Genomic DNA, 55,426 nt, shown 5'->3' with positions numbered 1-55,426 from the left:
CTGGTGGCGGTGTTCGGCGTACTCGGTGGGCTGTTGCTCTGCGTGGCCGCCAGCCGGGCGGTGACAAGCGCCTTCGCGACGATGCTGCGGTCCCGCCGGGTGCGGGACCTGGCGGCCGTCCTGTTGGCGGTGACGGCGGCGCTGCTCGGCCCGTTGCAGGTCTTCGGCCTCGCGGCGCTGCAAGAGGCGGACTGGGCCCGGCTGACCGGGGTGGCAACGGTGATCGGTTGGACGCCGTTCGGCGCACCGTGGACCGCCGGCATCGACATGGCGCAGGGGCGGGTGTGGGCCGCGCCGGTCAAGCTGCTGATCACGGTGCTGGCGATCGGCGCCCTGCTGGCCTGGTGGTCGCGGTCGTTGGAGTCGGCGATGATGGGTGCGGCGAGCTCCGGTAAGGCCCCGGCGCAGCGTGGCGTCGTCGGTGGCGCGGTCGCACAACTGTTTCCCCGGGTCGCCGGCTGGGCGCGTCGGGACCGCTTCGGTGCGCTCGTCGCCCGGGAGGCACGCTACTGGTGGCGGGACGCCCGCCGCCGCGCCAACCTGATCACGATCGCGGTGGTCGGCCTCTTCGTCCCGGTGATGATCAACCTGGGTGGTTCGAGCTTCATGACCGGCGGCGGACCAGGTCTGGAGACGAGCGCCAGCGACAGCTCACCTGTCCTCGTCACCGTCTCCATGATCTTCGTGGGCGTGCTCGCCGCGGTCACCCTGGCGAACCAGTTCGGCTTCGACGGCAGCGCCTACGCCGCGAACGTCGTGGCCGGGGTGCCCGGCCGGCTGGAGCTACGCGCGCGGATGACGGCCTTCTCGCTGTACGTCCTGCCGATGCTGGCGTTCGTCGCGGTGGTGCTGGCGGTGCTGCTCGGCCGGCCCGGCTGGATCGGGCTGACCGCCGGAAGCCTGGCCGCCACCTACGGCGCTGGGCTCGCGGTGAACAGTTTCGTCTCGGTGCTCGGGGCGTACTCGCTGCCGGAGACCAGCAACCCCTTCGCGATGAACAGCGGCGCGGGCCTGGCGAAGGGTCTGCTCACCCTGCTGGCCATGGTCGTCTCGGCGGTCGCCGCGGTGCCGATGGTGGTGGCCGCGGCGCTGCTCGGGAACGTCTGGCTGTGGCTGGCCCTCCCGCTCGGCACGGCGTACGGGTTGGGCGCGGCGCTACTTGGCGCGTACCTTGCCGGGGACGTGCTGGACCGGCGGCTGCCGGAACTGTTGACCACCGTCACCCCGAGGCGCTGATGCCTGTCGTCGAGGCTGTCACCACTGTTCCGATCCCGCCGGAGTTGGCGTTCGCCGTCTCCCAGACCGTCGCCCCGGTGCGTTACCGCTGGGACCCGTTCGTCCGCGAGCAGCACTTCGTCGACGGCGCGACACGCCCCGGCCGTGGCGTGCGCACGTACACCCGCTCCCGGCACGGCCTGGTGATGGTCAGCGAGTACGTCTCCTTCGCGCCGCCGACGAACGTCGGAATGAAGATGGTCCGGGGGCCGTGGTTCTTCGAGCGGTTCGGCGGCGGTTGGCGCTTCGCGCCCGGCCCGCAGCCCGGCACGACGGTGGCCACCTGGCGGTACAACTTCCGCTGCCGGCCGGCGTTCCTGCGCCCGGTGGCCGATCCGATCGGCGTCTGGCTTCTCGGCCGTGACATCCGCCGTCGCATCGCCGGGTACGGGGCCGGGTGTGCCGACCCGGAGGTGCTTGCCGCCGCCCGCCAGTCCCTGCCCGACGGCGGGCCGGGCGACGGCTGAGCGGGGTCGTCTCAGCGGAGACGCATGAAGGCGTGCAGCACGACCTGGAGGGCCGACGCGCCCGCCGCCGGGGAGAGTCCGGGCCGACGGGCCGGCACAATGTTTCACGTGAATCCAGAGCCGGGTGCCGAGATCCATTCCACCGATCCGTTCGCGACGCCGTCCGCGCAGCGCTCACCGGCACGCCGGCTGCGGGGTCGGCTGGCCGCGCCGGTGACGCTCTGGACCGCTCCCGGCCCGGCCGGGCTGACCGTGTCGTCCACGTTGCTGGCCGAGGGCGAGCCGGACCGGCTGCTGGGCCTGATCGACCCGGAGTCGGACCTGTGGGCGGCGATCGAGGAGGCCGGGCGGTTCGCTGTGGCCCTGCTGGGCCCGCGTCATCGGCAGCTCGCGGACCGCTTCGCCGGCCTGTTCCCGTCACCCGGCGGCCTGTTCGCCCTCGACACCTGGGCCGAAACGCCGTACGGGCCGGTGCCTGCGGACGCCGGCGGGTGGTCGGGGTGCCGGCTCGACGCCGCCCGGGAGTACGGCTGGGGCCTGCTTGTCGAGGCCACCATCGAGTCCGTCACCGTCACCGACGACACCCCCGCCCTCCTGCACTACCGAGGCCACTACCGCGAGCTGACCACCTAGGCATGCGGCACCCGCCGCCATCCCGTTGGTCATGAGGTGATTGCCGCTACGTCAGCCGGTAAGCGGAGTGACCTGGGTCACTCGGCGCAGCCAGGCGACCGCTCGGCGCACTCGACGACCGGTGTCGATCTCACCCTTCCACCTCGGGGAGCGCGCTCTTTACGGTGCGCGAAACTCCTCTGACGCCTGTGAAGGTGGTGATCCACAGATGTCCACGGACACACCCGCTCCGGCCGCTTCCCAGTCGGACAAGTACCTGGCCGTACAACGGTCGGACGAGTTCGCCGGGCTGCGGCGAGCGCTGCGCGGCTTCGTCTTCCCGATGACCGTCGCGTTCTTCCTGTGGTATGCGCTCTACGTCATTCTCTCCGCGTACGCCCGGGACTTCATGGGCACGAAGCTGTTCGGCAGCAACATCAACGTCGCGCTGGTCTTCGGCCTGCTCCAGTTCGTCTCCACGTTCCTGATCGCCTGGCTCTACTCCCGGTACGCGGACCGGAAGATCGACCCCATCGCTGACCGGATCCGCGCCGAGATCGGGGAGGTGACCCGTGAAGACGGTTCACGCGGTTGAGACGTTCCTCGCTGCGGAGGCGGGTAACCACACCGCCCGCAACCTGACCATCACGCTGTTCCTGGTCTTCGTGGCGGTGACCCTGGCCATCACCATCTGGGCCAGCCGGCAGACCAAGACGGCTACCGACTTCTACGCGGGTGGCCGGTCGTTCTCCGGCTTCCAGAACGGCATGGCGATCGGCGGCGACTACATGTCTGCTGCCTCGTTCCTCGGTATCGCCGGCATGATCGCCCTCTACGGCTACGACGGCTTCCTCTACTCCATCGGGTTCCTGGTCGCCTGGCTGGTGGCCCTGCTGTTGGTCGCGGAGCTGCTTCGCAACTCGGGCCGGTACACGATGGCGGACGTGCTGGCCTTCCGGATGCGGCAGCGTCCGGTGCGTACGGCGGCGGCGGTCTCCACCATCACGGTGTCGATCTTCTACCTGCTGGCGCAGATGGTGGGCGCGGGCGCGCTTGTCGCGCTGCTGCTGGGCATCCGGCCGGGGACGACCTTCCTCGGCATGGACGCGGCCACCGCCAAGGTGGCCACCATCATCATGGTCGGCGCCCTGATGATCATCTACGTCACCGTGGGCGGCATGAAGGGCACCACCTACGTGCAGATCGTCAAGGCGTTCCTGCTGATGGGCGGCGCGACGCTCATGACGGTGCTGGTGCTGGCGAAGTACAACTTCAACCTGTCGGAGCTGCTCGGTGCCGCTGCGGCCTCCTCCGGCAAGGGCGACGCGCTCCTCGGACCAGGGTTGCGCTACGGGGTCGAGGTGGCCGGCGACGCGACACAGACCTTCTACAACAAGATGGACCTGCTCTCGCTCGGCATCGCGCTGGTGCTCGGCACCGCCGGTCTGCCGCACATCCTGATCCGCTTCTACACCGTGCCGACCGCGAAGGCGGCCCGCAAGAGCGTGCTCTGGGCGATCGGCATCATCGGCACCTTCTACCTGCTCACCCTGGCCCTCGGCTTCGGTGCGGCGGCGCTGGTGGGCAGTGAGGCGATCACCGCGCAGGACAAGGCCGGCAACACCGCCGCGCCGCAGTTGGCCGAGGCACTCGGCATCGACTTCTTCGGCGGCGACCTAGGAGGGGCGGCCCTGCTGGCGATCATCGCAGCGGTCGCCTTCGCCACCATCCTGGCGGTGGTCGCCGGGTTGACCCTGGCCTCCTCCTCCAGCCTGGCGCACGACTTCTACGCGAACGTCATGAAGCGGGGAGAGGCGTCGGAGCGGCAGGAGGTGCGGGTCGCCCGGATCTCCGCCCTGGTGATCGGCGCGGTGTCGATCCTCCTGTCGATCTACGCGCAGAACCTCAACGTGGCGTTCCTCGTGGCGCTGGCCTTCGCGGTCGCCGCGTCGGGCAACCTGCCGGCGATCCTCTACAGCCTCTTCTGGCGGCGGTTCAACACCTCCGGAGCGGTGTGGGCGATCTACGGCGGTCTGCTCTCGGCCGTACTCCTGGTGTTCTTCTCGCCCGTGGTCTCCGGAGCGGCGACCTCGATGTTCCCGGACCACGACTGGCAGTGGTTCCCGCTGTCCAACCCGGGCATCCTCTCGATCCCGTTCGGCTTCCTGTGCGGGTGGATCGGCACCGTCATCTCCAAGGAGCACGACGAGGACAAGTACGCGGAGCTGGAGGTCCGCGCCCTGACCGGCGCCGGCGCTCACTGATCCGCGCGCGTTCGTAGGAAAGGGCCCCCGGCGGCGGGGGTCCTTTCCGCGCGAATGGGGATCGGTAGGCTGACCGGTATGAAGGTTGCTGAGCGATTCGGAACTGGTCACCGCGTTCTCGTCACCGGCGGCGCCGGTTTCGTTCCCTCACACCTGGTGGACTCGCTTATCGCCCGAGGCTGCACGGTGGTGGCGCTCGACAACTTCGTGACCGGCTCCAAGGAGAACGTCGCCCACCTGCTGGACCTGCCGACCTTCACACTTGTCGAGGCGGACATCTCCGACGGCCTGCCGACCGACCACCCGGCGCTCGCGCAGCGGTTCGACGCGATCCTGCACATGGCCTCGCCGGCAAGCCCCACCGACTTCGCCCAACTACCTGTGGAGATCCTCCGGGTCGGCTCGGTGGGCACCCTGCACCTGCTGGAGCGCGCGGCCGCCGACGGCGCCCGGTTCCTGATGGCCTCCACCTCCGAGGCGTACGGGGACCCGAAGGAGCACCCGCAGCGCGAGACCTACTGGGGCAACGTCAACCCGATCGGGGTACGCAGCGTCTACGACGAGGCGAAGCGCTTCTCCGAGGCGGCCACCATGGCGTACCACCGCTACCGGGGGCTCGACGCGGCGATCGTCCGGATCTTCAACACGTACGGCCCGCGGATGCGCCCGGATGACGGGCGGGCCATCCCGACCTTCATCTCCCAGGCGCTGCGCAGCGAGCCGATCACCGTGCACGGCACCGGCAACCAGACCCGGTCGATCTGTTTCGTCGAGGACCTGGTGCGGGGCATCCTGCTGCTGCTCGACTCGACCGAGACCGGCCCGGTCAACTGCGGCACCGAACACGAGCTCACCATGCGACAACTGGCCGAGTTGATCGTGTCACTCTCCGGAAGCACGTCCGAGGTGACCTACGTCACTCGAAGCGCCGACGACCCCGAGATGCGGCGGCCGGATCTGACCCTCGCCCGGGAGTTGCTCGGATACGAGCCGATGGTGGCGCCCGAAGACGGCCTGCGACGCACGATCGAGCACTTCCGGGCGCGGCTAGGGTAACCGCCGCCCCACGGAGCGCCGATCGCTGAGTGTCGCCTGGGGGCGGGAGTGGCTCTCGCTACGTACCCTGAATTACATGTCAGCCACCTCTGCCGGCGCTCCGCAGCCGTACCTGAACCGCAGCGCCGGGCGCGCCTCGGTGCCCGGCCCCGACAGGCGTGCCTCCGGGCGCGCCCGTCCGTCGGAGGCGCGCTCGTACCCGTCGCGCGACGATGACCGAGGCGGCCCGGCAGGGCCGCGAGGGCCTGGTGGCCCGGGCGGCGTCGGCGGTTCGGGACGGCGTGGTCCACGGCCACGCTGGGGGCGCATCGCCCTGGTGGCCGGGATCGCGGTGCTGGTCCTGGCGCTGCTCGGCGGCCTCGGTGCCTGGATGTACGCACGCAACCTCAACAACGACCTGGCCCGGACCGACCCGTTCGCGGAGATCACCGGCGGTCGGCCGGCCAAGGCCGTCGACGGCGCGTTCAACATCCTCCTGGTCGGCAGCGACTCCCGGGACCCGGACGCGCCTGTCGACACCAAGAGCCAGTGGCGAGCCGACACGATCATCGTGATGCACATTCCGGCCGACCACCAGAAGGCGTACCTGGTCTCCATCCCGCGTGACCTCTACGTGCCGATCCCGCAGAGCGCCGGCGCGGACTGCGGTTCCGGCGAACGCGCCAAGATCAACGCGGCCTTCGCGTTCGGCGGGCTGCCGCTGGCGGTCCGCACCGTGGAGTGCTTCACCGACGTGCGGATCGACCACGTGATGGCTATCGACTTCGGCGGCTTCAAGGAGGTCACGGACGCCCTCGGCGGTGTCGACCTGAAGGTGGAGCGGACGATCACCTCGATCCACAAGCCGTACCGGACGTTCACAAAGGGCACCAACCACATGGACGGCGCGGAGGCGCTGGACTGGATCCGGCAGCGCAAGCAGTTCCCGGATGGCGACTTCGCCCGGATGCGGCACCAGCAGGAGTTCCTGCGGGCGCTCATGGACAAGGCGGCGAGCACCGGCACGCTTGCGAACCCCAAGAAGCTCAACGACTTCCTCAAGTCGGTGACAGCGGCCGTCACGGTCGACCAGGAATTCTCGTTGACCGACATGGCAGTGCAGTTCCGCAACCTGCGCGGGCAGAACCTCACGTTCCTGACCAGCCCTAACGCGGGCAGCGACACGATCAACGGCGAGTCGGTGGTGGTCTCCGACCGGGAGAAGGCCCTGGAGATGTACAAGGCCATGTCGGCGGACACCATGGCGGACTGGGTCAAGGCCAACCCGCCGAAGAGCACCGACGGCGGCTGACCGCAGCGGGCCGGGCGGTCCGGCGGTACGACGGCCGACAGCTCCCGCGTCACCAGCCGTTCAGCCGATCGAACAGCAACGATCGACCGGATCTGAGAAATCCGACGTCCGGATTGACACGAGAAGAACTCGCCAAGTCGATTTCACATACGTAGAGTGGTGCCGCCCCATCCTGATCACGAGCTGGAGCACGAATGCCGGTTCAGGCCAGCCGACGCCCATCCTCCACCGCTTCGAGCGGTCGGATCGCCGCGTCCATACCGGTGCAGCCGGGCCCGTCGGGCGGTGGGCCGGGTGGCCGTCCGCCAGGTGACAGTGGCGGCGGTCGGTCCGGCGGCGGGAAGGGGTCGGCGAGGAAGCGGCCCCGGCGCAAGGATCCGCTCTGGGCGCGACTGACCGTGATCTTCGGCGCGGTGCTGATGCTCACCAGCGGGGTGGGCATCGTCGGCGGCAAGGTGCTTATCGGCCAGGCGACCGGCGACATCGCACAGCGCGACCTGCTCGGTGGTGCCAGCAAGTCCGACGCCGAGGGCGGCGCGAGCCTGGACGGCCCGATCGACATGCTGCTGCTCGGCGTGGACGCGCGGGAGCGCTGGGCCGCCGATGACGTCCGTTCGGACAGCATCATCATCCTGCACATTCCGGCCACGCACGACCAGGCGTACCTGATCTCCATCCCTCGGGACACCCAGGCGCAGATCCCCGCCTTCCCGAAGAGCGGCTACCAGGGCGGCACCGGGAAGATCAATGGCGCGTTCCAGGCCGGCGCCGCCAACGGCGGCGGCTGGGAGGGCGGCGCCCAGCTGATGGCGCAGACGATCAAGCGGCTCACCGGGATCAGCTTCGACGGTGCCGCGATCATCAACTTCGGTGGCTTCAAGAACGTCATCGACACGCTCGGCACGGTGCGGATCTGCGTGAGCCAAGAGGTCGAGTCGCTGCACATGTCGTACGTCGACGGCAAGCCGATGTGGAACGCGGACGCCAAGAAGACCGGCAAGCCGAGGACCCCTGTGGTGCACAAGAAGGGTTGCCAGGAGATGGAGGGCTGGGCGGCCCTGGACTACTCCCGGCAGCGCAAGACCCTGCGTAACGGTGACTACGACCGGCAGCAGAACCAGCAGCAACTGATCAAGGCGATGGCCAAGAAGGCCACCGACGGCGGCATGCTCACCAACCCGGCGAAGATGCAGCAGCTGATCAAGGCGGCCGGCAAGGCGTTCGTGCTGGACACCGGCGGCACGTCGATCGAGAACTTCATCTACACCATGCGCGGGGTGACCGCGAACGAGCTGACCATGCTCAAGACGAACAACGGCACCTTCCACAGCACCGGCAGCGGCACCGAGGCGCTCAGCGAACAGACGATGGCCATGTTCCGGGCCATCAAACAGGACAAGCTCGCCGAGTTCGTCTTCGCCAACCCCGAGGTGATCTCTACCCGCAAGTGAGCGGGCGATGTCGCGGAAAGCCCGCGACGGTACCGTCACCGACCGTAGCCTGACGTGAGCAGGTTTCACGTAACGGCTACGGGGAGGCGGACACGTCCAGGTCCGGACGGAACGCGGTGGGCCGGGACGGCGACGCCCGATCCGCCCGATCGCGTCGCGCCCGTGGTCCACGGATCATGCTCGGCGTCGGCCTGACCCTCGTCCTGCTGGCCGGGCTCGCCGTGGTCGGCCTCAAGACGCTCACCCACCGGTACGACCGCTCGGTGACAAAGGAACAACTGCTCGACACCGACGCCCGCAGCGACCGCACCGACCTGGACGGGCCACTCAACTACCTACTCATCGGCACCGACCGGCGTGCCGGCAGCAGCGAACCCGACCAGCGCTCGGACACCATCCTCATCGTGCACGTGCCCGCTGGCCGCCACGAGGCGTACCTGGTCTCCATCCCGCGTGACCTGCTGGTCGCCATCCCGCCCGTGAACGGCTTCGGCGGCGGTCCAGACAAGATCAATGCGGCGTACGAGCACGGTGGCGGTGGGCAGGCCGGCACCCAACTCCTCTCCGCCACCCTCAACCGGCTCACCGGCATCCGCTTCGACGGCGCGGCGCTTGTCGACTTCTCCGGCTTCCGGAAGGTCATCGACCTGCTCGGCGGCGTACAGATGTGCGTGGACACCGAGGTCCGCTCGATCCACACCAGCCGGGTGTTCCCCACCGGCTGCCAGCGGATGGACGGCGCGCAGGCGCTGGACTACGTACGGCAGCGCTATGACCTGCCCGGCGGCGACTACGACAGGCAGCGCCACCAGCAGCAGTTGCTCCGGGCGATGCTGGACAGCGCCGGCCAGGCGGACCTGCGCACCAACCCGGTGAAACTGGACCAGGTGCTCCGGGCGGTCGGCGGCTCGCTGACTGTCGACACCAACGGCGTACCCCTTGAGGACCTGCTCCTCACGCTGCGCGCCCTGCCGCCCGACGGAATGCGCGGCGTCCAGGTGCCCTCGTCCCCGCAGACCATCGACGGGGTCTCGTACGTGGTGCTCGACAACGGCGGCAACGGGCTGTTCGAAGCCGTCCGCGGCACCCGACTGCCCGCCTGGGTGCAGGCCAACCCGCGCTGGGTCACGCGGTTGTGATGGTATCGACGGCCCGGTCGGCACCGAACCGGCCGACGAGGATCTAGTGTTGTTTCCTGTGTTCGGACCCCAGGTTCCCACCGTGCCCGTGACCGAGATCGCCGACGACACCTACCTGCTCGACGTGCGGGAGGATGACGAATGGGCGGCGGGCCATGCCCCCAACGCCCACCACCTGCCGATGATGGAACTGCCAGCCCGGCTCGCCGAGGTGCCCACCGACCAGGATGTGGCGGTCGTCTGCCGCTCCGGCGGTCGCTCCGCCCAGGTCGTCGCCTACCTGGTCAACAACGGCTGGGACCGGGTGCGCAACGCCGACGGCGGAATGCGCCAGTGGGCTGCCGTCGGCCGCCCGGTGGTCGACGGGAACGGACAGCCCGGCCAGGTCATCTGAGGCCGCCGACATGGGCGGCCCTCTGGTCTTCGCGCACCGCGGCGCCTCGTACGATCTTCCGGAGCACACCCTCGCCGCCTATCTGCGCGCCCTCGACGAGGGTGCCGACGGGCTGGAATGTGACGTCCGGCTGACCCGGGACGGGCACCTGGTCTGTGTCCACGACAGGCGTCTGGACCGCACCAGCAACGGCAGGGGTCTGGTCAGCGCGCGTACGCTCGCCGAACTGGAGGCGCTCGACTTCGGCTCCTGGCATCCCGGCAGCGCGCCGAGCGGCGACCTGCCGCCCGACGAGTCGCACACCCGGCTGCTGACACTGGCTCGGCTGCTCGACGCCGTGTTGGCCGCCGGGCGGCCGGTCCGGCTGCTCGTGGAGACCAAACACCCGTCCCGCTACGGCTCGAACGTGGAGCGGCGGCTTGTCGCCCTGCTGCGGGCGTACGGGCTGGCCGACCCGGCGCCGGACGACCCGGTCCAGGTCACCGTGATGTCGTTCTCCCCGCTGGCGATCCGGCGGGTCCGGGAGTTGGCTCCGACGCTGCCCACCGTGCTGCTGCTGGAGGTGCTGCCGCCCTGGTGGCCGGCGGGCCGACTGCCGTTCGGCGCCCGCATCGCCGGGCCGGGCATCGGCCTGCTCCGGGCCCGCCCGCAGTTGCTGCCCGCGCTCCGCGCCGCAGGCAACCAGGTGTACGTCTGGACGGTGAACGAGCCGGCCGACCTGGAGTTGGTGCTGGCCGCCGAGGTGGACGGGATCATCACCGACCGGCCGGCGCACGCGCTCGCCCGACGGGACCGCTGATCGGCATCGACAGGGGGTGCCGGAAGTCGGGTCGCCGGTGCAGACTCGGCACATGCCGGAGCGTATCGATTTCCCCGCTCTCATCGCCGGCCACACTGTCGTCATCGAGATGATCAACTCTGGGGACGCAGGGCTGCCGGTCCTCACCCAGCTGCTCAGGGCGGCCCAGCCGGCGCTCGGCGCGACAGGTATGGCGTTCGTCGAGTTCGGCCCGACCGGTGGCCGGGTGATCGCGGCGACCGGCGCGGTGGAGTGGGCCCTCGGTCGCCCGCTGGCGGCGGACGACCCGGACACCGTCTGCCTACTCTCCGGGCCACGCGTGCGACAGGTCCACGTGGACGACCTCAACGGCAAGCTCGCCGGCGAGTTGACCGGCAGCGACGTACGCCGGATGGTGGTGTCCCGGGCCGAGATCGGCGGGCACACCGTCGGCAGTCTGCACGCCTTCTATCCCGATGAGGACGAGCCGGGCGACGAGCAGCAGGGGGTGGTGACCTACCTCGCCTCGTGCGTCGGGCACATGTACGGCGACCAGAGCGGGCTGCCGGTGCACGGCGACGGGCCTGTGGTGGCGGCGCTCGCCGACGGGCTGGCCGTTGTCGACCGCGAGGGGCACGTCCGGCTCTGGAACCCGGCCGCCGCCCAGGTCACCGGTCGGTCGGCCGAGCAGGCGCTGAGCCGCCCGCTGCCGCTGCCCCTGCCGCCCTCCGGCCAGGTCCGCGACCACCGCCTGCCCGACGGGCGCTGGCTGCGGATCACCTCCGGCGAACTGCCCGGCCCTGGCGCGCTGCGGGTGGTCACCTTCCGCGACATCACCGACCAGCAGCGCCGCGATCACGACCGGGACCTGTTCGTCGCGGTGACAAGCCACGAGCTGCGCACCCCGGTCACGGTGATCAAGGGGTACGCGGACACCCTCACCGACCACTGGGATTCGCTAAACGACGCCGACCGCCGGCAGGCCGCCCGGGTGATCGGGCAGCGCGCCAACGAGCTGGCCCGGCTGGTCGACCGGCTGCTCTCCTCGGCCGCGGAGACCGGCCCCGGCGACGACCCGCCCAGCCCGTTCGACCTCGGTGAGGCACTGCGGACCGCCGTCGTCGACCTGCCGGCGGAGCTGCGCCGACGCCTGGTGCTGCGCCTCCCCGCCGACCTGCCCAAGGCGCTCGGCCACCGACCCAGCCTGACCACCGTGCTTACCGAGCTGGTGACAAACGCGGGCAAGTACGCGCCTCCGGGCTCCCCCATCGAGATCACCGCCGGGGTCGACGGTCAGCTCGTCGGTTTCCGGGTCAGCGACCGGGGCATCGGCATCCGCCCCGAGCACGTGGAGCGGGCGTTCGACAGGTTCTGGCAGGGCGAGTCCGGCGACCGACGCGGCTACCCGGGTGCAGGGCTCGGCCTCTATCTCGTCCGCCGAATCGTTGAACAGCAGAATGGATGGGTATCCCTACGTCCAAGGACCGACGGCGGTACGGTCGCAGAGGTGCGGCTGCCGCGCGGTTGACCGACGGCGGCGCGACGTGGAGGCGACGGTGGCAGTGGGGGATCGAGCGTGGTGCGTGGTGGTTCCGCACCACGCAGCCGGCGCACGGCTGGCCCGGCACCGACTGGCTGACGAGCTGGCGGACGTCGTACCCCCGACGCTTCTCGCGGACCTGATCGCGGTGCTCGCCGAGCTGGTGGGCAACTCGGTGCGGCACGCCCGGCCGCTGCCCGGCGGCGTGGTCCGGGTGGCCTGGCGGTTGCGGCCCTCGGCCGCGGGCCCACGGATACAGTTGCGGGTGACCGACGGTGGCGCCAGCACCGGGCCACGAATCCGGACGGCCAACCCGGACGCCGCCGACGGGCGCGGGCTGCACATCGTGGCCGGGCTGGCCACCCGCTGGGGTGTCGAGCGCGACGGCATGGGTCAGCGCGTGTGGGCGGAGTTCGACCCGACCGCGACGACCCGCCCCGACCTGGTGCCGGCGGGCTGAACGACGACGCGGGTGGGTCCCCGGCCCACGACGACCCGACGGGCCTCTAGGCTGTGACGCCGTGAGCAAGCGTCGAAAGAGCCAGCGCGCCGCCGTCGACACCGCCCCCCGGAAGGACAAGGTGCGGGACGTCTTCGTGCCGCGACCGTTCGAGGGGCTTGTCGACGAGCCCGAGTGGATCGCGCTGCGTGAACTGGTGCCCGCCGCGTCCGCGCCGCTGCGGCTGGCGCCCGCCGTCGTCGAGGAGTTCGGGGACCGGCCGGTCACGCTGGCCACGGTGCTGCCGATGGCCGCACCGGCGGTGAGCAAACCGGACGGCCGGGTGCTCATCGGCCTGCAGCGTCACCAGCAGTCCGGCGACGTCTCCCGCGACCTGGCCGACGCGCTGCTCTGCGCGCTGCGGGCCGAGCCGGGCGGTCAGGTGGCCGTACCGCCGCTGCCCGGCCCCGGCCCCCGACTCCAGGACATCCTTGTGGACGGCCCGCTGGAGATCACCATGCACGACGGGTTCGAGTTCTGGCTCGACCCCGGCGCGGCGGACGACCCGACGGTCCAGGCGTCGCTGGAGCGGGCGAACGCCGCCATCTACCCGACGGTGCGGCTGGCTGCGGCGAAGGCCGCGTACTGGTGCCAGGTCCCGGAGAAGGCACACGTGCGCTGGGTCCTGCCGGACGACGAGGACGCCGCCCTGGACGCGCTTGCCCGGCTCGGCGCGGCCGGCACGTTGACGCTCGGCGAGCAGACCAAGTTCGCCGGCATGTTCCGGGCGCACGGTCGGCTGGTGCCGGTCTGGGACCTGCCGGAGCACACTCCGGCGGCCGACTGGGAGGACCCGGTCGCGCAGTTCGCCAAGCGTTACGCGGAGGCGCTCGCCGCCACCGACCCGCTGGACGCCGCCGGCCGCCGGGCCCGCCAAGGGCTGCTCGGCCGCCAGCTCACGCTCCGCTGAGACGTTAGGAGGGGCCCCTTGTTATGCATCAGGCGTTAACAGGGGGCCCTTCCTTCAGCGAGTCGCGGACCATTGGGCAGGACATGCAGCGGGGGCCGCCCCGGCCGGAGCCCAGCTCCGAGCCGGCGATCGGGATGAGCTCGATGCCGGCCCGCTCCAACTGCGCGTTGGTCGCGGTGTTGCGTTCGTAGCCGACGCAGAGGCGGGGTGCCAGGGCGAGGGTGTTGTTGCCGTCGTCCCACTGCTCACGTTCCGCGGTGACCGGGTCCAGCCCGGTGTCGATGACCCGGAGTTGGTCGAGGTCCATCGCGTCGGCGGCGGCCCGCAGGAAGGGCGCGGGGCCGTCCACCCGCGGGTCCTCGCCGTCCGCGCCGGCGATCACTGTGTACGCCGAGAGCGTGCTGGCGATGTTGGGATACATCAGCACCGCGTCCACGTCGACCATCGTGCAGACGGTGTCCAGGTGCATGGTGGCGCGCTCCTGGGCGATCGGCACCACAAGGATGGTGTGGGCCAGCCCGGCGGCGAAGACCTGCCGGCCGAGGCGTTCCGCGCCGGCAGGTGTGGTCCGCTCGCCCACCCCGACCGCGAGCACGCCCGGGGCGAGCAGCAGCACGTCCCCGCCCTCCAGGTGTTCGAGGTGGGGACGGTAGACGAACTCGGTGCCGGCGAAGCGCGGATGGTGGCGGTAGATGGCGTCGGTGAGCGTGGTTTCCCGCCGGCGGGCCGGCATGGCCAGGCTCGTGACGCCGACCCGGTCGCCGATCCACAGCGACGAGTCCCGGGTGAACAGCAGGTTCGGCAGCGGGTCGATGACGAAGTCATGCCGGTCCATAAGGGTGTAGACCAAGCCGCCCGGCCGCTCCGAGCTGATCCGCAGCTCCTCGTGGGCGAGCCCGGCGATGAGCACGTCGGCCAGCGCGACCGGGTCCAGGTAGGCGAGGTGGTCGGCGACCCGGGCGCGCAGGGTGTCGCCGAGCCGGCGGGAACGCAGCACCTGCTCGGTGAGTTCGGCCCGGGCGTCGGCGACGGCGAGCGTCTCGGCCAGCAGGGTGGCCAGATAAAGCACCTCGACGCCGCGCTCGCGCAGCGCGGCGGCGAACGCGTCGTGCTCCTCCTGGGCGCGGCCCACCCAGGGGATCGCGTCGAACAGGAGCGAGTCGTTGTTGCGGGGGGTGAGCCGGGCCAGTTCCGGGCCGGGTCGGTGCAGGAGCACGGTGCCGAGCCGGCCGACTTCACTGTCGACGTAGTGGGTCACCCCCGCAGCGTAGGGCAGGGTTTAGCGGCATCCGAGAAAAGAACTGTGGATGAATATGGCATTCATCCGTAGTCACTCCGGCGCTCCGGCTTGCCGAACACCGGGAGTAGCAACGTAGGGTAGTGAGGACATAACTTCGAGGGACCTTTTGCCGGAGGTCGCGATGACTGTCTTTCCCGCACGACGAGCCGTACCGACCGCCCGGGCACTGCCGCCCGTCGCGGTGCCCCACCCCCGCGTCGAGTCGCCGGGGGTTCTCGAACCGATCCGTCCGACACCTCTCGCCTGGGCTCGGCGCCGCCGTGCCGAGCGGGGAGCCCGTCGGCTGGAGGCGGCCGGAGCGCGGGCGCTCGGCCAGCTCGACCACCTCGGGCCGGCCTGGCACGTCGTCGAGTGGCCCCGCACCGACGTGGCGGACGCTCTGCTCGACCGCCCTCAGGACGAACGCGCCGGGTTCCTCGCCATCGGTCCGAGCGGCCTGTTCGCGGTGACCATCGCCGACCACGGCCGCGCCCGGGTGCTCGTCGCCGGGGACGTGGTGCAGATCAACGGCAAGCGGCCCCCGTACGTGGCCGAGGCCCGTCGGGACGCCAAGCGGGCCAGTAAGGCCCTCAGCGACGCGGTGGGGCTCACCATCCCGGTGTCGCCGGTGCTGACCTTCGTGGGCTCCGGCGTGATCAGCGTCTACGGCCTTCCGAAGGACTGTCTGATGGCCACCCACCGGGAGCTGGACCGGCTCCTCGTGGCCGGTGGAAACCGGATCAGCCCTGCCACGGCCGAGAAGCTGTCCCGGGTCGCGCAGCACCCCAGCACCTGGCTGAAGGGCACGTACCGTCCAACAGCCGACTACCGGTGGTACGACGAGGGCCGAACGGCCGCTGACAAGCCGGCCCACCACCGGTAACGTCACCGGCGACGCCACGCGGCCCCGGTTACCCGCCCCCCACCGGCTCCCGCGCCGTCACCGACCGCCCCGCGGCGTCAGGCTGCGCGGCCCGGTGACCCGGTGCGCTCGGTGGTCCCGTCGGTGACCGGCTAGCGTGGACAGTCCGTCGGTGTACATAGGAGGCTCGGTGGCCCACGTCGAACTCTCGCTGTCGGAAGTGTTCGTGCCAACGGCGCGGGCCTCGACAGAGCTGGGGTCCGACAACCTGGGTCAGTGGTCCTCGACAGTCTGCCGGGCCGACGAGCCGTGTCTGCTGATCGACGCCGACACCCTTGTGGTGGCCATCTCCGCTGCCGGCTGCGAGCTGCTCTGCCTGGGCGAGCCGGCTGGCCTGATCGGGCGACCGCTGCTCAACGGTGGGCTGCGCCTGCTCGACTTCACTGCCAACCGGGGCGAGCTGACCGAGGCCGAGGTCGACAAGATCCCGCCCCTGCTCGCGCTCTCCTCCGGCCGGCTCGCCCGTGGGCTGCTCCGGGTGCAGGCCGCCTCGGCGGACAGCTCCGACGCGACTGTCGACGCGATCTCCACCCCGGTGCACGCCAACGGTGCCGTGGCAGGGTCACTCACCTTCTTCTCCGAGGTCTGACCTGCGGCGGAGTGTGGTGTTCGCCGCACGCGGCGAAGTCGGCGTGAGCCCATACCAACGCCGTAAGGTGCCCTCATGCTCGATATCGCTCTGCTGCCGGGGGAGTACGCCGTGTGCCGGTTGGCCGCCGGCGCCACCCTGCCGTACGCGCTGTCGAGCGAGCTGGGCCGCGCCGACGTGGTCTCCGTGAGCTGGACCGCCGACGGGATGTCGGTGATCTGCCCGACCGACCGCGCTCCGGCGCATGCGGTGGTGGAGACCTCCTGGCGCTGCCTGAAGGTCGCCGACTCGGGGGTGGCCACCACGGGAACGCTTGCGGCACTCGTCGGCCCGCTCGCCGAGGCACGGGTCAGCGTGGTCACGTTCTCCACCTTCGACACCGACTATCTGCTGGTGCCGACCGTCCGGCTGGCCGAGGGCACGGCCGCCCTGGAGCGAGCCGGGCACCGACTCCTCGGCTGATCTTCACCCGGCCGGCCGCTCGCCCTACGATGGGCTCGGCCACCCCCGGCCGCGACGAGCTTCCCCGATGTCCCGAGGATCGGCCCGTGCCGTTCACCCCGTTCCGCAGCCCGCCTCCCCGAGCGCGGGCGATGGCCGCCGCCCCCGTCCCCGCGGCGGGCCGTACGCCGCCCATGACCCCGGTCCTGCTGACCCTCCTCGCGGTCGTGGCGCTGAGCGGCTGCGGAGCCCCGCCCGAGCTGCGGCAACCGGCCGGGGTGCCGCAGGCCACCGGCACCCCGACGGCACCCGGTCCGACCGGCGCGCCGACGGGGTCGCCCACCGTCCCGCCGGCCCGCACCCCGTCGGCTACCCCCGACGCCGGTCTGGTCGCCACCGCCTGCCGGAACGGGCCGACCGGGCAGCAGGTGGTGCGGCTGCTGCGTGGCCGGGCCGCCGTCCTCCCGGACAACGTGCAGGTGAAGGTCCGCACCGGGCCGCTCTGCGCCACCGACTGGCAGTACACAGTCGTGGAGGTGACCGGGCACGAGGCACTCCAGGTCGTCACCACGGGTCGCCCCGCCGCCCTCGAACTGGTCACCGCCGGCACCGACGTGTGCACCATCGAGGTCCGGGCCGCCGGGCCAGCCGGCATCCGCGCCCTCGCCTGCGATGCTGGTCCGCCGCTCAGACCGGGTGCGTAGGCTGTTCGACATGCCCGGAACTCCGCCCACGCGCTTCGTCTACCTCGGCCCGGAGGGCACCTTCGCCGAACAGGCCCTACGCATGATCCCCGCTGCCGAACGCGGCAGCCGTACGCCCGCCCGCAGTGTCGGGGAGGCGCTGGACGGCGTCCGGGCCGGGGACGCCGATGCCGCGCTGGTGCCGCTGGAGAACTCGATAGGTGGGGCGGTCGGCGTCACGCTCGACGAGATCGTCGAGGGTGACCCGCTGGTGATCACCCGTGAGGTGATCCTGCCTGTGGAGTTCGTGCTCGGCGCACGGTCGGGCAGTTCACTGACGTCGATCCGCACTGTCGCGGCGCATCCGCAGGCGTCCACCCAGTGCCGGGGCTGGCTACGCGAGCACCTACCCGACGCGGTGGTGGTCGACGTGCTCTCCAACGGCGCGGCGGCCGCCGGCGCCGGTTCGGGGGAGTTCGACGCGGCGATCTGCGCCCCGATCGGGGCTGCCCGGCACCGCCTCGCGGTGCTCGCCGACAAGATCGCCGACCACCCCGACGCGGTGACCCGGTTCGTGCTGGTCTCCCGTCCCGGCCCGCCCCCGCCGCCGACCGGCGACGACCTCACCTCGCTTGCCGTCTACATCGCCCACGACCGGGTGGGCGCGCTGCTGACCGTGCTCATGGAGTTGGCCGTCCGGGGGGTCAACCTGACCCGCATCGAGTCCCGGCCGACAGGCGAGGCGCTGGGCCGGTACGTGTTCTTCCTGGACTGCACAGGGCACGTGGCCGACGTGCGGCTGGGCGAGGCGTTGCAGGGGCTGCGCCGGGTCTGCGCCGAGGTCCGCTTCCTGGGCTCCTATCCCCGACACCGGTGGGCCGAGTCGGCGGGCGAGTTGCCCGTCCCGGCGCCGGCGGGCCTCTCCGACGTCGACTACGCCGACGCGGCGGCCTGGCTGGCCCGCCTGCGCACCGGCGAGCTGGCCTGACCCGGGCGGGGCGCCCCCGAGGGCCAGGGGCGCCCGCGAAGCCGTGTCAGCTCAGCAGACCACCGAGCAGACCGCCCTCCTGCTGCTGCTGACCGCTGCCCATTACCGGCGGCTCCTCGGACGGCTGCACCACCACGAAGCCGTGACCGGCGAAGCTCATCGTGTACGCCTCGCCGGTGCGCCGGCCCAGCAGCGTGCCGAGACCGAGCTGCTCGGCGCGGTGGTAGCCGGTCTGGAGGTTGGCCGACCAGCAGACCGCGGCCTGCGGGTCGACGTACGTCGGGGCGTCCACGTTGAGCACCACAGGGGTGCCCTTTGTGGTGACGGCGATCCGGCCGTACCCGCTGAAGACGCAGTTGAAGAGACCCGACGAGGCCATGCCGGCGCCGCCGACCATCTTGATGTCGTACTGGAGGGTCGAGTCGAAGGCGAGCACGCTGGAGCCGTTGATGGAGAGGGCGTCGCCCGGCTCCAGGTCGATGACGTGCACGTCCTTGGCCAACTCGGCGAGGAAGACGTCACCCTGGCCGGTGACCCTCATCAGCGGGACGCCCTCGCCGGTGAGCTTCTGCTTGAGGAACTTGCCCAGCCCGCCCGAGCCCAGGGCCTGGAACTGCACGTTCCCCTGGTAGGCGACCATCGACCCGACCCGGGCCATCGCCTCGCCGTTGAGCTCGATCTTCAACATCTTGGAGTTCTGCAGCCGCATGCCGGCCTGCGGGGATTCCTTCTCCAGGTTCTCGGCGGAGAACAGCTCGCTGCGCATGAAAGGTGCCTCCTGAATGGGTCGCGTTCGCTGCGTCGACGGTAGGCGACCTCAGCAAGCACGGGCCATCGGCCGAGCGGCGTGGCGCCGTCGGACAGCAGCGCAGGCTCAGCCCCAGCCCAGCGCGTGCAACCGCGCGTCGTCGATGCCGAAGTGGTGGGCGATCTCGTGGACAACCGTGACAGCCACCTCGTCGATGACGTCCTCGTCGTTGTCGCAGATCCGCAGGATCGGGCGGCGGTAGATGAAGATCCGGTCCGGCAGCACGCCGGAGTAGTCCCAACCCCGGTCGGTGAGCGCGTGCCCCTCGTAGAGGCCGAGCAGGTCGGGCTCACCGGGAGGCGGGTCGTCCTCGACCAGGATCACCACGTTGCTCATCAGGCCGAGCAGTTCCCCGGGCACCTCGTCGAGGGCGTCACCGACCAGCTCCTCGAAACGCTCGCGGGTCATCTCCACCGACACGCCACCCATTGTGCCCGATGCCCGGCCGATCGGTTCGGTCGCGCCGCTGGGCCCTGTCCGAGGTCCGAACGTTCGCGGAGGGAATCAAGCGCGGCGGGGTTTGGGCTCCGCGCGTGCGCGGAGGGAGCGGCCGCCCGGGACCGGGCCGTGGCTCCCTCCGTGCACGTACGGAGTGCGGGTCGCTGGCTCAGGAGGCCAGGCGAGCGGTGAGGGTGATCTCGGCGCCCGGCGAGAGCAGGCGGGAGATCGGGCAGTTGGCCTTGGCGGCCTCGGCGAGCTTCTGGAACTCCGCCTCGTCGACCCCGGGCACCTGGCCGACGGTCTCCAGGTCGATCCGGGTCACCGTCATCCCGGCGTCGGTCTTGTCCAGGTGGACCTTCGCGGTGGTCTCGACCGAGGTCGGCGTCGTGCCGGCGTCGGCGAGCGCCTTCGAGAACGCCATCGAGAAGCAGCCGGCGTGCGCGGCGGCGATCAGCTCCTCCGGGTTGGTGCCCTCGCCCTCCTCGAAGCGCGACTTGAAGGAGTAGTTGCCGGACAGGCCGCCCTTACCGGTGCGGACCGTGCCGGCGCCCTCGGTGAGATTGCCCTGCCATTGTGCTGAAGCGGTACGGATAGGCATGAGGAGAACGCTAGCGGATAGGTGACCGCCGAGCGACCGACCGGCGCCGACGCCCACCCTGCGATCCCCGTCACCTCATCGACGGCCCGCCGTGGGTGGTGTCGGAAGGGGCGACAGCCGTGCGCTCTGTGCCATGATTCGACGCAGGCCCGTGACCGGCAGAGGGGATGGCCGATGTCCGAGGAACTGCCGATCCCCCGGCAGGGCGAACCGTCCGACGGGCCGACCGTGATCGAGTGGGGTGGCGACGACGAGCCCACCGAACGGCGGCGCTTCGGTTGGTCCCTGGCCGGCTTCACCCAGGACCCTCGGCTGCCCGTGCTGCTCGCCGGGCTGGGCGCGGTCGCCGGGGTCGCCTCGCTTGTCGGCGAGTGGATGGTGATGACCCTGCCGAGCAGCGGAGGGATCGGCACCAGCACGATCGACGTTCCGGCCGGGGTGTCCGACATCGGCGGTTTCGGGGTCGGCTACCTGGTCGGTCTGCTGGGCCTGGTCTGCGCCGTGGCGCTGGCTCTGCGGGGCACCGCTGCCGTCCGGCCGAACGCCCGGCTGATGGGGCTGACCCTCTCCGCAGCCCTGCTGGTGCTGCTGGTCGCCGCGACCGCGACGCTCAACGAAAGCGGTCAGCGGACCTACTTCTACGCACCTCAGGACGGTTTCCGGGTCGAGTACGGCCGTGGCCTGGTGATGGCGTTCGTCGCCTGCGTGCTGCTCGGCGCGGCCCTGCGGCTGGCGTCGACCGCCATCGAGGGCGCACCGCCTGGCACGCCGGAGGGCGACCGTCCCGACGGCGGGGTTCCGGGGCGCGGCTGGCGTCGCCGCCGGGACCGGGCCTCGGCCCAGGAGGACGGCCTGCCTGCGCCGGCCGACCTGACAGTCACCTCGGCAGTCCCGTTCACGCACCCCCAGCCTCCGGCCTGAGCCGCACGGAGCCGGCCCTGGCGGGTCCGGTCCGGCAGTCGCGCCCACACCTCCTGACCTGCGCGGACCGGGCCGTGGAGGATACGGCTCGGCGGTCACGCCCACACCGCCTGACCTGCGCCCTCGTCGACCCCGGCGGTAGGCCTCCCGTTGGCGCCCGATTCGCGTGGAAGCCATGGTTGCGCCCCGTTGGGCGAGGTACGGTTGCTGCCCGCCGTCACGCCGGGTCTCGACCAGGGCCGCACGGCAGGCTGCGACGGCGGCGGGCGAAGGAGGAGCGATGACCCGCCCGGGACTGCCCAAGCTGATCGCGACCGACCTCGACGGCACGCTGGTTCGCAGCGACGAGACCGTCTCCGCGTACACCCATGGGGTGCTGGACCGGGTGCGGGCCGCCGGAATTCCGGTGGTCGGCGCGACTGGACGCGGCCCCCGGTTGACCGAGTTGACGCGCAACGACATCCGGGCCGCCGACTTCCTGGTGATGGCCGGTGGCGGCCGGGTCGTCGACCAGAGCGACCCGACCGGCCCGGTGGTGCTCCGCGACGAGCGGCTGGCCGGCGAGGTGCTTGCACAACTGCTCGCCGACCTGGAGGCCGAGGTCGGTCCGCTTACCGTCATGGTCGAGGCGTCCGACGAGCACGACGCCCCGCTCTGGGGCGACTACCACGCGAGTTGGCCCTACCAGGACCGGTTCGAGGAGCGCACCCGCGCCGAGTGCCTCTCCTGCGACGTGATCAAGGCGTTCGCGCGAACCGCCGACCACCACGTCGACGAACTGCTCGCGGTGGCCCGCCAGATCATCCCGCCGCAGGTCGCCACGCTCACCCAGGCCGGGCTCGGCTTCATCGAGATCTCCCCGCCCGGCGTGGACAAGGCGACCGGGCTGACCGCTGTGGCGCAGGCCCTCGGTGTCGACCCGGGTGACGTGCTTGTCTTCGGAGACATGCCCAACGACCTGCCGATGTTCGAGTGGGCCGGGTGGTCCCGGGTGGCGGTGGCCAACGCCCACCCCGCCGTGCGCGCCATCGCCGACGAGGTGACGCTGCGCAACGACGACGACGGGGTGGCGGTTTATCTGGACCGACTACTGTCCCGGTGATGGGAGAGACCCCTCGGCTGATCGCCACCGACATAGACGGCACATTGATCCGGGACGACCACACGGTGAGCGCCCGCACCGCAGGGGTGCTGGCCCGACTCGTCGCGCAGGGCACGCATGTCGTGCTTGTCACCGGCCGTCCGGTCCGCTGGCTCAAGATGGTGTACGAGCAACTGGCTGAGCCGCTGCCGGCGGTCTGCGCCAACGGTGCCGTGGTCTACGACCCGGTGCGCGACGAGGTGCTGCGAGCCGATCCGCTCGCCCCGCAGCACCTGGCCGAGGTGGCCGAGCGGCTGCGCGCCGAGGTGCCCGGCATCAGCTTCGCCGTGGAGATCCTGGACAGCCGGGAGATGCGTCACGAGACGCACTACCCGCTGCGCTGGGACGTCGACCCCGACGGCATCCGGCCGATCGAGTCGCCGGAGGAGTTGCTCTCCGTGCCGGCGGTGAAGCTGCTCGCCCGGGCCGGTGAGCAGGACCCGGACGCGTTCGCCGCGCTGATCGCCGCAGCGGTGGCGGGGCTCGCCGAGGCGACGCACTCGTCGTCGTCGGGGCTTGTGGAGATCTCCGCGGCCGGGGTGACAAAGGCGGCCGGGCTCGACTGGTACTGCGACCGGCTCGGCGTGGCGGCGGCGGACGTCGTCGCCTTCGGTGACATGCCCAACGACGTGCCCATGTTGACCTGGGCCGGCCGCGGCGTGGCGGTGGCCAACGCGCACCGCGCCGTCCTGGCGGTCGCCGACGAGGTCACGGCGGCGAACTCCGAGGACGGCGTGGCCGCGTACCTGGAGAAGGTTTTCGGGGTGGGCTGAGCGGCCCGGGGCCCGACGGTCGGTCAGAGGTACTGACCGGTGTTGTGCCCCTCGCCGCCGCCCGGCTGGCCGATGCCCGGCATCCCGGGCACCATCGGGCCGGGGCCGCTGGGCAGCGCCTGCCGGCCGCCGCGCATCTGCTCCAACTGCACGCGGGCGGCCATCTGCTGGGCGACCAGGGCGGCCTGGATGCCGTGGAACAGCCCTTCCAGCCAGCCGACGAGCTGGGCGTGCGCGATGCGCAGCTCACTCTCGCTCGGGGCCTTGTCCTCAGTGAAGGGCAGCGAGATCCGCTCCAACTCGTCGCGCAGCTCGGGGGCGAGGCCGTCCTTGAGCTCGACGATGGAGCGCTCGTGGATCTCCCGCATCCGGTGCCGGCTGGCGTCGTCCAGGGGCGCGGCCCGGACCTCCTCCAGCAACTGCTTGATCATGCTGCCGATCCGCATCACCTTGGCCGGCTGCTCGACAAGGCGGGTCGGGTCTTCGCCCTGGCCTTCCTCGGTCTGCACCGTGCCGATCGGCCGCCCGTCCGCGCCGACCACCACCACGGTGCCGGAGTGGCCGGAGTCGTCCGGACCGGGATCGTCGTTCTGTCCAGCGGAGCGCGCTTCGGTCATGGGGTCCATCTTTACCCAGTGGGCGCGACCCATGCCGCTCGGGACCGACTCCCGGGGCCGAACCACCCGGCCGGGACGCGCTACCGTGCCGGAATGCCTGGCGACCCACGTGACGTGCTGACCCGGCCCGCACCCGAGCCGGACCGGACAGTGGCCTACGGCGACCACCCGGACCAGGTGGCCGACCTGCGCCGGCCGGCCGGGACCGGCCCGGCCCGGCCGCTGGTCATCGTGGTGCACGGCGGCTTCTGGCGGGCCGAGTACGACAGAGGGCACACCGGGCCGCTCGCCGCCGCGCTCGCCGCCAGGGGGTACCCGGTCGCGCAACTGGAGTACCGGCGCACCGGGCAGCCGGGCGGCGGTTGGCCCGGCACCTTTACCGACGCGCTGACCGGGATCGCAGCGCTGCCGGCGTTGGCCGCCGAGGCACTGCCGGGTCGGGTGAGCGATGCCGCCCCGATCCTGATCGGTCACTCCGCAGGTGGCCACCTGGCCCTGTACGTGGCGGCGACCGCGCCGTCGACGGTGGGTGCGGTGCTGGCCCTGGCCCCGGTGGCCGACCTGGTCGAGGCGTACCGGTGGGACCTGGATGCGGGCGCGGTGACCGCGCTGCTGGGCGGCGGCCCGGCGGAGGTTCCGGACCGGTACGCGGCGAGTGATCCTCGATTGCTGGTACCCATGCGACCACGGACAGTAGTTATGCACGGGTCTGTGGATCTGCAGGTTCCGGTGGCGATGAGCCGGGACTTCGTCGCGGCAGCACGTGCCGCAGGGTCCGATATTTCCCTTGTCGAACTGCCTGGATGCGAGCATTTCGGGCTCATCGACCCCGAGTCGGCCGCATGGCCCAAGGTCCTCGATGCATTGCGTTCCCTGCACGAAGATCACTAGCCATTGACGCAGCGTCGCGGAGCAGGTAGAACGCCCGGAGGGGCGTGTTCTGCCCTGCAACGCTCACGGGGAAGGAACTCGGTGTCGCAGATGAATCGCAGGCGGGCGCTCCAACTGTTGGCCGCGCTCGGTACGACCGGATTCGCCGCTGCGTGCGGCTCCGACACCGATGACCAGCCGGCCACCAACCGCAGCCCGATCAAGATCGGTCTGATCGTACCCAAGGGTGGCGGTGTCAAGTCCATCGGCGACGACATCACCAACGGCTTCCAACTCTTCCTGGACCTGCACGGCCAGCAGCTGGGCGGGCATCCGGTGGAGCTGCTGACAGCCGACGAGGGTGAGACCGCCAAGAGCGGCAAGGCAGCCGTCGACCAACTGCTCAAGCAGAACGTGCTGGCGCTCACCGGAGTGGTCAGCTCGTCGGTGATGGTCGGCATCCGCGACACCGTGGAGGAGGCTCGGGTCCCGCTCATCGGGTCGAACGCCTCGCCGAGCAGTCTGCAGAGCGTCGTCTACATCTGGCGCACCTCGTACGTGCTGGACGAGGCCGGCCGGGCGCTGGGCCGCTACCTGCGCGACCAACTGCCGGCGAACGGCCGGGTGGCGATCATCGTGCCGGAGAACGTGGGCAGCCCCGACGTGGTGCGCGGCTTCCGGCAGGAATTCGGCGCCTCCGACCCACGGATCGCCGACCCGGTGACAAACACCAACCCGACCTCCAGCCCCGGCAAGACCACCTACGTGGCGGACATCGAGAAGGCGCTGGCCAAGAAGCCGACGGCGGTCTTCTGCTTCTTCGCGGGCGCGGCAGCCGTGGAGTTCATCAAGCAGTTGCGCGACAGGTTCTCCGGGCCGGTCTACGCGCCAGGCTTCCTCACCGAGGGCACCGTGCTGGAGAGCCTGGGCCAGGACGCCCTGGGCATCCAGACCGCGCTCAACTACTCGGCCGACCTGAACAGCACGTCGAACCGGGTCTTCGCCTCGGCCTACCGCAAGAAGCACCAGATCACGCCGACCACCTACGCCATGGCGTCGTACGACGCGGCGCAGGTGCTCGACCAGGCCATCCAGCTCACCGGCGGGTCGCCCACGCCCCAGCAGGTAAACCTGGCACTGGGCAGGATCGGCCAGATCGACAGCCCGCGCGGCATCTGGCAGTTCAACCAGCCGCGTACCCCGCAGCAGAAGTGGTATCTGCGGGAGGTGCAGCGCGACGGTCAGGCCACGTCGAACGTGCTGATCAACGAGCTGGCCACGCTGGGCTGAGCACCACCTGAGCACGATCAGGGGCCGGTCTCCCAGGCGGGAGGCCGGCCCCTGACGTACGCGGCAGAGTTCGGGTCAGTGCCGCAGTTCGGCGATGCAGCACTTCACGCTGCCGCCGCCCTTCTTCAACTCGGCCAGATCGACCGGGACCGGGTGGTAGCCGGCGGCCTTGAGCTTGCCGGCCAGCCGGGTGGCCTCGCTGTTGAGCACCACGTTCGCGCCGTCGCTCACCAGGTTGATCCCGAAGGCCATCGCGTCCGAGTCGTCAGCGATCACCGCGTCCGGAAAGAGTTGCGTGAGCACCCGCTGGCTGGCCGCGGAGAACGCGCCCGGGAAGTAGACGATGTTCGAGTCGTCGATCGCGGCGAGCGCCACGTCCAGGTGATAGAAGCGGGGGTCGATCAACCGCAGCGACACCACCGGACGGCCCAGCGCCTCCTGCGCCTCCGCGTGCGCCGGGATCTCGGTCCGGAAGCCGTGCCCGGCCAGGACGAGCCCGCCATGCGCCTCCGGCACGTACGCGAAGTCACCCTCGCCCTCGTTGGTCTCGTTCGGCGCGATGAACCGGCAGCCCTGCGACTCGTAGAAGGCGTGGTGAGCGGCAGCCTCCGCGGCCCGCTGCTCGTGCTTGAACCGTGCGCCGTACACGCTGCCGTCCACCATGAAGGCGCCATTGGCGGCATAGACCATGTCGGGCAGGCCCGGCTCGGCCGTGAGCACGTGCACGTCGTGACCGAGGCCGACAAGCGTCTCGCGCAGGCGGTCCCACTGCGTGACGGCCAGGTCCCGGTCGACAGGGGTGGTCACGTCCATCCACGGATTGATCGCGTACTCGACCGCGAAGTGCTCGGGCGAGCACATGAGATATGTCCGCTTTCGCGAGACTCGCTGCTGGTTCACGGTCACCAAGAGTAGGTACGGTTGAACTTTGGTAACAGCCACAACCATTGCTTCCCAGAGGCGGAACGTTGCAGATCGACGCGGTAGACCAGCGGATCATTGCGTTGCTCGTCGCCGACGCCCGTGCGTCGTACGCCGACATCGGCACCCGGGTGTCACTCTCCGCCCCGGCGGTCAAGCGCCGGGTGGACCGACTGCGCGCCACGGGCGTGATCAAGGGATTCACCGCCGTCGTGGATCCGGCGGCCGTCGGGTGGACCACCGAGGCGTTCGTCGAGCTGTTCTGCGCCGGCCGGACCACCCCGGCGCAGATCGGCGTGGCCGCCCGCCGACACCCGGAGGTGGTCGGCGCGTACACCGTCTCCGGCGAGGCGGACGCGCTTGTGCACCTGCGCGCCGCCGACATCGCCCACCTGGAGGCGGCGCTGGAGCGGCTCCGCGCCGAGTCCTTCGTGACGTCCACCCGCAGCACAATCGTGCTGTCCCGACTGGCCGAGTCCCCCGGCGTCGGCCCGTCCACCCGCTGACCTTGACCTCAACCCCGGTTGAGGCAGTGGACTGGCCGTGACGTGCGGGCACGACGCCCGCCGTGACCGAGGAGGACCGCATGCGGGCAATCTGGCTACGGGAGTTCGGTGGACCCGAGGTGCTGGTGCCCGGCCCGGCACCCGACCCGACACCCGGCCCCGGTCAGGTCCTGATCGACGTCGCGCACGTCAACATCACCTTCATCGAGACGCAACTACGCTCCGGTCGACCCGGGCCGTTCCAGGTCACCCCACCACTGATCCCCGGCAACGGCGTCGGCAGGCTGATCGCCGCCGTCGGGCCGGACGTCGACACGGCACTTGTCGGCCGGCGGGTGGTCAGCGCCACCGGCGGCTCCGGCGGGTACGCCGAACGCGCGGTCGTGGACGCGTCCGCACCCTTCCAGGTGCCCTCCGGGCTGGCGCTTGACGCGGCGGTGGCGCTGCTGGCCGACGGACGCACCGCGACGTTACTTGTCGAGGCGGTCGGCGTCCGACCCGGTGACCGGGTGCTTGTGGAGGCGGCGGCGGGCGGCGTGGGGAGCCTGCTCGTGCAGCTCGCGGCGAGCGCCGGCGCACGGGTGATCGGTGTGGCCGGCGGCGCACGCAAGGTGGACCTGCTGCCCAGCCTCGGTGCCGAACTGGCAGTCGACTACCGCCAGCCGGGCTGGGCCGACCAGATCCGGGAAGCGATGGGCGGCCTCGACGTGGTGTTCGACGGTGTCGGCGGGGCGATCGCCCGGACAGCCTTCGAGCTGCTGTCCACTGGTGGCCGCATGGTCAGCTTCGGGCTGGCCAGCGGCGAGTGGTCCCCCGTGTCGACGGAGGACGCCGCGGCCCGCCAGATCACGCTTGTCCGCTCGGACGCGCCGCCCGCGCGGATGCGGGCGTACACCGACCAGGCGCTGGCCGCCGCGGCGGCCGGTCAGTTACGGCCACTGATCGGCCAGCGCTTCCCGCTGGAGCGCGCCGCCGACGCGCACGCCGCCATCGAGGCGCGCGCGACGGTCGGCAAAACCCTGCTCGACGTGGCCTAGAGATACATGCCGGTGCGGTGCTCGGCGTCCTCGCGTCGCACCGGCTTGTCACCCTCGCTGAAGAACCGCTTGCCGCCGAACTCGCCGTGCAACCGGTCGTCCAACTCGTCGGCGAGACCTGTCATCACCTGCACCGCGAGCATCAGGTGGGTGGCCTGGAAGTTGCGGCCGAACACCGGGATGGACGCCCAGACCGTGTCGTCGGCGCAGTAGAGGCGACCGATCGGCATCCGGTTGGTCAGCTCGGACAGCTTGACGTAGAGCCGCTCGGTGGGCTCGACCTCGGTGAGCACCGGGGAGAAGACATCCACCAGGGGCGGATTGTCGCGCACCCGCACGAAGACCATCGCCGAACCAGCGCGGATGTTGATGTCGCCGTCCGAGTCGATCTGCAACCGGTCGGGCTCGGACTTCAACATCGTGGACACCACTGTGCGTACGCGCTCCGCCAGGTCGAGCATGTCGTCCCGCCCCGTGGCGGCCGCCTCGGCAAGAGCCTCCTCCAGGTCACCCTCGACGTCGGCGTCCGGGCCGAACTCGCTGCGCGCGGTGCCCAGCGGCTCCACTGTCAACGGCTCGCCCTGCTCGTCGTGCACGAGATAGACGAGGAAGGCCGGGTGCGGGGCACCGTAGACGTCGCGAAGCGTCCGGGACAGCAGCGGCGCGACTCGGGCCGCCTCCGCCGTCGTACCGTTCAGCCCGAACGAGCCACCGGACCCGGGCACCACCCCGGGTGGGGACCAACCCAGGGCCACCATGTCCGCCACCGCCGCCCGATCCAACCGGAAGCCCTGCGGCAGGGCGGCGTTGCCGACCGCACGCGCGGAGAGCCCACCGTCGTCGGTCACGTCGACGCTTATCGAATAGACAGCGTCCCCCGTACCGGAGGCGGTGGGGTCCAGAGTCAGCTCGAGGTGCGCGCCGGCGGGCAGTTCCCGCAGTCGCACGGCGAGCATTCGGGCGAACTCCCGCCACGCCTCGGTCACCTTGGCCCGCAGGTCGGTGGTGCTGGGTCCGTCGAGCAGGATCGACTCCGCCGGCCCGGATGTGCCGCCGGGCCGCTCACCCTCCGGCGCCGAGGGGTGGTCAGCCGTCATGATCGCCTCCGTCCGTCACGATCACCCTACCCACGCCGCCCGAGCGACGACTCAGGCCGGACCGGGATCGGACACCGGCGCGACCGGCCAGTTGGCGGCGAGGGCACTGAGCCGGGCCGCGGCGTCCGCCGGGTCGGCGCCCTGCCCCACCGCCAGCCCCAGCAGGTACGTCGTGACCGGCGCGCCCGGACGCAGCACCTGGTGGGCGACGTCCCGGGCCAGGTCCAGCACGGCCGGCACCGGCACCTGAGCCCCGTCGAGACCCACCTCGGCGCACGCCGCCGTGACCCAGTCGTCAAGTGTCGTCATCGCACCCACTCCTTCGCCTGGCGGACATCGTCGTCAGTGTCGCAATCGAACCAGGGTGGCGGGCCGCTGCCCGCCCAGGGCACCTCGCGGACCACCAGACCAGCCAACAGCGCCCGGACCGGAGCCCCGGCCAGGTCACCGCCCCGCTCGGCCGACAGACGGGCCAGCCCGGACCGGAGCGCGGCGACCCGCCACACCCCGCAGAGCGACTGCCGTCGCCCGTCCGTGTCGACGAAGCACACCCCGTCGATCTGCCCCGGGCCGCCACGCACACCTTCGGCTACCGGTGCGGCCGCCCCGCCGGAACGTGCCGTGCCGAGATGGGTCAGCAGCTCACCGACCGCGGCGCGGGTGAGCAGCGGCAGGTCGGCGGCGAGCAACGCGACCACTGCCGTGTCCGGGTCGAGCAACGCCAACCCGGCAGCCGTCGCGGCGACCGGGCCACCGCCGGGCGGATCCTCCCGGGTGACGAGCACCCCGGCCGGGACCACATCGGCCGGACCGACAAGCATGCGCGGCGCGGCATCGGTGACGGCCGCCAACACCCGGTCCCGCATCGAGCGGCCACCGACCGCGAGCGCGGTCTTGTCGACCCCGCCCATCCGTCGGGCAGCCCCACCGGCGAGCACCACCGCGGCGTACGTCCCCATCCGGTCACGGTAGCCGGGTCGGTGCCCCACCGGCAGTAACTGCCGTGGCCGATCCCGGGCAGCTGTGCGGGCGTACCGGCGTGGGGTGCAGGATGACAGGATGGGACGGGCGACTGACCGACGGGGCGTACTCCGGATCGACCTGGGCGCGGCGGCCGACGGGCGCGGTGCCGTTCGCCGGCCGGACAACCTGGCGGTGGAGGAGCCGCTGGAGATCCGGGTGGGCGCGGCCGGTCCCGGGCGGCGAAGGCCTCTCGCCGTCACGATGCGCACCCCCGGCGACGACCTGGATCTGGCCATCGGGTTCCTGCTGACCGAGGGGCTGATCCGGTCGACCGACGACGTGCTGACCGCCCAGCTCTGCGCGGGCGCGGAGACGCCGAACACGTACAACGTGGTGGACGTGGTGCTCGCCCCCGGCGTGCCGGAACCGACCACCGATCCGTCCCGGAACTTCTACACGACCAGTTCATGCGGGGTCTGCGGCAAGGCCAGCATCGACGCGATCCGGACCCGGTCGCTGTTCGACGTGTCGGCGGACCCGCTCACCGTGCCGGCCGCACTCCTCACCGAGTTGCCCGACCGGCTCCGCGCGGCCCAGCGTGGCTTCGACCGGACCGGCGGGCTGCACGCGGCGGGGCTGTTCACAGCGGCCGGAGACCTTGTGGTGCTCCGCGAGGACGTGGGTCGACACAACGCGGTCGACAAGGTGATTGGTTGGGCGGTGCGGGAACGCCGGCTGCCGCTTACCGGGCACCTGCTGCTGGTCTCCGGTCGGGCCAGCTTCGAACTGACCCAGAAGGCGTGGATGGCCGGTCTGCCGCTGCTGGCCGCGGTGTCCGCGCCGAGCACCCTTGCCGCCGAGCTGGCCGAGGAGGCGGGCATGACGCTCGTCGGCTTCCTGCGTGGCAACACGATGAACGTCTACGCCCGCCCCGAGCGGGTCACAGTCTGATCACCAGCTCGTCCAACAGCCCCAACCGGAGCACGGCATCGCGGGCCAGCAGGAACCCGGCGATGCCGAGGATCCAGCCGAGCATGCCGCCGGAGTGCCGCGCGATCCAGGCGTTGAGCCGGCCCAGCACCGGCTCGACAAGCCTCGGCCACGCCAGCCGCGCCCCCAGCAGCAGCGCCGCCGGCACCACCATGACCAGGCAGTAGCCGGCGAGCAGCCCGACGATCTGCGCCGCCCCGAGCCCGGAGGTGGTCAGCAGGCCGACCGCGCCGAGGTACGGCAGCATCGTCGCCACCTCCGCGAGCGCGGCGAGCAGCGCCAGCCCCACCAGCCAGCGCGTCGAGGAGTCGCCGGAGGTCGCCCGGTCCCGCCACCGCAGCACGCCGCCCCCACGCGGACGTCGTTTGCCGTCGTAGCGGAAGCTCAACGCGAACAGCCCGACCCCGAGAGCGAGCTGCGCCCAGAGCACCGGCCGGTTGTCCAACGCCCCGCCGAGCACGTCGGCCAACTGGCTCCCGCCCACGGCGAGCAGCAGCCCGACCCCGAAGTAGAAGACGACGATCGTGCCGAGGTAGACGAGGATCCGCCGGGCGTTGACAGTCCCGGGCGCGAGCAGCAACCAGACCGGGATGAAGAGGGTGCCGATGCTTGTGCTGTCGACAAGTGCCAGGCCGGCGAGCGACAGCAGCAGGCCGGCGCTCATGTGCGGCGTTCACGTGGTGGGGGCATCTGCTGATTCTGCGGCGGCCTCACCCCGGATGACTCGCCCCGTGGAACGAACGTCCGCTACATCCTTCGACGGACCACACCGGCGCGCACCGAGCCGCCTCCTAGCGTGGTCGAGCGCCGTCGAGGAAGAGCGCGACAAGTTGGGTGCTGCCCTCGGGTTCGTTCATGAGGTCGATCGCGCGGGCGAGATGGAGGAACGCGTTCATGAGCAGCCAGGGATCGCCGCTGACGTCTCCTGCCTCGACCGCTTCGCGGAAGAGCCCGACGACCGGATTGAGGACGCCGCTCACGTACCGTTCGGACACGTCGGTTCTCGTCTCCTCGGAGACGAGGTCCAGCGCGTCGTAGACACGCTGCTCGAAGGAGATGGCCCGGGTCGGGTGCTCCGCCGAGACGACTGCGAGCGCCCGCAGCCGCTCTTCCAACGGCCCTTCGGTCGCCAGCGCCGCCGCGATGCGGGCACGGAGTTGCTCCACGAATCTCAGCGCCACGGCCGAGTAGAGCTCTTCCTTGCCACCGGGGAAGTGGTGGTAGATGGACGGCTTCTGGATGCCTACCGCCCGTGCGACGCCGACGAGCGACACCCCCTGGTAGCCCACGACTGCCAACTGCTCGCTGAAGGCGTCCACGATCTGTGAGCGGGTGTCTGCCATGGCGGTCATCGACTCCTCCGAGCGTGGTTCAGGGCCACAACGCAGGCGGCGACTCCAACGAGCACAAGCGTAGCCAGGGCGACGAGAGCCACTGGCGCCGCGGAGAGCACGGCACCGCTTTCGAGCTGGCGAGCCGTGTCCACGACGTAGCTGAGCGGGTTGACGGTCGCGATCACGCGCATCCAGCCGGCGAGTTCGTCCACCGGAGCGAACACGCCTGTGAAGAACGACAGCCCGAACACGGCGAGTGTCACGAGGTTGGTGCTCGCCGCCGAAGCCGACCTGATCGCGACGGCGATGCTGAGCAGCGCGATGCCCAGGCCGAGCGTGAGCATCAGGACAATCATGGCGGTCACCCCCGCCCAGCTCTCCGGCCGGTAACCGATGAGCACCGCCCCGGCGATCGTGGTGAGCATCCCGATGGTGACGGCGACGAGCGCCGCGACGACGGCCCCGACGAGGAACGGGGTGCTCGTGCCGTGTGCCAGCCGGAGTCGATCGAGGTAGCCGCTGGTGATGTCCCGGAGGACGAGCGTTCCCGCCGTGCCAGCGCCGGTGGCCACACCGGTGAGCAGAATCAGCGGCAGCAGGAACGAGATGAAGCTGCCGCCCGCGAGATAGCCGCTGCCGACGGTGCTGAGCTGCCCCGAGTAGATGAGCAGGAAGAAGAGCGACTGCGCGACCGGGGCGACCAGGAGGGCCGGAGAGCGCAGGACCGCCCGGGTGGAGCGCCTGGTCGCGGCGACGGTGACCGCGAGCACGGCCCCACGCGAGGGGGCGAGAGGGACGTCGAGAAGCGTCACGTGTGGCGTCCTTAGCGGGAGTTGGTTGGGCCCGCGTCAGCGGGCGGCGAGAGCGACGAAGACGTCGTCGAGCGAGGGTTCGGTCAGGCGGATCTCCTCGATCCCGTCGGCGGCCCGACCGATGTCGTCAAGCGCGGTCTTCAGCGCCTCCGCGTCGTTGGAGAGTGCGAGGCGCACCGTCCGTGGCTCCTCGGGCTCGGCGCGGAACTGGGCACGCGCGGAGGACAGGAACACCTGTGCGGTGGGCTCGTCCGCCAGCCCGAGGGTCAGGGTGCGTTCACCGACCCACCGTTTCAGCGACTCGGGGGAGCCCTGTGCGGTGACCGCGCCGTCGCGGAGCACCACGATGTCGGTGGCGAGGACATCCGCCTCGTGGAGATCCTGAGTGGAGATCAGGAAGGTCCGGTCGTTCTGGTTGAGTCGTCTCAGCTCATTCCAGAACTCCATGCGGCTGAGCGGGTCGAGACCGGTGGTCGGCTCGTCGAGGATCACGACCGGGGGTTCGGAGACCAGGGCCACGGCGAGGTCGACCTTACGACGCGTTCCGCCGGACAGCTTCGAGATCCGTGTCTTGTGCTGCTCCCCCAGACCGAAGAGTTCGAGAAGTTCCCGGGTGCGGCGTGCGGCGACCGGTCGGCCGAGTCCGAGCGCGACGCCCTGGAAGTTGAGCACCTCGGTCGGGGTGGCGAGCGGGTCCAGTGCGTTGGCCTGCGGCGTCAGACCGATCAGCCGTCGGGCTTCGCGAGCCTGGGTGACCGTGTCGTGGCCGTCGACAGTCACGGTGCCGGAGGTCGGGGTGCGCAGCGTGGCGATGATCTCCAGGAGGGTGGATTTTCCCGCCCCGTTGTGCCCGAGGACCACCGTGCGGCTGCCCCGTTCGACAGTCAGCGAGAGCTGGTTCAGTGCGTTTCGGGCTCCGTAGGACTTCGTCAGGTCGCTGACGACGATTGCGGGGTTGGTGGCCATGGCGGTCACCCTACCTATCGGTAGGTAGGGTGCCCAACCGGAGTGATGCGGCAGACACAAGGGCTGCGCGACGCCGGTCAGTCCCTGCCACGTCGGCGCCTCTTGCGCGGGCGGACCACCCCGGGCATGCCGACCGACGGCCAGCCGTCCAGCTCGGACGGGGGCACGCCGCGCCGCAGCAGGTCGTCCAGGAGCAGGGCGAGCGAGTAGTCCGGGTTCAGGCCGAGCGTGCGCTCCAGCGCCACCGCCGCAAGCGCACCCTGCCCGGCTCGCCACGCGGCGAACGCCAGCAACGCACCCGGCGCTGCGGTCAACTCCGGCTCGGCCCGGCGCAGCACGTCGGTCCAGAGGGCGATGTCCCGGTCACGGCCATCGGTGCGCTCCCAGGCGTGGTCGCGGACCGGCAGGTGGGTCAGCAGCAGACACAGCCACGCCACCTCGTCGTCGTCGAGTCGCTCACCGCGCCGCTGCCGGCGCTGCGCCTCGCGGACCGCCGCCACCCCGGCGGAGCGCACCGCCCGGCCGCCGAGCAGGTCGCTGGCGGGCGCGTGCTCGATCAGGTCCACCAGCCGCTGCTCGGCCCGGACGGTAGCCGCGCGCAGCGCGTCCCGGGCGGGGCCGTCCACCGGTGACACCTGCGCCACGAGGGCGGCCCGGTCGGGGAGAGCCACCTGACCGGCGAAGACAGCCGACGCGGTGACCTGGTTGGCCGCCGGGTCGTAGCGCCGACCCTCCGGTGGGCAGCAGTCGGCCTCGGTGCAGAGGTAGGACCACCAGCGGCCGTCGGTCACCCGCAGCGCGTCGAGCACCTCCAGCCCGGCACCGGTAAGCGCGGCGCGTACGGCGTCCACGCTCGGGGTCACCCGGTCGGGCGGCCCGTAACCCACGACGGTGGCGGCCTCCGCGCCCTGCCGGAGGATCACCCCGGCCAGGTGCCGGGCCCGATCGACCGGATCCGTGCCGGGCTCGGGCAGGTCGGCGCGGGCGGCGAAGATGATCTGTCGCCCGCACAGCGCCACCGCGACCACGCTGTCGGCGGGATGGAAGCCCAGCAGGTACGGCACGGCGGCGAGCAGGTCGGCGGGCGAGCGGACGGCGAGCTGCGGGCGTTCGGTCGAGGTCATGGGGGCAGCCTGCGGGCCGCTCATCCGGCTGCGCCGCCCCTGTGGATGACACGCGACTTATCCACAGTTACTGAGCGTATTTCGCCTGCTTATCGCAGAGTGCGCATTGCTCGATGTGTTCAGGTGGCACCACGTGTCATGGGCAACGGCTACCGTGCGCTGATGGACCTGGCGTACCTGCGCGAGCACCCGGCACACCTGCCGACGTTCCTGACCCACCAGCGGATCCGGGAGACGCCTGTCGCTGGTGGGAACATCTGCGCCGCCGCCCGGCTCACCCTGGACGACGGCCACTCCGTCTTCACGAAGTCCTGGCCCGAGGGGGCCGGCCGGCCGGTGCCGGAGGGCTTCTTCGCAGCCGAGGCCGCCGGGTTGCGGTGGCTGCGGGAGGCCGGGGCGGTCGGCGTACCCGAGGTGATCGTGGCCCTGCCCGAGCTTCTGGCGCTCGACTGGGTGGAGCCCGGCGAGCCGACGCCTTCGGCGGCCGAGCGGTTCGGTCGGGACCTGGCCGACCTGCACCGGGCCGGTGCGCCGGCCTTCGGTGCGACCTGGCCCGGCTTCATCGGGGCCCTCCCACAGGACAACACCCTCGACGACCGGGGGTGGTCGACGTGGTTCGCCGAGCGTCGGCTCGCCCCCTACCTGCGACGATCGGTCGACAGCGGCGCGTTGACGGGCGCTGACGCCGCGTTGGTCGAGCAGGTGATCGGCCGGCTCGGCGAGTTCGGCGGGGACGAGCCGGCCGCCCGCATCCACGGTGACCTGTGGCCGGGCAACGCGCTGTGGGGGGCCGACGAACGGGTCTGGTTGATCGACCCGGCGGCGCACGGCGGGCACCGCGAGACGGATCTCGCCCAGTTGGCGCTCTTCGGCGGTGTCCCGCATCTGGCCCGGGTGCTTGCCGCCTACCGGGAGGCCTGGCCGCTGCCCGACGGCTGGCGTGAACGGGTGCCGCTGCATCAACTGCATCTGCTGCTCGTGCACACCGCGATGTTCGGCGGCGGTTACCGTGACGCGGTTGTCCAGGTCGCCCGCGTCGCCCTGGGCGGGGTCGAGCGCGCTACGGTCGACAGGTGAGCGTCGCCCCGCCGACCGACGGCGTCCTCGTCGACCGGTACGCCCGCGTCGCGCGAGACCTACGCGTGTCGCTCACCGACAAGTGCAACCTGCGGTGCACCTACTGCATGCCTGCCGAAGGGCTGCCCTGGTTGGCGGGTCCGGAGTTGCTCACCGACGACGAGGTCGTCCGGCTGGTCCAGGTCGCCGTCGAGCGGCTCGGCGTGACCGAGGTGCGGTTCACAGGTGGTGAGCCGCTGATCCGGGCCGGGCTGGTCGACATCGTGGCCGCGATCGCCGCCCTCGACCCTCGCCCGCGCATCTCGCTCACCACAAATGGCATTGGCCTCGACCGGCTGGCCCCGGCGTTGGGCGAGGCCGGTCTGGACCGGGTGAACGTCTCACTGGACACCCTCGACGCGGACCGCTTCACGCAGCTGACCCGCCGGCCCCGCCTGGACGCGGTGCTTGCCGGGCTCGCCGGGGCGGCAGCCGCCGGGCTGAACCCCGTGAAGATCAATTCGGTGTTGATGCGCGGTGTCAACGAGGACGAGGCGCCGGCCCTCCTCCGCTTCGCCGTCGACCACGGCTACCAACTGCGGATCATCGAGCAGATGCCACTGGACGCACAGCACGGCTGGGACCGGGCCACGATGGTGACCGCCGAGGAGATCCTCGCCTCTCTGCGTACCCGATTCGATCTCAGCCCCGACCCGACCGAGCGCGGCGCGGCCCCGGCGGAGACGTGGTTGGTCGACGGCGGGCCGGCCCGGGTCGGCGTGATCGCAAGCGTCACCCGCCCCTTCTGCGGCGACTGTGACCGCACCAGGCTGACCGCCGACGGCCAGGTCCGCGCTTGCCTGTTCGCCACCGAGGAGTCCGACCTCCGGGGGGCCCTGCGCTCCGGCGCGACCGACGACGAGTTGGCTCAGCGGTGGCGCACCGCGATGTGGGGCAAGCGTGCCGGGCACGGCATCGACGACCCCACATTCCTCCAGCCGACCCGGCCGATGTCCGCGATCGGGGGTTGAGGGGTGGCGCTCAAGCCGCTTACCGTCCGCTACTTCGCCGGCGCGCGTGCCGCCGCCGGGCGTTCCGAGGAGATGACGCCCGCCGGCCGGTCACTCGACGACCTCACCGCCGATCTGGCGCAACGGCACGGCGATCAACTGGCCGCCGTTCTGAGGGTCGCCAGTTTCCTCGTGGACGGCGTCACCTGTCATGATCGAAAGGCACCCCTGCCAGGCGGGGCCACGATCGATGTCCTGCCCCCGTTCGCGGGCGGCTGAGGAGGCGCACAGATGTTTGCCGTAGTCGGCTTCGTGGCCGTCCTGGCTCTGGTCACCGGCCTCATCCACCTCTACCTGTGGAAACGGCTCGTTCGGGACGCCACCACACCGGGCCGTTGGCGGCGGGCCGGCGGAATAGCCGCAGTGGTGTTGGCGCTGCTCGTGCCTGTCACCATGGCTGGGACGCAGGCCGGCCTCTACTGGATCGCCTGGCCGGGCTATCTCTGGCTCGCGCTGATGTTCTATCTGCTGGTCGTCCTCGTCGTGCTGGAAGTGCCGATGCTCGTCACCCGGCTGGTGCTACGCCGCCGGGTGACCGCCGCCGAGCCGGCCACCGCGGCGCCCGAGCCCGCGCTCGTCGGCGCCGCCGGGCCGACCGATCCGCCGGCCGCCGCGGCCGTGCGGGCACCGGACCACGACCCGGCCCGCCGGCTGCTGCTGGCCCGCGGGGCGGCCATCTTCGCCGGGCTCACCGCCACAGGCATCACGGGGTACGGCATCCGCACGGCCCTCGGCCCGCCACAACTGGACCGGGTGCAGATCCCGCTCGCCAAGCTCCCCCGCAGCATGGACGGTCTGCGCATCGCCACCGTCTCCGACATTCACCTCGGCCCGCTGCGCGGGCGTGCGCACACCGAGCGGATCGTCGCCGCGATCAACCGACTCGACGCCGACCTGGTAGCGGTCGTCGGTGACCTGGTGGACGGCTCGGTCGCCGAGTTGGGCTCGGCCGCCGCACCACTGCGTGACCTCCGATCGCGGTACGGCAGCTTCTTCGTCACCGGCAACCACGAGTACTACTCGGGGGTGGAGGAGTGGGTCCAGGAGGTGGACCGGCTCGGCCTGCGGGTGCTGCAGAACAAGCGGCAGGAGATCCAGGCGCGGGGTGGCGTGCTCGACCTGGCCGGTGTGAACGACCTGTCCGGCACGGGCACCGGCCTCGCCGCCGGCCCGGACTTCGCCGCCGCCCTCGGTGACCGTGACACGAGCCGGCCGGTGATCCTGCTCGCACACCAGCCGTTGGCGGCGGTGGAGGCGGCAACGTACGGCGTCGACCTGCAACTCTCCGGGCACACCCACGGCGGGCAGATGGTGCCGTTCAACCTGGCCGTCCGACTCGAACAGCCGGTGGTCAGCGGCCTCGGCGAGGTCGACGGCACAAAGGTCTACGTGACAAACGGCGCCGGTTTCTGGGGTCCGCCGGTGCGGGTGGGCGCCAAGCCGCAGATCACTCTTGTGGAGTTGCGCTCGGCATAGCGGACGTCACGTCCGCGCGTGGCGGCAGGCGGCCGGCGCGGCGGGCGTGACAGGATGCGGCGTGCCCCCGTTCAGCGCCGTACCCCCCGGTGGCCTCCCGCCATTCGTCGCGGACCTGCACATCCACTCGAAGTACTCGCGCGCGTGCAGCCGTGACCTCACGACTCCGAACCTCGCCTGGTGGGCTCGGCGTAAGGGCATCGGCCTGCTCGGCACCGGCGACTTCACCCACCCCGCCTGGTACGACCACCTGCGGGAGACGCTGCGTCCGGCCGAGCCGGGGCTCTACCGGCTCGACCCGGAAGCGGAACGGGACGTGGCCCGCCGGCTGCCGCCCCGACTGGCGAGCTCTGCCGAGGCGGACCCGGTCCGGTTCATGTTGAGCGTGGAGATCTCCACGATCTACAAGCGGGACGACCGGACCCGCAAGGTGCACCACCTGATCTACCTTCCGGACCTGGACGCGGTGGCCCGGTTCAACACCGCGTTGGGGCGGATCGGCAACCTCGGCTCCGACGGCCGGCCGATCCTCGGTCTGGACTCCCGGGACCTGCTGGAGATCACCCTGGAGGCGAGCCCGGACGGCTTCCTGGTGCCGGCGCACATCTGGACGCCGTGGTTCTCGGCGCTGGGCTCGAAGTCCGGCTTCGACGCGATCGCGGACTGCTACGCCGACCTGGCCGAGCACATCTTCGCCGTGGAGACCGGCCTTTCGTCCGACCCAGCGATGAACTGGCGGGTCGGCAGCCTGGACGGCTACCAGTTGGTCTCCAACTCCGACGCGCACTCCCCACCGGCCCTGGGCCGCGAGGCCACGGTGTTGACGGCCGAGCGGGACTACTTCGCCGTCCGGGAGGCGCTGCGCACCGGCGACGGCCTGGCCGGCACCATCGAGTTCTTCCCTGAAGAGGGCAAGTACCACGCGGACGGGCACCGGCTGTGTGGGGTCAACTGGACCCCGGAGCGCACCCGCGCCGCCGACGGTCGCTGCCCCGAGTGCGGCAAGCCCCTCACCGTGGGCGTCCTCAGCCGGATCGAGGAGTTGGCGGACCGCCCCGAGGGGCACCGGCCGGTGAACGCCCGGCAGGTCACCCACCTGGTGCCGCTGGCCGAGATCCTCGGTGAGATCAACAAGGTGGGTGCCCGGTCGAAGAAGGTGGAGGGGCGGCTCAACGAGCTACTCGCCGCGCTCGGCCCCGAGCTGGAGATCCTCACCACGACGCCGTTGCCGGACATCGCGCAGGCCGGCGGCGAGTTGCTCGCGGAGGGCATCGGTCGACTGCGGCGCGGCGACGTACGCCGGGTGCCCGGTTACGACGGCGAGTACGGCGTGATCACCCTCTTCGATCCCGCGGAGCTGGGAACGAGTGCCGGCGCGGCGCAGGAGACGCTGTTCGACGTACCCGTGCCGGCGCAGCGGCGGCCCGCGGAGCCGGCGGCCCGTTCGACGGCCAAGCGCCCGGCGGCGGCGAAGGTGGAGCCGAAGCGTAGGGCTCCGGCCCCGCCGCCCGCCCCTCCGATCGCGTCGCCTCCGTCGCCGCACGAGCCGTTCGAACCGATGCTCGCCGGAATGGAGGAGGTCGGCACCGGCCTGCTGGACCGGCTGGACGCGATGCAGCGGGTGGCCGCGTCCGCGCCTGGCGGCCCGCTGCTCATCGTGGCGGGGCCGGGCACCGGCAAGACCCGGACGCTCACCCACCGGATCGCGTACCTCTGCGCGGAGCTGAACGTCTTTCCCGAGCACTGCCTGGCCATCACCTTCACCCGGCGGGCGGCCGAGGAGTTGCGGCACCGCCTGGACACCCTGCTCGGCCCTGTCGCCGAGGACGTCACAGTCGGCACGTTCCACGCGCTGGGGCTGACCATCCTGCGGGAGAACGCCGACGCGGCGGGGCTGCCGACCGACTTCCGGATCGCCGACGACGGCGAACGCGCGGCGGCCCGGTCGGAGGCCGGCGACGACCTCGCCAGCTACGTCGCGCTGCTGCGCAAGCAGGACCTGGTCGACCTGGACGAGCTGGTGAGCCTGCCGGTGGAGCTGCTGCGGGCCGACCGGAAGCTTGTCGAGCGATACCGGGACCGCTGGCGGTGGATCTTCGTCGACGAGTACCAGGACGTCGACGCGGTGCAGTACGAGTTGCTGCGACTGCTCAGCCCCGCCGACGGCAACCTGTGCGCTATCGGCGACCCGGATCAGGCGATCTACTCGTTCCGGGGTGCCGACGTCGGCTACTTCCTGCGCTTCTCGCAGGACTTCACGGACGCCCGGCTGGTTCGGCTCAATCGCAACTACCGCTCGTCGGCACCCATCCTGGCCGCCGCCGTGCAGGCCATCGCGCCGTCCTCGCTGGTGCGGGGCCGGCGACTGGACCCGGCCCGGCTCGACCCGGAGGCGCCGCTCGTCGGTCGGTACCCGGCGGCGTCGGTCGCCGAGGAGGCCGACTTCGTGGTCCGTACCGTCGACGAGTTGGTCGGCGGGCTGTCCCACCGGTCGCTCGACTCGGGCCGGATCGACGGCCGCTCCACCACGCTGTCGTTCTCCGACATCGCCGTGTTGTACCGCACCGACGCGCAGGCCGCCCCGATCGTGGACGCCCTGGCCCGAGCCAACATCCCCGTCCAGAAGCGCTCACACGACCGGCTGCGGGACCGGCCCGGGGTGGCGGCCATCGCCCGCGAGCTGCGGCACGCCGACGGGTTGGCCGGTTCACTGGCCGCCCGTGTGCGCCTGGCCGGGCAGGTCGTCGCGGAACGGTTCGCGGTGCCCACCCTCGACGGCGCCGGCAGCGCGGTGCGCCCCGAGGACGTCCGCTCGGCGGTGGACCTGCTGACCCCGCTGGCCCGGCGCTGCGGCGACGACCTGGAGTCGTTCCTGTCGCAGTTGGCCACCGGAGCCGAGGTGGACGCCCTCGACCCGCGCGCCGAGGCGGTCACGCTGCTCACCCTGCACGCCGCGAAGGGCCTGGAGTTCCCTGTGGTGTTCCTGGTCGGCGCGGAGGACGGGCTGCTGCCGCTGCGGTGGCCCGGCTCGACACCCGACGAGGACGCGGTCGCCGAGGAGCGCCGGCTCTTCTTCGTCGGCCTGACCCGCGCCCAGGACCGGCTGTACGTCAGCCACGCCGGCCGTCGTACCCGACACGGCGTGGAGCGTGACTGCGCACCGTCACCGTTCCTCGGTGCCATCGACCCGGGCCTGTTCGAACGGTTCGGCGAGGCCGAGCCGCGCCGCCCCAAGGACCGTCAGCTCCGCCTCATCTAGCTGTCACGCCAGGAGCACGGCGAGCCAGGCGCCCGCGAGCAGCGCCGGCCCGAGTGGCAGTAGCGTGTCCCTGCGGACCCGCCGCGCGGCGAGCAGACCGAGCACCACGGCACCGTGCAGCAGGTGCGGCAGGAGCAGCCCGGCCAGCAGGGCGTCCCGGCCGAGCCAGCCGAGCGGCAGGCCGAGGACCGCGGCGAGCTTCACGTCCCCGAAGCCCAGCCGGGACCCGGGCAGCAGGGCCAGCAGCAGGTGCGCCACGCCGGCGACAGCCGCGCCAGCAAACGCATCGACCAGCCGTCCGGGAGTGCCGGCCAGCAGCGCCGCGCCGGTGAGGCCACCGAGGGCCAGCACACCGGCGGCACCGACCAGCGGGTCGGGCAGCCGTAGGCAGGCCAGGTCGACACCGGCCAGCACCAGCCCCACCGCCGCCACCGCGAGGAACACCGGCAGCGCCGGGTCAGCACCCAGCGCGGCGGCGAGGCCGACGAACACACCCGCCGCGAGCAGCGGACCGAGCCAGGTCGAGGCGCGCCACGGTCGCGGCCGGGTCGAGGGGCGCCACGGTCGCGGCCGGGTCGGCGCGGCGGCGAAACGCACGGCAATCCGGGGTACGACGACACCGACCACCGCACCGAGCAGCGCTACAGGCACCAGCGCGGCGGCCGACATGGACCGGAGGCTACCTCCGGTCGTCCGCCGGCACGGCCCCCGATCGTGCTTTCGCGGCCTTACGACGGGGCCGTTCGGTGCTCACCACCAGAGCCACCCCGGCGACGATCACCGCGCCGCCGAGCAGCACCTGCCCGGTGATCGGCTCGGCCACCAGCAGTGCGCCGAGGGCCACCGCGACCGCCGGGTTCACATAGGCGTACGTCGAGACAAGCGAGATGGGTGCGTTGTGCAGCAGCCACACGTACGCCGTGAAGGCCACGAGTGAGCCGGCCACCATGAGGTAGGCAAGCGCCAGCCAGGACCGGGTGCTTACCGACGCCGGGTGGAAGTCGCGCAGTTCGCCCCGGGCGGCGGCGATGACGGCCAGGGCCAGCGCGCCGGCCATCATCTCGTACACGGTCGCGACGAACGGGTCGGCGGGCATCCGGATCCGCCCCGACAGGAACGACCCGACCGACCAGGCGGTGGCAGCGGCCACCACCGTCAACGCCCCGACCAGTGGCACCGCGTCCGCGCTGCCGCTGGGCAGCACCAGCAGGACCAGACCGACGAAGCCCAGCGTCACCCCTGCGAACGTCCAGAGCGGAGGGCGGTCCCCGGTCGCGGTGCGCAGCAGCACGACGAGCAGCGGCACGGTCGCCACCAGCAACGCGGCGATCCCGGACGGCACCGCCACCCCGGGCGGCCCGGACTCGGCGAGCACCACCAGGCCGTTGCCGCCGGTGAGCAGAAGCACCCCGATCAGCGCTACGGAGCCGAGTTGCCGCCGGTCCACCCGAAGGGCGCCGGGCCCTCGGCGCAACCGCAGCACCGCCGCCAACACGAGACCGGCGAGGGCGAACCGCAGGGCGGCCGAGAGCAGCGGCGGAAGCGTCTCCACGGTGACCCGGATGGCCAGGTAGGTGGAGCCCCACAGGACGTAGACCACGATCAGCGCGGTCCAGATCATGGTCGGTGCGGCGCCGGCGCGGCGGCCTGGGGCGGCTGCGGCACTCGGTGGGGATGAGCTCATCGGAGGACCACGCTACGGTGACCTCGGAGTCGGCGTCGCATGGGTGGCCGCCTCTCTCACCAGCCTGGAGGGCGGCATGACGAACTACGGACCGCCGGGTGGCGGCGGCGGAGGACCGTGGCCTGGGCAGCGACCCGACGACACGCCCGAACGGCAGGCCCGGCAGCCCTATCCGCCCGCACCTCAGGGGCGGCCGGGGTCCTACGGCGACGGTTCGTACGGCGTGCCCGCCGCACCGTACGGCGGCAGGCCGGGGGCAGCCTACGGTGGTGAGCGCGGGACGCCCTACGGCGGTGAACGCGGTGGGACGCCGTACGGGACCGGCGCTCCGACGCCCTACGGTGGCGCGTACCGGCCCGCCGAGGCGAACCCGGCGTACGGCGCCGAGGCGAACCCGGCGTACGGGGAGCCGTACGACGGCGACCCGTACGGTGGGGACCCCTCGCCCGCCCCGAACAAGCGTGGCCGGGGGCCGCTGATCGCGGTGGTGGCCGTCGTGCTGCTGATGGTGGCGGGCGGCGGCGCGTACTGGTTCCTGCGCGGGTCGGACGACGCGGCCCCGGTGGCCGCGCCTACCGGCTCGGCCGCTACCGGGGAGCCCGACGCGGACGTGACCGAGCCGACCGAGCCGGTGCCGAGCGCCGCGGCACCGGAGTCGTCGGCGGATCCACGGTTCGCCACCGTCGGCCAGTGTGTGCGCAACGACGGCGCGGCAGGCGGCAAGCCCAAACTGCTGATCAGCGACTGCGCACCGAAGTCGTACGAGGTGCTGCGCCGGATCGACGGCGCGACAAGCGGTGAGCGCGATGCCGAGGCCAAGTGCGCAAAGGTCGAGGGCTACACCAACTGGTACTTCTTCGACAGCGAGTTGGACACCCTCGACTTCGTCCTCTGCCTCAAGCAGCGCTGAGGCCATCCACCTCTGGGGATGACATGACGACCTACGGATCATCGGATTCCGGCCAGCCGGACGACGACCCGTCCCGGCAGCAGTGGGGCCCACCGCCGCCCGGCGCAGAGCCGCCGCCCGCACCGGCGTGGGGTCCGCCGCCGCTTGAGTTCGGGGCCGGTCAGCCGCCACCGGGGCCGTTCCCGCCCGCCGGGCCGACCCCGGGCCAGCCCGGTCCGTTCCCGCCCGCCGGGCCGACCCCGGGCCAGCCGGGCGGGGTGTGGGGTCCGCCGGCACCGGGCGGGTACCCGATGCCGCAGTCCCCGCCGGCGAACAGCTCCGGCCGGAAGATCGCTCTGATCGTCGCGCTTGTGGTGCTGCTCCTGCTCTGCCCCTGCCTGGGCCTCGCCGGCTGGGCGGTCTTCACGGTCGCCAACGACAGCAACGACGCCGCGCCGGTGCCGTCGGAGAGTGCGCCGACTCTGCCCAGCGACGCCCCGACCCCGGCGACGCCAACGCCGACGCCGACGCCGGAGAGGGTTGAGTTCGCCAGGGGTGACTGCGTGGTGAACGACGGCACCGAGGCCGACGCCGAGCTGCGCAAGGTGCCGTGTGGTCCGGACACCTACCAGGTGCTGTTGCGGATTCCGGCGACGACCGACGGAGACCAGTGCAAGTCGTTGGCTCCGCAGGCGACCGCGAACTACGTGCACGACAACTCGGTCGACCTGTTCGACTACGTGCTCTGCCTCAAGAGACGCTAGGCGATTGGCAAAACTAGGCCTGTCTAGCTTGGACGCTAGACAGGCCTAGTTTTGCCTCGACGGCCTCAACACGCCGGTAGCCCCATCTATCCATATCTAGCCTGGCCGCTAGATGGGCCGATACTCTGCGATGCGTGGATCCGGTCCGCAACCCGTACGCCCCGGGCGCCGGTCAGCGCCCGCCCGAACTCGCCGGGCGGGGGCGGGAGCTGGACGTCTTCGACATCGTGCTGGAGCGCATCGCCCGGGGTCGCCCCGAACGCAGCCTGATGCTCACCGGGCTGCGCGGCGTCGGCAAGACCGTCCTGCTCAACACCCTGCGGTCCCAGGCGATCAATCACCTCTGGGGCAGCGGCAAGATCGAGGCACGTCCGGACCAGTCACTGCGCCGCCCCGTCGCCGCCGCGCTGCACATGGCGGTCCGCGAACTCGCGCCCCGGCACCGCGCACCCGACCGGATCGACGCCTTCCTCGGCGTCCTCAAGGCGTTCGCCCAGCGGTCCGCCCCGACCGGGCGGGCCGGCGCATCGCCGAAACTGCGTGACAGGTGGCAGCCCGGCATCGACGTGCCCGCCGCCAGCGGCCGCGCCGACTCCGGCGACATCGAGATCGACCTGGTCGAGCTGCTCAGCGACGCCGCCACCGTGGCCAGCGACGTGGGCACCGGCATCGCCATCTTCATCGACGAGATGCAGGACCTCGGGCCGGAGGACGTGTCGGCGCTCTGCGCCGCCTGCCACGAGCTGTCCCAGATCGGTGCTCCGCTGATCGTCGTCGGCGCCGGCCTGCCCCACTTACCGGCCGTGCTGAGCGCCGCCAAGTCGTACTCCGAGCGGCTATTCCGCTACCAGCGCATCGACCGCCTCGACCGGATCGCCGCCGACCAGGCGCTCTGCGCGCCGGCCGAGCGCGAGGAAGTGGAGTACGAGCAGAAGGCGCTCGATCTGCTCTACGAGAAGTCCGGCGGCTACCCCTACTTCGTTCAGGCGTACGGGAAGGCGACCTGGGATCACGCCCCGCGCTCGCCGATCACCGCCGCCGACGTACGGGTCGCCGCCCCGGAGGCGGAGGCGGAGTTGGCCGTCGGCTTCTTCGGCTCCCGGTTCGAGCGGGCCACCCCGGCCGAACGTGAGTACATGCGGGCGATGGCCACGCTGTCCCTGGTGGAGGGCGAGTCCAGCGGCGTCACTCGCGACGACATGGACGCGGCGGTGCCCACCGCGGAGATCGCCCGCGCGCTCGGCAGGAAGCCGGCCAGCCTCTCCCCGGCACGCGACGCGCTGATCAAGAAGGGGCTCATCTACTCCGGGGAGCGGGGCACCGTGGCCTTCACCGTCCCGCACTTCGGCAGGTACCTGCGTACCCAGCCGGCCTGACCACTCCCACAACCCAGGGCCGCGCCGCAAACCGGGACCAGAGCCCCGGTCGCGGGTTTCAGACCCGGGACCAGGGCGCCGGGAAGAGCACCTCACCCCGTGGCGGCGGCGCCTCACCACTAGCCGACGGCGGCAGCACCAGCGCCTGCCACGGCTCGCCGAGCCCGGACCACGGGCTGGTCAGGCCTAGCTCTCCGGCCGGCCGGAAGCCGAAGCGCCTGTAGAAGGCCGGAGCGCCGAGCACCACGACGATCCGCTCACCCAACTCGGTGGCCGCGTCCAAGGCGGCCTGGACCACAGCCGTGCCGTGGCCGACCCGCTGCCGGTGCGGCGCGACCCCCACCGGCCCGAGGGCCAGGGCTGACACGTCGACGCCTCGGTCGGGTCGCACCCGCACCCGGGTGAGCAGCGCGTAGCCGACGACCTCGCCGCCGTACTCGGCGACCATGGCGAGCTCCCGCAGCCACGCCTCGGTGTCGCGCAACTCGTCGACAAGGGCCACCTCCGGCGGTGTCGACACGTCCGGTCGGGCGAACGCGCCAGCCAGGACCCGACGCACCGACGCGCTGTCGGCCGGATCCTCGGGTCGGAGGCGCAGCGTCGTCACCCGCGCGACGTTACCCGCCGAGGCCGGTCCATCAGCGACTGTCGCTCGAATCGGCGTGGCGCGACGTGCACGTCCACCGATTCGGATCCGGCGGTTGGCAGGGTAGCGAACGCCGCGACGGGGTATGACTGATCCATGACGCCCGTACGCTCCCTCGCCCGAGCCATGTTGAGCGGCATCTTCGTGGTCAGCGGATACCGCAGTCTCCGTTCCCCCGAGCGGCTGGCCAAGAAGGCCGCGCCGGTGACCGATCGGGCGGCGCCACTGCTGCGGAAGGTGCACCCGAACTTCCCCACCGAGACCGAGCAGCTGATCCGCATCAATTCGGCCGTGCAGCTCGGTGCCGGGTTGATGCTCGCCACCGGGCGGCTGACGCGGCCCGCCGCACTGGTCCTCGCCGGCACCCTCGTGCCGACGACCATCGCCGGGCATCCCTTCTGGAACCAGGACGACGACAAGGCCACGCGCGACACGAACAAGGTTCACTTCCTGAAGAACCTCGGCCTGTTCGGCGGTCTGCTGCTCGCCGCGGCCGACACCGAGGGAAAGCCGGGTCTGCGCTGGCGCACCGGCCACCGCATCGGTCACTCTCGACGTTCCGTGGGGCGTGCCGTCCGGACGGCCAAGCGGGAGGCCCGGATCGCCGTCCGGTCCGCCGCGACCGCCCGGCGCATCCCGGGCTGACCTGCGTCGATCCACCTCTCGGCTGCCTCCCACCCCCGCTAAGGCCGCGAATTACCTGAACCACCCGGTAGGCGTTAACACGGTGGAAATGTCAAAAACATGTGTGGGATCGGACACGGTCGCATAACGCGGGAGGCACTGACGTGAGGCGCCGTTCTAGGCTCCGTGCAGGACCTGGACGGGTAGGACGACCTTGGTACGGGGGTGGCCACGCCATGCCGACGATTGTCGGTAGACGGGCGGACCGCCTCGCCCCAGTTCAACGCGTGATGCGTGGGATCGATCGCAGGAACGTCGTACGGGGTGCCATCGTGGCCGCCGTCGCCTTTGCCGCATGGCTCGCCATCGGCGAGTTCGGGCGACCGTACAACTTCTTCGACATGAAGATCTACCACGGCGCGGTGGTGTGGTGGGCGAGCGGTCACGAGCTCTACGAGTTCATCGCGCCTGGCACCACGCTCGGCTTCACCTACCCGCCGTTCGCCGGGCTCGTCATGCTGCCGATGGCGCAACTTCCGATCGGCGGGGCCGGGGTGGTCAACGCCCTCGCCAGCATCGCCGCGTTGGCACTGGTCCTGGCCGGGCTGCTCCGCCCCATCGTGGACCGGCTGGGTTGGCCACTGTGGTTCACCGTCGCCGTGGCGGTGCCGCTCGCCGTCGCCATCGAGCCCGGCCGGGAGACCCTCGGCTACGGCCAGGTCAACATCCTGCTGTTCGCCCTGATCATGGCCGACCTGATCGGGCTCCGGTGGCGCTCGCGCCGGGGCACCCACTACGCCGCGACGGACGGCCCCCTGCTGCGCTTCGTCTACAGCGGCGCCTGGGCGGGCGCCGGCATCGGCCTGGCCACCGCGGTCAAGCTCACGCCGGCGCTGTTCATCGCCTATCTGCTGATCACCCGCCAGTGGCGGGTGGCGGCCACCGCCATCGGCACCACGATCGGCGTGACCGTGGCGTCCTTCGCGATCGTCGGCGACGAGTCGCGGACGTACTTCGGCAGCGTGTTGTGGCAGACCGAGAGGGTCGGCGCGGCCGACATGACGCCGAACCAGTCGCTCGCCGGCCTGCTGGCCCGGCTGTACGACTCGATCGAGACCCCCGGTCTGCTCTGGTTCGCCTTCTCGGTGCTGCTCCTGGCGCTCGGCCTGTCGCGGGCGGCGAGTTCCCGCGCCGACGGTGACGAGCTGACCGCGTTCACGCTTGTCGGTCTGACCGCCAACGTGATCAGCCCGATCTCCTGGACGCACCACTTGGTCTGGGTGATCCCGGCGATCATCGTGCTTGCCGACGCGGCGATCCGTCGCCGGGAGGCGAGCCGGGGCGGGACGCAGCGCGGCGGGCAGGGCACGGCGTTCGGCGGGTTGGCCGGGCTCAACGGCCTGCGCCCACCGATCTGGTACCCCACGCTGACCGGACTGCGGCACGGCGTCGCCGCAGTCGGGCTCTACCTGCTCTTCCTGATCTCCCCGATCTGGCCGTACGAGCACCAACTGCCGGAGGAGTCGCACTACCAGGACGGCCTCTTCGGCGCGCTCATGGAGAACTCGCTCGCTCTCGCGCTGATCGTGCTGGTCGCCGCGTTGCCGTGGCGTCCGGGTGCCGAGCCGGCGTTCTACGGGGAACGTCTCGCCCGGCCCGCGATGGTCAACGGCCGACGCTGAGCGGTCAGGGGCAGTTGACCCATTCCTCGGTGCCGTCGGCGAAGACCTGACGCTTCCAGATCGGCAACCGCGCCTTGGCCTCGTCGACGAGCCGGGCGCAGGCCGCGAAGGCGGCCGCGCGGTGCGCGGTGCTCACCGCGGCGACCAACGCCACGTCACCGATCGCCAGCGGGCCGACCCGGTGCGAGACGGCCACCGCGTAGACGTCGGGGTCGGCCGCGATCTCGGCGGCCACCTCGCGCAGCACCTGCGCGGCGCTCGGGTGCCCCTCGTACTCCAGACTCACCACCGCCCGCCCGCCGTCGTGGTCGCGGACCACGCCCTGGAAGGAGACGACCGCCCCGGCCCGCAGGTCGGCGACCGCCGCCTCGTGCGCGCTGAGGTCGAGAGGCTTGTCGGTGATCTCACCGAAGGTGAGCACTTGTGAGGTCACGACGCCCACTCCCCGGGTAGCGACGGCAGCGGCACGATCGGCACCCGGTCACCCTGCTCGCCGTTGGTGCCGGGTCGGATGACGGCGAACCCGTCGGCGCCGGCGAGGCCGCGTAGCATCGCCGAACCGACATGCCGCACCGGATGGGCGGTGCCGGCGGCCCGGTCCAGCCGGACCAGCGCCAGGTGTGTGTGACTGCCGCGACCGGGCACCGCCTCGGCCAACGTGACCTGCGGCAACACCGGCATCGAGCGGCCCTGGAGCCCGGCGAGCAGCGGGGCGACAAGCGACACAAGCGCGACGATTGCCGACTGTGGGTTGCCGGGCAGACCGGCGACGAACCGGACCCGCCCGTCGTGGCCGGCGAGCCGGGCCAGCAGCATCGGGAAGCCGGGCCGGACCGCCACGGTGTTGACCACGTAGTCGGCGCCCAGCGCCTCCAGGGTCGGGTGCAGGTGGTCGACCGGGCCGTGCATCGTGCCGCCGGTGGTGCAGACCAGGTCGGCGTTGGCCAGCGCCGAGCGCAGGGCCGCCACGTGCGCGGGCAACGTGTCGGCCACCGGCCCCACCACGTCGGACGGGCGGACCTGGCAACCGTAGCGCCGCAGCCAGGCAGGCACCGCCGGCCCCAGCGCGTCACGCACCCGGCCCGCCGCGGGCAGCCCCGCGGTGAGCAACTCGTCACCGAAGACCAGCAGCGCGGCCCGCGGTGCCCGCCGGACCCGCAGCGTGTCATGCCCACAGGAAGCGGCCAGGCCGATCACCGCCGGGTCGACAGGCGTGCCGGCGGGCAACAGCTCCTCATCGGCGTACGCCTCCTCGCCCGGCTGCCGCCACTCCGGCGCCTGCCGAGGGGTGCCGCTGACTAGGCCCTCGGTGACTGTGGACTCCTCGACGCGCAGCACAGCAGTGGCGCCCTCGGGCACCATGGCCCCGGTCGCGATCTCGACTGTGGTGCCGTCGTCGACGAGCGGCGCGGGGGTGCTGCCGGCCAACACCCGGCCGACGACGCGCCACGGCCCGGCACCTCGCACGGCCCAGCCGTCCACGCTCGCGGTGGGGAAGGCGGGCAGGTCGGTGCGGGTGGTCAACGGCTCGGCCAGGGTCAGCCCGTCAGTGTCGACAAGCGGCCGGGCGACGGCGGGGAGCGCGGCGGACAGGCCCACCGCGTACACCCGGGCCCGCGCCTCCTCCCACCCGGCCGGCGGGGGCGCGACGACCCGGTCCGCGGTTGGTGCGGTTTCCGTGCTCACCTGTCGAGCCTATCGGGGCGGGCCGACGCCGGTCAGTGGTCGCCGCCGCGAAGTTGGTCGATTGTGTGCCCGAGGATCGGCCCGAGCACCGCCAGCCCGTCGCGGGCGCCACCGGTCGAGCCGGGCAGGTTGACCACAAGCATCCGGCCGGCCACCCCCGCCAACCCGCGGGACAACGCCGAGGTGGGCACCCGGTCGCGGCTGTGCGCGCGGATCGCCTCGGCAATGCCTGGGATCTCGTAATCGAGGACGGCCCGCGTCACGTCCGGTGTGCGGTCCGACGGGGTGACCCCGGTGCCACCGCTGGTCAGCACCACGTCGACGCCATCGGCGAGGGCATCCTCCAGGGCCCTGCCGACAGGCTCACCGTCGGGCACCACCACCGGCTCGTCGACCTCGCAGCCCAGCTCGCGCAGGCCGGCGACGAGCAGCGGGCCACTGGTGTCGGCGTAGACGCCGGCCGCCGCCCGGTTGGACGCGACGATCACCCGGGCCCGGATCACGGCCGGTCCTCCGGTCGGACCCACTCGCCGGTCTTGCCGCCCTCCTTGCGCAGCACCCGGACCCCCTCCACCGAAGCGGCCGGATCGACAGCCTTGACCATGTCGACCAGCGCGAGACCGGCGACCGCGACCGCGGTGAGCGCCTCCATCTCGACCCCGGTCCGGTCGGCGGTGCGGGCGGTGGCCGTGATCTCCACGGTGTCCGCGGTCAACCGCAGGTCGACGGTGACACCGTGCAGGGCGATCGGGTGGCAGAGCGGGATCAAGTCCGGAGTGCGCTTGGCCCCCATGATGCCTGCGAGCCGCCCGACCGCCAGCGCGTCGCCCTTGGGCAAACCGTCGCGTTGTAGCAGGTCGACGACCTCGGGCGTGGTCCGCAGGCGGCCCGCCGCGACGGCCAACCGCCCTGTCACCGGCTTGGCGGAGACGTCGACCATGCGGGCCGCGCCGGCGTGGTCGACGTGGCTGAGCTGCGCGGGTTCGGTCACGGCCGTGAGCCTATCGGTGCGGTACGACGCGGAGGCGCTCGGAAGGAGCGGCGTCCCGTCACGTCGCCGGGTGCCTGCGCGCACTCGCGGGAGCGCCGCTCCTTCCTCACCGACCCGCCGCCAAAGTCGCTGGGGGGACCTGGCAGCAGGCGTCGTGTCGACGACCCGGTTCTGCCCGTGGGCAGAACCTCCCCCGTTCGTCGATACGGCGCAAAAGCTATCGGGTCCGGCGATAAGAAATCGATAAGAGCAGTCCGCGCAGGTCAGCGCCCTGCTTGCGCGGCGTCCAGCTCGGCGAGGCCCCGCTCGGCGTCGAAGCGCTCCGGCACACCCATCCGCCGGAAGATCGCCAGCGCCCGCTCCCAGTGCCGCCGAGCCTCGGCCGGGTCGATGCTCGCGAAGTGCTCGGCAAGACCGGCCAGGGCACGCCCCTGCTCGTGAGGGTTTGAGATCCGGGTCGCCAGCCGCAGCGCCTCCCGGTACACCTCGACCGCTTCACCGCCCTGCCCCTGTGCCACCAGGGTGCGCCCGAGCTCGTTCAGCGCCGCCGCCTCGACGTGCCGTTCCCCTGAGGCGATCGACAGCTTTCGGGCCGCCTCGTGTTCCTGCTGGGCCTCGACCAGTCGGCCAAGACCGCGATAGGCCATTCCGAGATCGTTGCGCACCTCAGCCTCGCCATAGCGGTGCCCGGTACGGTCACGCAGGGCCAACGAGGCCGTGAGGATGCGGATCGCCTGCGGCAGATCGCCCATTCGGACGCGCACGGCGCCGATGTGACTGAGCGCGTTGAGGGTATGGAATTTATCGGAGTTCGTCCGGGCCCACGCCAGGTGCAGACGGTGGAGGCGCAGCGCCTCCTCGTAGCGCCCCAGCGACATCATTGCTATGCCCATGTTCGGCAGCACCATCGGCACCCTGACGGTGCCGTACCCCTTGTAGTCGCGCAGGGACTCCAGTCCGACCGCAACTGCTTCGGTCGGGTTACCACTCCAGTAGTAGACCGCTGCAAGATTGGCGCGATACCGCGCCGTGTCCAACGCGTCTCCCGATTCTCTGGAGAGGGCGACCGCGCGGGTCAGATGGCTGAGCGATTCCCGAACCTTCCCGGTCCGCACGTAACCGGAGGCGAGGTAGTTGTTCATCAGGGCCATCGCACCGACGTCGCCGGTTGCTTCCGCCGCGGTCAACGCGTGACGGTGGATCAGGATGATGTCCTCGAAGTACCCACGGATGTAGCAGAACCGCCAGAGGGCACGGGCCAGTCGCCAGCAGTGCTCATGAAAGCCCGAATCAAGCGCTGACAACACCATCGTCACCAACTCGGTTCGCTCCGTCTCCAACCAGTCGGCGGTGAGTTCACCGATGCCCTCAACCAGTTCGGATCGTCCAAGCGCAAGGTGTGTGACGTGGAATTTCATGACGCCAGGCTCCAGCGTCTCGGCAGCCCTCAGCGCCGCCTCCACCGTGAAGTCGAACAGTTGGGCCAGCCCGAGCCTACGGTCGCTCGCGGAGTCGGTACGCGAGCACAGTTCCACGGAGTACTGGCGCATCAGGTCGTGCAGTCGATATCGCGTCGAGTCCAGGTCCTCCACCAGGTTTCGGTCGACGAGGTCGTCGAGCGCCGCGTGAGCCCCCGCAACGGTCAGGCCGGTCAGCGCGGCAACGGCCTGCGGGCCGAACCGATTACCGGGATACAGGCTCAGGAACCGAAAGACTCGCTTAGTCGACTCCGGGAGGGGCTCGTAGGAGGCGGCGAAGGCACCGGAGATCGTGCTCTCTTCGCCAGCTAGATGACGTAGCGCTGCCGTGGCTCCGTCCATCTGTTCGGCGAGATCCGCCAGTCGCCAACCGCGTCGATGGGCCAGTCGGGCACCGGCGAGCCGGATCGCCAGTGGGAGACGCCCGCACCGCCGAACCACCTCGACAGCCGCATCCGGCTCGGCTACGACACGGTCACGACCGACACTAGAAGCGAGGAGATCCACGCTCTCCTGGGTCGTCAGTACCGGCAGGGTCTGCGAAGGCCCAACGTCAGGATGGGAAAGCCGCCGCCGCGACGTCACCAGCACGACGGCGGTCGGCTCGGTCGGCAGGAGTGGCAGGATCTGTTCGCTGCTCGCGGCGTTGTCGAGGACGATCACGGACCTCCGGCGAGCCAGTTCTCGTCGCCACAGATCCACCCTGGCCTCGAACTCGACCGGAACCTGCTCGGCCGGCACCTCAAGTTGACGAAGTAGGGTGACCAGGGCCCTCGCTGGCTCCACCTGATTCTTCTCGCCATGCCCGCACAGGTCGATGAACAACATGGCGTCCGGGTACTGCGCGGAGAGCTGGCGGGCCAGGTGCACGGCGAGAGTCGTCTTCCCGCTGCCCGCCATCCCGTCGAGGATATGCACGGCCGGCACACGATCTTCGACGCGCCGCGTCTCCGTCACC

General features: G+C 71.5%; 57 protein-coding genes and 2 pseudogenes (2 of these 59 cut by a window edge). 37 read left to right on the top strand and 22 right to left on the bottom strand.

What is annotated here, in order from left to right; translation table 11 throughout:
• The 14 genes and pseudogenes from ACFY2Q_RS03975 to ACFY2Q_RS03910 form a co-directional block, all read left to right on the top strand.
• A protein-coding gene (locus ACFY2Q_RS03975; RefSeq protein ID WP_387127602.1) for an ABC transporter permease crosses the window boundary here: on the top strand, positions 1 to 1,236 show its 3' portion. Its footprint begins 456 nt before the window's first position; only the last 1,236 of its 1,692 coding nucleotides appear in the window; its start codon lies off the left edge, out of view; its stop codon occupies positions 1,234 to 1,236.
• Positions 1,236 to 1,742, top strand: a complete 507-nt coding sequence (locus ACFY2Q_RS03970) for an SRPBCC family protein (RefSeq protein ID WP_387127317.1) — start codon at positions 1,236 to 1,238, stop codon at positions 1,740 to 1,742. Before ACFY2Q_RS03975 ends, ACFY2Q_RS03970 begins: the two co-directional genes overlap by 1 nt.
• 87 nt (positions 1,743 to 1,829) lie before the next feature.
• Positions 1,830 to 2,375 (top strand): annotated as a pseudogene (locus tag ACFY2Q_RS03965) (flavin reductase family protein); the annotation flags it as partial.
• A gap of 208 nt (positions 2,376 to 2,583) precedes the next feature.
• On the top strand, positions 2,584 to 2,949 hold the full coding sequence (locus ACFY2Q_RS03960; protein ID WP_088950720.1) for a DUF485 domain-containing protein: 366 nt from the start codon (positions 2,584 to 2,586) through the stop codon (positions 2,947 to 2,949).
• A complete protein-coding gene (locus tag ACFY2Q_RS03955; RefSeq protein WP_387127314.1) occupies positions 2,927 to 4,618 on the top strand; it encodes a cation acetate symporter in 1,692 nt (563 codons plus the stop codon). The genes ACFY2Q_RS03960 and ACFY2Q_RS03955 overlap by 23 nt, the downstream gene beginning before the upstream one ends.
• A gap of 78 nt (positions 4,619 to 4,696) precedes the next feature.
• Positions 4,697 to 5,674, top strand: coding sequence for an NAD-dependent epimerase/dehydratase family protein (locus tag ACFY2Q_RS03950; RefSeq protein WP_387127312.1), 978 nt, complete (start codon positions 4,697 to 4,699; stop codon positions 5,672 to 5,674).
• 76 nt (positions 5,675 to 5,750) lie between these two features.
• On the top strand, positions 5,751 to 6,965 hold the full coding sequence (locus ACFY2Q_RS03945) for an LCP family protein (RefSeq protein WP_387127309.1): 1,215 nt from the start codon (positions 5,751 to 5,753) through the stop codon (positions 6,963 to 6,965).
• Positions 6,966 to 7,159: 194 nt separating this feature from the next.
• Positions 7,160 to 8,416 carry an LCP family protein gene (locus ACFY2Q_RS03940; protein WP_387127306.1) on the top strand — a complete coding sequence of 419 codons (1,257 nt, stop codon included), beginning with the start codon at positions 7,160 to 7,162 and terminating at the stop codon, positions 8,414 to 8,416.
• A gap of 176 nt (positions 8,417 to 8,592) precedes the next feature.
• Positions 8,593 to 9,555, top strand: a complete 963-nt coding sequence (locus tag ACFY2Q_RS03935) for an LCP family protein (RefSeq protein ID WP_387127304.1) — start codon at positions 8,593 to 8,595, stop codon at positions 9,553 to 9,555.
• Between the two features lie 58 nt (positions 9,556 to 9,613).
• Positions 9,614 to 9,949, top strand: coding sequence for a rhodanese-like domain-containing protein (locus ACFY2Q_RS03930; protein WP_355587287.1), 336 nt, complete (start codon positions 9,614 to 9,616; stop codon positions 9,947 to 9,949).
• A 10-nt stretch (positions 9,950 to 9,959) separates the two neighbouring features.
• The gene (locus ACFY2Q_RS03925) at positions 9,960 to 10,748 is read left to right on the top strand and encodes a glycerophosphodiester phosphodiesterase (RefSeq protein ID WP_387127302.1); all 789 of its coding nucleotides are present in this window, start codon (positions 9,960 to 9,962) and stop codon (positions 10,746 to 10,748) included.
• A 52-nt stretch (positions 10,749 to 10,800) separates the two neighbouring features.
• The gene (locus ACFY2Q_RS03920; RefSeq protein WP_387127300.1) at positions 10,801 to 12,255 is read left to right on the top strand and encodes an ATP-binding protein; all 1,455 of its coding nucleotides are present in this window, start codon (positions 10,801 to 10,803) and stop codon (positions 12,253 to 12,255) included.
• 55 nt (positions 12,256 to 12,310) lie between these two features.
• On the top strand, positions 12,311 to 12,727 hold the full coding sequence (locus ACFY2Q_RS03915; protein ID WP_387127600.1) for an ATP-binding protein: 417 nt from the start codon (positions 12,311 to 12,313) through the stop codon (positions 12,725 to 12,727).
• A 61-nt stretch (positions 12,728 to 12,788) separates the two neighbouring features.
• Positions 12,789 to 13,676, top strand: a complete 888-nt coding sequence (locus ACFY2Q_RS03910; protein ID WP_387127298.1) for a DUF5926 family protein — start codon at positions 12,789 to 12,791, stop codon at positions 13,674 to 13,676.
• Between the two features lie 28 nt (positions 13,677 to 13,704).
• Here ACFY2Q_RS03910 and ACFY2Q_RS03905 read toward each other — a convergent pair whose 3' ends face one another.
• Positions 13,705 to 14,934: an arginine deiminase gene (locus ACFY2Q_RS03905; protein ID WP_387127296.1), complete on the bottom strand. Its 1,230-nt coding sequence runs from the start codon at positions 14,932 to 14,934 to the stop codon at positions 13,705 to 13,707.
• Between the two features lie 163 nt (positions 14,935 to 15,097).
• On the opposite strand from ACFY2Q_RS03905, the gene ACFY2Q_RS03900 reads away from it, so the two are divergent.
• From ACFY2Q_RS03900 to pheA, 5 genes are all read left to right on the top strand, one after another.
• Entirely contained in the window at positions 15,098 to 15,838 is a 741-nt protein-coding gene (locus tag ACFY2Q_RS03900; protein WP_387127294.1) for a hypothetical protein, read from the top strand.
• Positions 15,839 to 16,007: 169 nt separating this feature from the next.
• Complete coding sequence (locus ACFY2Q_RS03895; RefSeq protein ID WP_387127293.1) at positions 16,008 to 16,466, top strand: hypothetical protein; 459 nt, start codon at positions 16,008 to 16,010, stop codon at positions 16,464 to 16,466.
• Between the two features lie 75 nt (positions 16,467 to 16,541).
• A complete protein-coding gene (locus ACFY2Q_RS03890; protein WP_387127291.1) occupies positions 16,542 to 16,928 on the top strand; it encodes an ACT domain-containing protein in 387 nt (128 codons plus the stop codon).
• Positions 16,929 to 17,101: 173 nt separating this feature from the next.
• On the top strand, positions 17,102 to 17,611 hold the full coding sequence (locus tag ACFY2Q_RS03885; protein WP_387127599.1) for a hypothetical protein: 510 nt from the start codon (positions 17,102 to 17,104) through the stop codon (positions 17,609 to 17,611).
• Positions 17,612 to 17,621: 10 nt separating this feature from the next.
• Positions 17,622 to 18,578, top strand: coding sequence for a prephenate dehydratase (gene pheA / locus ACFY2Q_RS03880; protein WP_387127290.1), 957 nt, complete (start codon positions 17,622 to 17,624; stop codon positions 18,576 to 18,578).
• Between the two features lie 46 nt (positions 18,579 to 18,624).
• Here the strand turns inward: pheA and ACFY2Q_RS03875 are convergent, their stop codons facing one another.
• The 3 genes from ACFY2Q_RS03875 to ACFY2Q_RS03865 all read right to left on the bottom strand — a co-directional run bounded on the left by ACFY2Q_RS03875 (position 18,625) and on the right by ACFY2Q_RS03865 (position 20,425).
• Positions 18,625 to 19,344, bottom strand: a complete 720-nt coding sequence (locus tag ACFY2Q_RS03875) for an AIM24 family protein (protein ID WP_387127288.1) — start codon at positions 19,342 to 19,344, stop codon at positions 18,625 to 18,627.
• 108 nt (positions 19,345 to 19,452) lie between these two features.
• Positions 19,453 to 19,800: a metallopeptidase family protein gene (locus tag ACFY2Q_RS03870; RefSeq protein WP_387127597.1), complete on the bottom strand. Its 348-nt coding sequence runs from the start codon at positions 19,798 to 19,800 to the stop codon at positions 19,453 to 19,455.
• A 193-nt stretch (positions 19,801 to 19,993) separates the two neighbouring features.
• Positions 19,994 to 20,425: an OsmC family protein gene (locus ACFY2Q_RS03865; RefSeq protein ID WP_387127286.1), complete on the bottom strand. Its 432-nt coding sequence runs from the start codon at positions 20,423 to 20,425 to the stop codon at positions 19,994 to 19,996.
• Positions 20,426 to 20,599: 174 nt separating this feature from the next.
• On the opposite strand from ACFY2Q_RS03865, the gene ACFY2Q_RS03860 reads away from it, so the two are divergent.
• The 3 genes from ACFY2Q_RS03860 to ACFY2Q_RS03850 all read left to right on the top strand — a co-directional run bounded on the left by ACFY2Q_RS03860 (position 20,600) and on the right by ACFY2Q_RS03850 (position 23,260).
• On the top strand, positions 20,600 to 21,346 hold the full coding sequence (locus ACFY2Q_RS03860) for a hypothetical protein (RefSeq protein ID WP_387127283.1): 747 nt from the start codon (positions 20,600 to 20,602) through the stop codon (positions 21,344 to 21,346).
• A 280-nt stretch (positions 21,347 to 21,626) separates the two neighbouring features.
• Positions 21,627 to 22,448 (top strand): HAD family hydrolase, encoded by an 822-nt coding sequence (locus ACFY2Q_RS03855; RefSeq protein WP_387127281.1) that lies wholly within the window; start codon positions 21,627 to 21,629, stop codon positions 22,446 to 22,448.
• Entirely contained in the window at positions 22,448 to 23,260 is an 813-nt protein-coding gene (locus ACFY2Q_RS03850) for an HAD family hydrolase (RefSeq protein WP_387127279.1), read from the top strand. Before ACFY2Q_RS03855 ends, ACFY2Q_RS03850 begins: the two co-directional genes overlap by 1 nt.
• Before the next feature lie 23 nt (positions 23,261 to 23,283).
• Here the strand turns inward: ACFY2Q_RS03850 and ACFY2Q_RS03845 are convergent, their stop codons facing one another.
• Positions 23,284 to 23,886 (bottom strand): bacterial proteasome activator family protein, encoded by a 603-nt coding sequence (locus ACFY2Q_RS03845; protein ID WP_387127277.1) that lies wholly within the window; start codon positions 23,884 to 23,886, stop codon positions 23,284 to 23,286.
• A gap of 84 nt (positions 23,887 to 23,970) precedes the next feature.
• Between ACFY2Q_RS03845 and ACFY2Q_RS03840 the strand changes: the two genes are divergently transcribed.
• Together ACFY2Q_RS03840 and ACFY2Q_RS03835 are read left to right on the top strand one after the other, a co-directional pair.
• On the top strand, positions 23,971 to 24,768 hold the full coding sequence (locus tag ACFY2Q_RS03840; protein ID WP_387127275.1) for an alpha/beta hydrolase family protein: 798 nt from the start codon (positions 23,971 to 23,973) through the stop codon (positions 24,766 to 24,768).
• Positions 24,769 to 24,849: 81 nt separating this feature from the next.
• The gene (locus ACFY2Q_RS03835) at positions 24,850 to 26,037 is read left to right on the top strand and encodes an ABC transporter substrate-binding protein (RefSeq protein ID WP_387127273.1); all 1,188 of its coding nucleotides are present in this window, start codon (positions 24,850 to 24,852) and stop codon (positions 26,035 to 26,037) included.
• A gap of 75 nt (positions 26,038 to 26,112) precedes the next feature.
• On the opposite strand, the gene ddaH is transcribed toward ACFY2Q_RS03835, so the two are convergent.
• Positions 26,113 to 26,946 (bottom strand): dimethylargininase, encoded by an 834-nt coding sequence (gene ddaH, locus ACFY2Q_RS03830; protein WP_387127271.1) that lies wholly within the window; start codon positions 26,944 to 26,946, stop codon positions 26,113 to 26,115.
• 59 nt (positions 26,947 to 27,005) lie between these two features.
• Between ddaH and ACFY2Q_RS03825 the strand changes: the two genes are divergently transcribed.
• Complete coding sequence (locus ACFY2Q_RS03825; RefSeq protein ID WP_387127269.1) at positions 27,006 to 27,464, top strand: Lrp/AsnC family transcriptional regulator; 459 nt, start codon at positions 27,006 to 27,008, stop codon at positions 27,462 to 27,464.
• A gap of 80 nt (positions 27,465 to 27,544) precedes the next feature.
• Complete coding sequence (locus ACFY2Q_RS03820; protein WP_387127267.1) at positions 27,545 to 28,501, top strand: zinc-binding dehydrogenase; 957 nt, start codon at positions 27,545 to 27,547, stop codon at positions 28,499 to 28,501.
• On the opposite strand, the gene ACFY2Q_RS03815 is transcribed toward ACFY2Q_RS03820, so the two are convergent.
• The 3 genes from ACFY2Q_RS03815 to ACFY2Q_RS03805 are packed head-to-tail and all read right to left on the bottom strand — an operon-like array spanning position 28,498 to position 30,695.
• Positions 28,498 to 29,598, bottom strand: coding sequence for a hypothetical protein (locus ACFY2Q_RS03815; RefSeq protein ID WP_387127265.1), 1,101 nt, complete (start codon positions 29,596 to 29,598; stop codon positions 28,498 to 28,500). The genes ACFY2Q_RS03820 and ACFY2Q_RS03815 overlap by 4 nt on opposite strands.
• Positions 29,599 to 29,649: 51 nt before the next feature.
• A complete protein-coding gene (locus tag ACFY2Q_RS03810; protein ID WP_387127263.1) occupies positions 29,650 to 29,907 on the bottom strand; it encodes a DUF6457 domain-containing protein in 258 nt (85 codons plus the stop codon).
• On the bottom strand, positions 29,904 to 30,695 hold the full coding sequence (locus ACFY2Q_RS03805) for a molybdenum cofactor guanylyltransferase (protein WP_387127595.1): 792 nt from the start codon (positions 30,693 to 30,695) through the stop codon (positions 29,904 to 29,906). Before ACFY2Q_RS03805 ends, ACFY2Q_RS03810 begins: the two co-directional genes overlap by 4 nt.
• Between ACFY2Q_RS03805 and fdhD the strand changes: the two genes are divergently transcribed.
• Positions 30,658 to 31,512 carry a formate dehydrogenase accessory sulfurtransferase FdhD gene (gene fdhD / locus ACFY2Q_RS03800; RefSeq protein ID WP_387127261.1) on the top strand — a complete coding sequence of 285 codons (855 nt, stop codon included), beginning with the start codon at positions 30,658 to 30,660 and terminating at the stop codon, positions 31,510 to 31,512. The genes ACFY2Q_RS03805 and fdhD overlap by 38 nt on opposite strands.
• Here the strand turns inward: fdhD and ACFY2Q_RS03795 are convergent.
• From ACFY2Q_RS03795 to ACFY2Q_RS03775, 5 genes are all read right to left on the bottom strand, one after another.
• Positions 31,502 to 32,215: a GAP family protein gene (locus tag ACFY2Q_RS03795; RefSeq protein WP_387127259.1), complete on the bottom strand. Its 714-nt coding sequence runs from the start codon at positions 32,213 to 32,215 to the stop codon at positions 31,502 to 31,504. The two genes, fdhD and ACFY2Q_RS03795, sit on opposite strands and share 11 nt — an antisense overlap.
• Before the next feature lie 127 nt (positions 32,216 to 32,342).
• A complete protein-coding gene (locus ACFY2Q_RS03790; protein WP_387127257.1) occupies positions 32,343 to 32,903 on the bottom strand; it encodes a TetR/AcrR family transcriptional regulator in 561 nt (186 codons plus the stop codon).
• Positions 32,900 to 33,697 carry an ABC transporter permease gene (locus tag ACFY2Q_RS03785; RefSeq protein ID WP_387127255.1) on the bottom strand — a complete coding sequence of 266 codons (798 nt, stop codon included), beginning with the start codon at positions 33,695 to 33,697 and terminating at the stop codon, positions 32,900 to 32,902. The genes ACFY2Q_RS03790 and ACFY2Q_RS03785 overlap by 4 nt, the downstream gene beginning before the upstream one ends.
• 36 nt (positions 33,698 to 33,733) lie before the next feature.
• Positions 33,734 to 34,663 carry an ATP-binding cassette domain-containing protein gene (locus tag ACFY2Q_RS03780; RefSeq protein WP_387127253.1) on the bottom strand — a complete coding sequence of 310 codons (930 nt, stop codon included), beginning with the start codon at positions 34,661 to 34,663 and terminating at the stop codon, positions 33,734 to 33,736.
• A 77-nt stretch (positions 34,664 to 34,740) separates the two neighbouring features.
• Complete coding sequence (locus tag ACFY2Q_RS03775) at positions 34,741 to 35,787, bottom strand: DUF4192 domain-containing protein (protein ID WP_387127251.1); 1,047 nt, start codon at positions 35,785 to 35,787, stop codon at positions 34,741 to 34,743.
• A gap of 162 nt (positions 35,788 to 35,949) precedes the next feature.
• Here ACFY2Q_RS03775 and ACFY2Q_RS03770 point away from each other — a divergent pair, with 162 nt between their 5' ends.
• From ACFY2Q_RS03770 to ACFY2Q_RS03750, 5 genes are all read left to right on the top strand, one after another.
• The gene (locus tag ACFY2Q_RS03770; protein ID WP_387127593.1) at positions 35,950 to 36,864 is read left to right on the top strand and encodes a fructosamine kinase family protein; all 915 of its coding nucleotides are present in this window, start codon (positions 35,950 to 35,952) and stop codon (positions 36,862 to 36,864) included.
• Positions 36,861 to 37,874: a GTP 3',8-cyclase MoaA gene (gene moaA, locus ACFY2Q_RS03765; protein WP_387127249.1), complete on the top strand. Its 1,014-nt coding sequence runs from the start codon at positions 36,861 to 36,863 to the stop codon at positions 37,872 to 37,874. Before ACFY2Q_RS03770 ends, moaA begins: the two co-directional genes overlap by 4 nt.
• A gap of 3 nt (positions 37,875 to 37,877) precedes the next feature.
• Positions 37,878 to 38,132 carry a MoaD/ThiS family protein gene (locus ACFY2Q_RS03760; protein WP_387127247.1) on the top strand — a complete coding sequence of 85 codons (255 nt, stop codon included), beginning with the start codon at positions 37,878 to 37,880 and terminating at the stop codon, positions 38,130 to 38,132.
• 12 nt (positions 38,133 to 38,144) lie between these two features.
• Complete coding sequence (locus ACFY2Q_RS03755; RefSeq protein ID WP_387127245.1) at positions 38,145 to 39,389, top strand: metallophosphoesterase; 1,245 nt, start codon at positions 38,145 to 38,147, stop codon at positions 39,387 to 39,389.
• A 61-nt stretch (positions 39,390 to 39,450) separates the two neighbouring features.
• Positions 39,451 to 42,648 (top strand): UvrD-helicase domain-containing protein, encoded by a 3,198-nt coding sequence (locus tag ACFY2Q_RS03750; RefSeq protein ID WP_387127243.1) that lies wholly within the window; start codon positions 39,451 to 39,453, stop codon positions 42,646 to 42,648.
• A 3-nt stretch (positions 42,649 to 42,651) separates the two neighbouring features.
• Here ACFY2Q_RS03750 and ACFY2Q_RS03745 read toward each other — a convergent pair whose 3' ends face one another.
• Together ACFY2Q_RS03745 and ACFY2Q_RS03740 are read right to left on the bottom strand one after the other, a co-directional pair.
• Positions 42,652 to 43,317 (bottom strand): prepilin peptidase, encoded by a 666-nt coding sequence (locus ACFY2Q_RS03745; protein WP_387127241.1) that lies wholly within the window; start codon positions 43,315 to 43,317, stop codon positions 42,652 to 42,654.
• Positions 43,318 to 43,327: 10 nt separating this feature from the next.
• The gene (locus ACFY2Q_RS03740) at positions 43,328 to 44,332 is read right to left on the bottom strand and encodes an EamA family transporter (RefSeq protein WP_387127239.1); all 1,005 of its coding nucleotides are present in this window, start codon (positions 44,330 to 44,332) and stop codon (positions 43,328 to 43,330) included.
• 628 nt (positions 44,333 to 44,960) lie between these two features.
• Here ACFY2Q_RS03740 and ACFY2Q_RS03735 point away from each other — a divergent pair.
• The 3 genes and pseudogenes from ACFY2Q_RS03735 to ACFY2Q_RS03725 all read left to right on the top strand — a co-directional run.
• A pseudogene (locus ACFY2Q_RS03735) lies at positions 44,961 to 45,242 on the top strand (hypothetical protein); the annotation flags it as partial.
• Positions 45,243 to 45,577: 335 nt separating this feature from the next.
• Positions 45,578 to 45,985: a hypothetical protein gene (locus ACFY2Q_RS03730; protein WP_387127590.1), complete on the top strand. Its 408-nt coding sequence runs from the start codon at positions 45,578 to 45,580 to the stop codon at positions 45,983 to 45,985.
• A 134-nt stretch (positions 45,986 to 46,119) separates the two neighbouring features.
• Positions 46,120 to 47,361, top strand: a complete 1,242-nt coding sequence (locus ACFY2Q_RS03725; protein WP_387127236.1) for an AAA family ATPase — start codon at positions 46,120 to 46,122, stop codon at positions 47,359 to 47,361.
• 58 nt (positions 47,362 to 47,419) lie between these two features.
• Here the strand turns inward: ACFY2Q_RS03725 and ACFY2Q_RS03720 are convergent, their stop codons facing one another.
• Positions 47,420 to 47,968 (bottom strand): GNAT family N-acetyltransferase, encoded by a 549-nt coding sequence (locus ACFY2Q_RS03720; protein ID WP_387127234.1) that lies wholly within the window; start codon positions 47,966 to 47,968, stop codon positions 47,420 to 47,422.
• Between the two features lie 135 nt (positions 47,969 to 48,103).
• Here ACFY2Q_RS03720 and ACFY2Q_RS03715 point away from each other — a divergent pair, with 135 nt between their 5' ends.
• Both ACFY2Q_RS03715 and ACFY2Q_RS03710 read left to right on the top strand, forming a co-directional pair.
• Positions 48,104 to 48,652, top strand: a complete 549-nt coding sequence (locus ACFY2Q_RS03715; protein ID WP_387127231.1) for a DoxX family protein — start codon at positions 48,104 to 48,106, stop codon at positions 48,650 to 48,652.
• Between the two features lie 215 nt (positions 48,653 to 48,867).
• Complete coding sequence (locus ACFY2Q_RS03710) at positions 48,868 to 50,313, top strand: glycosyltransferase 87 family protein (RefSeq protein ID WP_387127229.1); 1,446 nt, start codon at positions 48,868 to 48,870, stop codon at positions 50,311 to 50,313.
• Positions 50,314 to 50,317: 4 nt separating this feature from the next.
• Here the strand turns inward: ACFY2Q_RS03710 and ACFY2Q_RS03705 are convergent, their stop codons facing one another.
• The 5 genes from ACFY2Q_RS03705 to ACFY2Q_RS03685 form a co-directional block, all read right to left on the bottom strand.
• On the bottom strand, positions 50,318 to 50,746 hold the full coding sequence (locus ACFY2Q_RS03705) for a molybdenum cofactor biosynthesis protein MoaE (RefSeq protein WP_387127226.1): 429 nt from the start codon (positions 50,744 to 50,746) through the stop codon (positions 50,318 to 50,320).
• A complete protein-coding gene (locus ACFY2Q_RS03700) occupies positions 50,743 to 51,999 on the bottom strand; it encodes a molybdopterin molybdotransferase MoeA (RefSeq protein WP_387127224.1) in 1,257 nt (418 codons plus the stop codon). The genes ACFY2Q_RS03705 and ACFY2Q_RS03700 overlap by 4 nt, the downstream gene beginning before the upstream one ends.
• Positions 52,000 to 52,031: 32 nt before the next feature.
• On the bottom strand, positions 52,032 to 52,502 hold the full coding sequence (locus ACFY2Q_RS03695; RefSeq protein ID WP_387127222.1) for a molybdenum cofactor biosynthesis protein B: 471 nt from the start codon (positions 52,500 to 52,502) through the stop codon (positions 52,032 to 52,034).
• The gene (moaC, locus tag ACFY2Q_RS03690) at positions 52,499 to 52,990 is read right to left on the bottom strand and encodes a cyclic pyranopterin monophosphate synthase MoaC (protein ID WP_387127220.1); all 492 of its coding nucleotides are present in this window, start codon (positions 52,988 to 52,990) and stop codon (positions 52,499 to 52,501) included. Before moaC ends, ACFY2Q_RS03695 begins: the two co-directional genes overlap by 4 nt.
• A gap of 263 nt (positions 52,991 to 53,253) precedes the next feature.
• Positions 53,254 to 55,426, bottom strand: the 3' portion of a protein-coding gene (locus tag ACFY2Q_RS03685) for a tetratricopeptide repeat protein (protein ID WP_387127218.1). Its footprint extends 923 nt past the window's final position; 2,173 of the gene's 3,096 nt are visible here — the last part of the coding sequence; its start codon lies off the right edge, out of view; its stop codon occupies positions 53,254 to 53,256.

It is taken from the genome of Micromonospora sp. NPDC000316, from assembly GCF_042898885.1.
Taxonomy (GTDB): domain Bacteria; phylum Actinomycetota; class Actinomycetes; order Mycobacteriales; family Micromonosporaceae; genus Micromonospora.
This window is presented reverse-complemented; position numbering and strand designations above follow the sequence as displayed.

Bases quoted from the DNA above. Each gene is read 5' to 3' on its own strand.
- ACFY2Q_RS03970 (WP_387127317.1), top strand. From the start codon at position 1,236: ATGCCTGTCGTCGAGGCTGTCACCACTGTTCCGATCCCGCCGGAGTTG.
- ACFY2Q_RS03960 (WP_088950720.1), top strand. From the start codon at position 2,584: ATGTCCACGGACACACCCGCTCCGGCCGCTTCCCAGTCGGACAAGTAC.
- ACFY2Q_RS03950 (WP_387127312.1), top strand. From the start codon at position 4,697: ATGAAGGTTGCTGAGCGATTCGGAACTGGTCACCGCGTTCTCGTCACC.
- ACFY2Q_RS03945 (WP_387127309.1), top strand. From the start codon at position 5,751: ATGTCAGCCACCTCTGCCGGCGCTCCGCAGCCGTACCTGAACCGCAGC.
- ACFY2Q_RS03940 (WP_387127306.1), top strand. From the start codon at position 7,160: ATGCCGGTTCAGGCCAGCCGACGCCCATCCTCCACCGCTTCGAGCGGT.
- ACFY2Q_RS03935 (WP_387127304.1), top strand. From the start codon at position 8,593: ATGCTCGGCGTCGGCCTGACCCTCGTCCTGCTGGCCGGGCTCGCCGTG.
- ACFY2Q_RS03925 (WP_387127302.1), top strand. From the start codon at position 9,960: ATGGGCGGCCCTCTGGTCTTCGCGCACCGCGGCGCCTCGTACGATCTT.
- ACFY2Q_RS03920 (WP_387127300.1), top strand. From the start codon at position 10,801: ATGCCGGAGCGTATCGATTTCCCCGCTCTCATCGCCGGCCACACTGTC.
- ACFY2Q_RS03900 (WP_387127294.1), top strand. From the start codon at position 15,098: ATGACTGTCTTTCCCGCACGACGAGCCGTACCGACCGCCCGGGCACTG.
- ACFY2Q_RS03890 (WP_387127291.1), top strand. From the start codon at position 16,542: ATGCTCGATATCGCTCTGCTGCCGGGGGAGTACGCCGTGTGCCGGTTG.
- ACFY2Q_RS03885 (WP_387127599.1), top strand. From the start codon at position 17,102: ATGACCCCGGTCCTGCTGACCCTCCTCGCGGTCGTGGCGCTGAGCGGC.
- pheA (WP_387127290.1), top strand. From the start codon at position 17,622: ATGCCCGGAACTCCGCCCACGCGCTTCGTCTACCTCGGCCCGGAGGGC.
- ACFY2Q_RS03875 (WP_387127288.1), bottom strand. From the start codon at position 19,344: ATGCGCAGCGAGCTGTTCTCCGCCGAGAACCTGGAGAAGGAATCCCCG.
- ACFY2Q_RS03865 (WP_387127286.1), bottom strand. From the start codon at position 20,425: ATGCCTATCCGTACCGCTTCAGCACAATGGCAGGGCAATCTCACCGAG.
- ACFY2Q_RS03860 (WP_387127283.1), top strand. From the start codon at position 20,600: ATGTCCGAGGAACTGCCGATCCCCCGGCAGGGCGAACCGTCCGACGGG.
- ACFY2Q_RS03855 (WP_387127281.1), top strand. From the start codon at position 21,627: ATGACCCGCCCGGGACTGCCCAAGCTGATCGCGACCGACCTCGACGGC.
- ACFY2Q_RS03850 (WP_387127279.1), top strand. From the start codon at position 22,448: ATGGGAGAGACCCCTCGGCTGATCGCCACCGACATAGACGGCACATTG.
- ACFY2Q_RS03845 (WP_387127277.1), bottom strand. From the start codon at position 23,886: ATGGACCCCATGACCGAAGCGCGCTCCGCTGGACAGAACGACGATCCC.
- ACFY2Q_RS03840 (WP_387127275.1), top strand. From the start codon at position 23,971: ATGCCTGGCGACCCACGTGACGTGCTGACCCGGCCCGCACCCGAGCCG.
- ACFY2Q_RS03820 (WP_387127267.1), top strand. From the start codon at position 27,545: ATGCGGGCAATCTGGCTACGGGAGTTCGGTGGACCCGAGGTGCTGGTG.
- ACFY2Q_RS03815 (WP_387127265.1), bottom strand. From the start codon at position 29,598: ATGACGGCTGACCACCCCTCGGCGCCGGAGGGTGAGCGGCCCGGCGGC.
- ACFY2Q_RS03810 (WP_387127263.1), bottom strand. From the start codon at position 29,907: ATGACGACACTTGACGACTGGGTCACGGCGGCGTGCGCCGAGGTGGGT.
- fdhD (WP_387127261.1), top strand. From the start codon at position 30,658: ATGGGACGGGCGACTGACCGACGGGGCGTACTCCGGATCGACCTGGGC.
- ACFY2Q_RS03795 (WP_387127259.1), bottom strand. From the start codon at position 32,215: ATGAGCGCCGGCCTGCTGCTGTCGCTCGCCGGCCTGGCACTTGTCGAC.
- ACFY2Q_RS03790 (WP_387127257.1), bottom strand. From the start codon at position 32,903: ATGACCGCCATGGCAGACACCCGCTCACAGATCGTGGACGCCTTCAGC.
- ACFY2Q_RS03780 (WP_387127253.1), bottom strand. From the start codon at position 34,663: ATGGCCACCAACCCCGCAATCGTCGTCAGCGACCTGACGAAGTCCTAC.
- ACFY2Q_RS03775 (WP_387127251.1), bottom strand. From the start codon at position 35,787: ATGACCTCGACCGAACGCCCGCAGCTCGCCGTCCGCTCGCCCGCCGAC.
- ACFY2Q_RS03770 (WP_387127593.1), top strand. From the start codon at position 35,950: ATGGACCTGGCGTACCTGCGCGAGCACCCGGCACACCTGCCGACGTTC.
- ACFY2Q_RS03755 (WP_387127245.1), top strand. From the start codon at position 38,145: ATGTTTGCCGTAGTCGGCTTCGTGGCCGTCCTGGCTCTGGTCACCGGC.
- ACFY2Q_RS03745 (WP_387127241.1), bottom strand. From the start codon at position 43,317: ATGTCGGCCGCCGCGCTGGTGCCTGTAGCGCTGCTCGGTGCGGTGGTC.
- ACFY2Q_RS03740 (WP_387127239.1), bottom strand. From the start codon at position 44,332: ATGAGCTCATCCCCACCGAGTGCCGCAGCCGCCCCAGGCCGCCGCGCC.
- ACFY2Q_RS03715 (WP_387127231.1), top strand. From the start codon at position 48,104: ATGACGCCCGTACGCTCCCTCGCCCGAGCCATGTTGAGCGGCATCTTC.
- ACFY2Q_RS03710 (WP_387127229.1), top strand. From the start codon at position 48,868: ATGCCGACGATTGTCGGTAGACGGGCGGACCGCCTCGCCCCAGTTCAA.